The sequence below is a fragment of the Sphingobium sp. YR768 genome, from assembly GCF_900111125.1.
In the GTDB taxonomy this organism is placed as follows: domain Bacteria; phylum Pseudomonadota; class Alphaproteobacteria; order Sphingomonadales; family Sphingomonadaceae; genus Sphingobium.
Genome location: NZ_FOGE01000025.1, coordinates 1 through 57,671 on the forward strand (window position 1 = coordinate 1; position 57,671 = coordinate 57,671).

The 57,671-nt window shown below is 63.8% G+C and carries 52 protein-coding genes and 1 tRNA gene (1 of these 53 running past the window's edge); 27 read left to right on the forward strand and 26 right to left on the reverse strand.

Going from position 1 to position 57,671, the window contains the following annotated elements:
- Positions 1-365: 365 nt before the first annotated feature.
- The 4 genes from BMX92_RS20650 to BMX92_RS20665 form a co-directional block, all read right to left on the reverse strand.
- Positions 366-860 carry a methylated-DNA--[protein]-cysteine S-methyltransferase gene (locus BMX92_RS20650; protein ID WP_093020056.1) on the reverse strand — a complete coding sequence of 165 codons (495 nt, stop codon included), beginning with the start codon at positions 858-860 and terminating at the stop codon, positions 366-368.
- An 89-nt stretch (positions 861-949) separates the two neighbouring features.
- Positions 950-2,362: an efflux transporter outer membrane subunit gene (locus BMX92_RS20655; protein ID WP_093020058.1), complete on the reverse strand. Its 1,413-nt coding sequence runs from the start codon at positions 2,360-2,362 to the stop codon at positions 950-952.
- Between the two features lie 5 nt (positions 2,363-2,367).
- Entirely contained in the window at positions 2,368-5,541 is a 3,174-nt protein-coding gene (locus BMX92_RS20660) for an efflux RND transporter permease subunit (protein ID WP_093020060.1), read from the reverse strand.
- Positions 5,542-5,544: 3 nt separating this feature from the next.
- Positions 5,545-6,699, reverse strand: coding sequence for an efflux RND transporter periplasmic adaptor subunit (locus BMX92_RS20665; protein ID WP_093020062.1), 1,155 nt, complete (start codon positions 6,697-6,699; stop codon positions 5,545-5,547).
- Positions 6,700-6,818: 119 nt separating this feature from the next.
- On the opposite strand from BMX92_RS20665, the gene BMX92_RS20670 reads away from it, so the two are divergent.
- The gene (locus tag BMX92_RS20670; protein WP_093020064.1) at positions 6,819-7,406 is read left to right on the forward strand and encodes a TetR/AcrR family transcriptional regulator; all 588 of its coding nucleotides are present in this window, start codon (positions 6,819-6,821) and stop codon (positions 7,404-7,406) included.
- Positions 7,407-7,413: 7 nt separating this feature from the next.
- Here the strand turns inward: BMX92_RS20670 and BMX92_RS20675 are convergent, their stop codons facing one another.
- Positions 7,414-8,532 (reverse strand): glycosyltransferase family 4 protein, encoded by a 1,119-nt coding sequence (locus tag BMX92_RS20675; protein WP_093020066.1) that lies wholly within the window; start codon positions 8,530-8,532, stop codon positions 7,414-7,416.
- Positions 8,529-9,647, reverse strand: a complete 1,119-nt coding sequence (locus BMX92_RS20680) for a glycosyltransferase family 4 protein (protein ID WP_218145816.1) — start codon at positions 9,645-9,647, stop codon at positions 8,529-8,531. Before BMX92_RS20680 ends, BMX92_RS20675 begins: the two co-directional genes overlap by 4 nt.
- Positions 9,648-9,677: 30 nt before the next feature.
- Between BMX92_RS20680 and BMX92_RS27020 the strand changes: the two genes are divergently transcribed.
- Together BMX92_RS27020 and BMX92_RS27470 are read left to right on the forward strand one after the other, a co-directional pair.
- Positions 9,678-9,878: a hypothetical protein gene (locus BMX92_RS27020; protein ID WP_143066834.1), complete on the forward strand. Its 201-nt coding sequence runs from the start codon at positions 9,678-9,680 to the stop codon at positions 9,876-9,878.
- A gap of 11 nt (positions 9,879-9,889) precedes the next feature.
- Complete coding sequence (locus BMX92_RS27470; RefSeq protein ID WP_177185172.1) at positions 9,890-10,051, forward strand: hypothetical protein; 162 nt, start codon at positions 9,890-9,892, stop codon at positions 10,049-10,051.
- Positions 10,052-10,103: 52 nt separating this feature from the next.
- On the opposite strand, the gene BMX92_RS20685 is transcribed toward BMX92_RS27470, so the two are convergent.
- The 3 genes from BMX92_RS20685 to BMX92_RS20695 form a co-directional block, all read right to left on the reverse strand.
- Positions 10,104-12,992, reverse strand: coding sequence for a M16 family metallopeptidase (locus tag BMX92_RS20685; protein ID WP_093020068.1), 2,889 nt, complete (start codon positions 12,990-12,992; stop codon positions 10,104-10,106).
- A gap of 139 nt (positions 12,993-13,131) precedes the next feature.
- A complete protein-coding gene (locus BMX92_RS20690; RefSeq protein WP_093020070.1) occupies positions 13,132-14,514 on the reverse strand; it encodes a DEAD/DEAH box helicase in 1,383 nt (460 codons plus the stop codon).
- A 278-nt stretch (positions 14,515-14,792) separates the two neighbouring features.
- Positions 14,793-15,263: a pyridoxamine 5'-phosphate oxidase family protein gene (locus BMX92_RS20695; RefSeq protein ID WP_093020072.1), complete on the reverse strand. Its 471-nt coding sequence runs from the start codon at positions 15,261-15,263 to the stop codon at positions 14,793-14,795.
- Positions 15,264-15,360: 97 nt separating this feature from the next.
- On the opposite strand from BMX92_RS20695, the gene BMX92_RS20700 reads away from it, so the two are divergent.
- From BMX92_RS20700 to BMX92_RS20750, 11 genes are all read left to right on the forward strand, one after another.
- Positions 15,361-15,936 carry a NifU family protein gene (locus BMX92_RS20700; protein ID WP_093020177.1) on the forward strand — a complete coding sequence of 192 codons (576 nt, stop codon included), beginning with the start codon at positions 15,361-15,363 and terminating at the stop codon, positions 15,934-15,936.
- Positions 15,937-16,038: 102 nt separating this feature from the next.
- Positions 16,039-16,665, forward strand: a complete 627-nt coding sequence (tsaB, locus tag BMX92_RS20705) for a tRNA (adenosine(37)-N6)-threonylcarbamoyltransferase complex dimerization subunit type 1 TsaB (RefSeq protein ID WP_093020074.1) — start codon at positions 16,039-16,041, stop codon at positions 16,663-16,665.
- A complete protein-coding gene (locus BMX92_RS20710; protein WP_093020076.1) occupies positions 16,662-17,141 on the forward strand; it encodes a GNAT family N-acetyltransferase in 480 nt (159 codons plus the stop codon). Before tsaB ends, BMX92_RS20710 begins: the two co-directional genes overlap by 4 nt.
- 113 nt (positions 17,142-17,254) lie before the next feature.
- Entirely contained in the window at positions 17,255-17,680 is a 426-nt protein-coding gene (locus tag BMX92_RS20715) for a MucR family transcriptional regulator (protein ID WP_093020078.1), read from the forward strand.
- A 125-nt stretch (positions 17,681-17,805) separates the two neighbouring features.
- Complete coding sequence (locus tag BMX92_RS20720) at positions 17,806-18,228, forward strand: Fur family transcriptional regulator (RefSeq protein WP_093020080.1); 423 nt, start codon at positions 17,806-17,808, stop codon at positions 18,226-18,228.
- A 6-nt stretch (positions 18,229-18,234) separates the two neighbouring features.
- Positions 18,235-18,993, forward strand: coding sequence for a lysophospholipid acyltransferase family protein (locus BMX92_RS20725; protein ID WP_093020082.1), 759 nt, complete (start codon positions 18,235-18,237; stop codon positions 18,991-18,993).
- Positions 18,994-19,002: 9 nt separating this feature from the next.
- On the forward strand, positions 19,003-20,352 hold the full coding sequence (miaB, locus tag BMX92_RS20730; RefSeq protein WP_093020084.1) for a tRNA (N6-isopentenyl adenosine(37)-C2)-methylthiotransferase MiaB: 1,350 nt from the start codon (positions 19,003-19,005) through the stop codon (positions 20,350-20,352).
- A gap of 101 nt (positions 20,353-20,453) precedes the next feature.
- Positions 20,454-21,458 (forward strand): PhoH family protein, encoded by a 1,005-nt coding sequence (locus tag BMX92_RS20735; RefSeq protein ID WP_093020086.1) that lies wholly within the window; start codon positions 20,454-20,456, stop codon positions 21,456-21,458.
- Between the two features lie 126 nt (positions 21,459-21,584).
- Complete coding sequence (gene ybeY, locus BMX92_RS20740) at positions 21,585-22,097, forward strand: rRNA maturation RNase YbeY (RefSeq protein ID WP_093020088.1); 513 nt, start codon at positions 21,585-21,587, stop codon at positions 22,095-22,097.
- Positions 22,098-22,105: 8 nt separating this feature from the next.
- On the forward strand, positions 22,106-23,041 hold the full coding sequence (locus BMX92_RS20745; protein ID WP_093020090.1) for a hemolysin family protein: 936 nt from the start codon (positions 22,106-22,108) through the stop codon (positions 23,039-23,041).
- 182 nt (positions 23,042-23,223) lie between these two features.
- Entirely contained in the window at positions 23,224-24,711 is a 1,488-nt protein-coding gene (locus BMX92_RS20750; RefSeq protein WP_093020092.1) for a DUF2142 domain-containing protein, read from the forward strand.
- Here the strand turns inward: BMX92_RS20750 and BMX92_RS20755 are convergent.
- The 4 genes from BMX92_RS20755 to BMX92_RS20770 are packed head-to-tail and all read right to left on the reverse strand — an operon-like array spanning position 24,685 to position 28,499.
- The gene (locus BMX92_RS20755) at positions 24,685-25,380 is read right to left on the reverse strand and encodes a phosphatase PAP2 family protein (protein ID WP_093020094.1); all 696 of its coding nucleotides are present in this window, start codon (positions 25,378-25,380) and stop codon (positions 24,685-24,687) included. The two genes, BMX92_RS20750 and BMX92_RS20755, sit on opposite strands and share 27 nt — an antisense overlap.
- The gene (gene lpdA / locus BMX92_RS20760) at positions 25,358-26,752 is read right to left on the reverse strand and encodes a dihydrolipoyl dehydrogenase (protein WP_093020096.1); all 1,395 of its coding nucleotides are present in this window, start codon (positions 26,750-26,752) and stop codon (positions 25,358-25,360) included. The genes BMX92_RS20755 and lpdA overlap by 23 nt, the downstream gene beginning before the upstream one ends.
- Before the next feature lie 17 nt (positions 26,753-26,769).
- Positions 26,770-27,186 carry an acyl-CoA thioesterase gene (locus BMX92_RS20765; protein WP_093020098.1) on the reverse strand — a complete coding sequence of 139 codons (417 nt, stop codon included), beginning with the start codon at positions 27,184-27,186 and terminating at the stop codon, positions 26,770-26,772.
- Positions 27,186-28,499 carry a pyruvate dehydrogenase complex dihydrolipoamide acetyltransferase gene (locus tag BMX92_RS20770; RefSeq protein WP_093020100.1) on the reverse strand — a complete coding sequence of 438 codons (1,314 nt, stop codon included), beginning with the start codon at positions 28,497-28,499 and terminating at the stop codon, positions 27,186-27,188. The genes BMX92_RS20765 and BMX92_RS20770 overlap by 1 nt, the downstream gene beginning before the upstream one ends.
- A gap of 184 nt (positions 28,500-28,683) precedes the next feature.
- Between BMX92_RS20770 and BMX92_RS20775 the strand changes: the two genes are divergently transcribed.
- Positions 28,684-29,139 carry a universal stress protein gene (locus tag BMX92_RS20775; protein ID WP_093020102.1) on the forward strand — a complete coding sequence of 152 codons (456 nt, stop codon included), beginning with the start codon at positions 28,684-28,686 and terminating at the stop codon, positions 29,137-29,139.
- Between the two features lie 76 nt (positions 29,140-29,215).
- Here BMX92_RS20775 and rnr read toward each other — a convergent pair whose 3' ends face one another.
- On the reverse strand, positions 29,216-31,552 hold the full coding sequence (gene rnr / locus BMX92_RS20780) for a ribonuclease R (RefSeq protein ID WP_093020179.1): 2,337 nt from the start codon (positions 31,550-31,552) through the stop codon (positions 29,216-29,218).
- A 77-nt stretch (positions 31,553-31,629) separates the two neighbouring features.
- On the opposite strand from rnr, the gene BMX92_RS20785 reads away from it, so the two are divergent.
- Positions 31,630-32,031: a cupin domain-containing protein gene (locus tag BMX92_RS20785; RefSeq protein WP_093020104.1), complete on the forward strand. Its 402-nt coding sequence runs from the start codon at positions 31,630-31,632 to the stop codon at positions 32,029-32,031.
- Between the two features lie 686 nt (positions 32,032-32,717).
- On the opposite strand, the gene BMX92_RS20790 is transcribed toward BMX92_RS20785, so the two are convergent.
- The 10 genes from BMX92_RS20790 to BMX92_RS20835 all read right to left on the reverse strand — a co-directional run bounded on the left by BMX92_RS20790 (position 32,718) and on the right by BMX92_RS20835 (position 43,601).
- Positions 32,718-32,903: a hypothetical protein gene (locus BMX92_RS20790; RefSeq protein WP_093020106.1), complete on the reverse strand. Its 186-nt coding sequence runs from the start codon at positions 32,901-32,903 to the stop codon at positions 32,718-32,720.
- Positions 32,904-32,969: 66 nt separating this feature from the next.
- The gene (locus BMX92_RS20795) at positions 32,970-34,064 is read right to left on the reverse strand and encodes a cytochrome P450 (protein ID WP_093020108.1); all 1,095 of its coding nucleotides are present in this window, start codon (positions 34,062-34,064) and stop codon (positions 32,970-32,972) included.
- A 2-nt stretch (positions 34,065-34,066) separates the two neighbouring features.
- On the reverse strand, positions 34,067-34,903 hold the full coding sequence (locus BMX92_RS20800) for a phytanoyl-CoA dioxygenase family protein (RefSeq protein ID WP_093020110.1): 837 nt from the start codon (positions 34,901-34,903) through the stop codon (positions 34,067-34,069).
- The gene (locus tag BMX92_RS20805) at positions 34,888-36,618 is read right to left on the reverse strand and encodes a fatty acyl-AMP ligase (protein ID WP_371262492.1); all 1,731 of its coding nucleotides are present in this window, start codon (positions 36,616-36,618) and stop codon (positions 34,888-34,890) included. Before BMX92_RS20805 ends, BMX92_RS20800 begins: the two co-directional genes overlap by 16 nt.
- Positions 36,531-37,355, reverse strand: coding sequence for a phytanoyl-CoA dioxygenase family protein (locus BMX92_RS20810; protein WP_093020114.1), 825 nt, complete (start codon positions 37,353-37,355; stop codon positions 36,531-36,533). The genes BMX92_RS20805 and BMX92_RS20810 overlap by 88 nt, the downstream gene beginning before the upstream one ends.
- Positions 37,352-38,239 (reverse strand): glycosyltransferase family A protein, encoded by an 888-nt coding sequence (locus BMX92_RS20815; RefSeq protein WP_093020116.1) that lies wholly within the window; start codon positions 38,237-38,239, stop codon positions 37,352-37,354. The genes BMX92_RS20810 and BMX92_RS20815 overlap by 4 nt, the downstream gene beginning before the upstream one ends.
- Positions 38,236-38,523 (reverse strand): acyl carrier protein, encoded by a 288-nt coding sequence (locus BMX92_RS20820; protein ID WP_093020119.1) that lies wholly within the window; start codon positions 38,521-38,523, stop codon positions 38,236-38,238. Before BMX92_RS20820 ends, BMX92_RS20815 begins: the two co-directional genes overlap by 4 nt.
- Complete coding sequence (locus BMX92_RS20825; protein WP_093020121.1) at positions 38,520-39,815, reverse strand: polysaccharide pyruvyl transferase family protein; 1,296 nt, start codon at positions 39,813-39,815, stop codon at positions 38,520-38,522. Before BMX92_RS20825 ends, BMX92_RS20820 begins: the two co-directional genes overlap by 4 nt.
- Positions 39,812-41,548: a tetratricopeptide repeat protein gene (locus BMX92_RS20830; protein WP_143066835.1), complete on the reverse strand. Its 1,737-nt coding sequence runs from the start codon at positions 41,546-41,548 to the stop codon at positions 39,812-39,814. Before BMX92_RS20830 ends, BMX92_RS20825 begins: the two co-directional genes overlap by 4 nt.
- Before the next feature lie 148 nt (positions 41,549-41,696).
- Positions 41,697-43,601, reverse strand: a complete 1,905-nt coding sequence (locus tag BMX92_RS20835) for a polysaccharide pyruvyl transferase family protein (protein ID WP_177185174.1) — start codon at positions 43,599-43,601, stop codon at positions 41,697-41,699.
- A gap of 150 nt (positions 43,602-43,751) precedes the next feature.
- Between BMX92_RS20835 and BMX92_RS20840 the strand changes: the two genes are divergently transcribed.
- Both BMX92_RS20840 and BMX92_RS20845 read left to right on the forward strand, forming a co-directional pair.
- On the forward strand, positions 43,752-44,390 hold the full coding sequence (locus BMX92_RS20840; RefSeq protein WP_177185175.1) for a class I SAM-dependent methyltransferase: 639 nt from the start codon (positions 43,752-43,754) through the stop codon (positions 44,388-44,390).
- Positions 44,387-46,126 carry a class I SAM-dependent methyltransferase gene (locus BMX92_RS20845; protein WP_093020129.1) on the forward strand — a complete coding sequence of 580 codons (1,740 nt, stop codon included), beginning with the start codon at positions 44,387-44,389 and terminating at the stop codon, positions 46,124-46,126. Before BMX92_RS20840 ends, BMX92_RS20845 begins: the two co-directional genes overlap by 4 nt.
- Positions 46,127-46,168: 42 nt before the next feature.
- Here BMX92_RS20845 and BMX92_RS20850 read toward each other — a convergent pair whose 3' ends face one another.
- On the reverse strand, positions 46,169-48,058 hold the full coding sequence (locus BMX92_RS20850) for a glycosyltransferase (RefSeq protein WP_177185176.1): 1,890 nt from the start codon (positions 48,056-48,058) through the stop codon (positions 46,169-46,171).
- Here BMX92_RS20850 and BMX92_RS20855 point away from each other — a divergent pair.
- Both BMX92_RS20855 and BMX92_RS20860 read left to right on the forward strand, forming a co-directional pair.
- Positions 48,048-49,310 (forward strand): hypothetical protein, encoded by a 1,263-nt coding sequence (locus BMX92_RS20855; protein WP_177185177.1) that lies wholly within the window; start codon positions 48,048-48,050, stop codon positions 49,308-49,310. The genes BMX92_RS20850 and BMX92_RS20855 overlap by 11 nt on opposite strands.
- Positions 49,311-49,621: 311 nt before the next feature.
- The gene (locus BMX92_RS20860) at positions 49,622-50,824 is read left to right on the forward strand and encodes a hypothetical protein (protein WP_093020135.1); all 1,203 of its coding nucleotides are present in this window, start codon (positions 49,622-49,624) and stop codon (positions 50,822-50,824) included.
- 36 nt (positions 50,825-50,860) lie between these two features.
- Here the strand turns inward: BMX92_RS20860 and BMX92_RS20865 are convergent.
- Positions 50,861-50,945 (reverse strand) — tRNA-Leu (locus BMX92_RS20865).
- Between the two features lie 157 nt (positions 50,946-51,102).
- Here BMX92_RS20865 and BMX92_RS20870 point away from each other — a divergent pair.
- From BMX92_RS20870 to BMX92_RS20900, 7 genes are all read left to right on the forward strand, one after another.
- Positions 51,103-51,537: a MerC domain-containing protein gene (locus BMX92_RS20870; protein WP_093020137.1), complete on the forward strand. Its 435-nt coding sequence runs from the start codon at positions 51,103-51,105 to the stop codon at positions 51,535-51,537.
- 147 nt (positions 51,538-51,684) lie between these two features.
- A complete protein-coding gene (gene zwf, locus BMX92_RS20875) occupies positions 51,685-53,148 on the forward strand; it encodes a glucose-6-phosphate dehydrogenase (protein ID WP_093020139.1) in 1,464 nt (487 codons plus the stop codon).
- Complete coding sequence (edd, locus tag BMX92_RS20880) at positions 53,141-54,967, forward strand: phosphogluconate dehydratase (protein ID WP_093020141.1); 1,827 nt, start codon at positions 53,141-53,143, stop codon at positions 54,965-54,967. The genes zwf and edd overlap by 8 nt, the downstream gene beginning before the upstream one ends.
- An 89-nt stretch (positions 54,968-55,056) precedes the next feature.
- The gene (gene glk / locus BMX92_RS20885; protein ID WP_093020143.1) at positions 55,057-56,031 is read left to right on the forward strand and encodes a glucokinase; all 975 of its coding nucleotides are present in this window, start codon (positions 55,057-55,059) and stop codon (positions 56,029-56,031) included.
- Between the two features lie 2 nt (positions 56,032-56,033).
- Complete coding sequence (gene eda / locus BMX92_RS20890) at positions 56,034-56,651, forward strand: bifunctional 4-hydroxy-2-oxoglutarate aldolase/2-dehydro-3-deoxy-phosphogluconate aldolase (RefSeq protein WP_093020145.1); 618 nt, start codon at positions 56,034-56,036, stop codon at positions 56,649-56,651.
- 229 nt (positions 56,652-56,880) lie between these two features.
- The gene (locus tag BMX92_RS20895; protein ID WP_093020147.1) at positions 56,881-57,393 is read left to right on the forward strand and encodes a hypothetical protein; all 513 of its coding nucleotides are present in this window, start codon (positions 56,881-56,883) and stop codon (positions 57,391-57,393) included.
- Positions 57,394-57,632: 239 nt separating this feature from the next.
- On the forward strand, positions 57,633-57,671 hold the 5' portion of the coding sequence (locus tag BMX92_RS20900) for a hypothetical protein (protein WP_143066836.1). Its footprint extends 324 nt past the window's final position; 39 of the gene's 363 nt are visible here — the first part of the coding sequence; it begins with the start codon at positions 57,633-57,635; its stop codon lies off the right edge, out of view.

Consider the following 57,671-nt stretch of genomic DNA (forward strand, 5'->3'; position numbering starts at 1 on the left):
ACGCCATCCGGGGTAGTGCCGCAGAAGTGCAAACCCGTTCGGCACGGCGTGTAATTGGAGTTGCCGTCCCCATCTATCGTCGGGGCTTCCAGACGAATTCCGCCTGATGTATCGAAAGCATTAGCCATGGCGAACCTCCATTCGCGTGGTCAGGGCCGGGCAGCGTTGGCGCGCTGTTTCGGCCCGATTTCGGTTAGCCATGGAGGTCGGGTTTTCTGGAGTTTTACGTCGCGATTTTGCGATCGTTAGACAAACCAACACCATGGCCTGCCTCGATCTTACGCTCCACTTGGGTGCACCATTTTTCAATGACTTAGGTCAAATCCCCCCTTTCTTGATGATCGTACGGGATGGCGAGGCCTCTCCTAGAGCAGCCGTCCACGGCTTTGTTCAAAATCGAGTAGCCAACGCTTCACTTCGACGCCGCCAGCGAAGCCGGTGAGCGCGCCATTGGTGCCGACGACGCGGTGACAGGGCGCAATGATCGAGATGGGATTGCGTCCATTGGCGGCGCCGACAGCCCGGCTGGCGGTGGGGTGGCCGATGGCGCGGGCCATGTCGCCATAGCTGCGGGTTTCGCCGAAGGGGATGGTGCAAAGCGCTGCCCAGACCTTCTGCTGAAAATCGGTGCCGCGAACATCGAGCGGGACGGTGAAGTCTTGCAACGTACCCGCAAAATAGGCGGTCAGTTGTTGGGCCGTCTGTGCCAGCACCGGGTGATCGTGGCTCTCTTCGCGTAAACTCAGGCGGACGCGGTCGGGATCGTCCTCTTCCCACAATATCGCCACCAGTCCCTTGTCACTGGCAACCAGCGTCAGGGCGCCGACGGGCGACGGGAAAAGGACTTCGACGAGGGACATAGAAAAATCTCCGCTACTCACCCTTTGGCAAATAGCGGAGATTTTCGGCCGAGGCTTCCCCCGGCTTGCTTTCAAAGTCGGCGGAAGCCTTATTTCAGGCCGCCACCCATCGCCCGATAAAGTTCGACCATGTTGGTCGCACGGGTCAGGCGGGTAGCAACCAGGCTCTGTTCGGCACTGTAGAGCGACCGCTGCGAATCCAGAGTCGTCAGGAAATTGTCCACACCGGCGCGGAAGCGGGCTTCAGACAATGTGTAGGCGACCTGCGCCGAATCCCGCTGCGACGTCTGCGCTTCAAGCTGCTGCGTCATCGTGCCGCGACGGGCGAGCGCATCGGCGACTTCGCGGAAGCCGGTCTGCACGCTCTTTTCATAGGTGGCGAGCATCGCGTCATAGGTCGCCCTGGCATAGCGCAGATTGCCCTTGTTCCGGCCGAAGTCGAAAATGGGCAGGGTCGCGCTGGGCGCCACCGACCAGGTGTCGCTACCCGATTTGAACAGGCCGGACAGACCAAGGCTAACCGTTCCCAACGCCGCCGTCAGCGAAATGGTCGGGAAGAAAGCCGCCCGCGCCGCGCCGATATTGGCATTGGCGCCGCGCAGATTATGCTCTGCCGAAGCGATGTCCGGACGGCGCAACAAGACATCGGACGCGATATTCGCCGGCAGATTGTCGAGCGTCGCATCTTTCTGGTCCAGCGCGTTGGGCAGGTCAGAGGCTGGCACAGTCGTCCCGGCCAGCAGGTTGAGCGCATTCTGATCCTGCGCCACCAGCGTCGTGGCCGCTGCGATATCCGAACGAGCGCCGTCATAGCTGGTCTGCGCCTGACGCACTTCCAACTCGGACGCCACGCCCTTGGCAAAGCGCGCCTTGTTCAATTCCAGCGTCTTGCCGAAGGCCTGTTCCAGATCGCGCGCGATCCGGAGCCGTTCCTGATCCGCCGCCATGGTGAGCCAGGCATTGGCGGTTTCGGCGATAAGCGCGGTCTGCGCCGCATTGCGGGTTTCGACGCTGGCGAAATATTGCTCCTGCGCCGCCTTGGTCAGGTTGCGGACCCGGCCGAACAGGTCGATTTCCCACGAGGAAATGCCAAGCTGGGCCTGATAGACATCGGTGTTGAGCCGCTGGCTCTGACCGAACTGGACGAGCGGCTGTTCCGAATAGGTCGCCGTGCCGGTGCCTGCCACGGTGGGCAGCAGGTCGGCGCGCTGCACCTTATATTGCGCACGCGCCTGTTCGACATTGGCGAGCGCAATCCGCAGGTCGCGATTATTGGCGAGCGCGGTTTCGATCACCCGCGCCAGACGGGCGTCAGTGAAGAAATCGCGCCAGGCGGTGTCGGCAGGGACGATCGCCCCTGCCCCGTCATTGGCGACATAAGCGTCACCCTGCGGCGTGCCGGCCGCAACCGGCAGGTCTGGCCGCACATATTTGGGCGCCATGTCGCAGGCGGCCAGCGCCAGCGAAAGTGTGACGGCGCCCAGCGCTTTCATGTTGCGCATGGTCTTCAAGCCTCCTGCGGCGCGCGCGGCGTTGCCGTATCGTCGGCCGCTTCATGGTTTTTATGTTCGCGGAACAGCCGCTTTACGACGGTGAAGAAGACGGGGACGAAGAAGACCGCCAGCACCGTGGCCGACAACATGCCGCCCACGACCGCCCAGCCGATCGCATTCTGACCGCCCGCCCCTGCGCCCTTCGACAGGGCCAGCGGCAGCACGCCGAAGATGAAGGCGAAGCTGGTCATCAGGATCGGCCGCAGACGCAGCTTGCCCGCTTCCAGTGCCGCCTGTGCCGGGGCCATGCCTTCGCGCATCTTTTCCTCGGCGAATTCGACGATCAGGATCGCATTCTTCGCCGACACGCCGATCGTGGTGATCAGGCCGACCTGAAGATAGATGTCGTTGCTGAGGCCCGCGAGCCGCGCAGCGATCACCGCACCCAATACGCCCAGAGGCACCACCAGCATGACCGCGATCGGGACCGACCAGCTTTCATACAAGGCCGCAAGGCAGAGGAAGACGATCAGCATCGAGAGCGCATAAACATAGGGCGCCTGCCCACCGGACGTCTTTTCCTCATAGGAAATGCCGTTCCAGCTATAGCCGATACCGGCCGGCAGCTTGACGGCAAACTCCTCCATCACCTGCATCGCCGTGCCGCTCGACACGCCCGGCGCAGGCGCGCCCTGAATGTTCATCGACGGCACGCCGTTGAAGCGTTCCAGACGCGCCGGACCCTGTATCCACTCGGTCGTGGAGAAGGCGGACAGCGGCGCCATGGTGCCGGTGCTGCCGCGCACATGGAAGGCATTGATCGCATCGGGCGACATGCGGAACGGAGCGTCCGCCTGCACATAGACGCGCTTCACGCGATCGCGATCGATGAAGTCGTTGATGTAGGACCCGCCCAGATTGGTGCTGATCGTATCATTGACGTCCGACTGGGCGATGCCCAATGCGCCGGCCGCGGACTGATCGACGTTCAGCTTCAATTGCGGCGTATCTTCCAGACCATTGGGACGAACCTGCGCCAGACGCTTGTCCGCCATCGCCATGCCAAGCAGTTGATTGCGGGCTGCCAGCAGCTTTTCATGACCCAGATTGGCCTGATCGAGCAACTGGAAGTCGAAGCCGGACGCATTGCCCAGTTCCTGCACCGCCGGCGGCACGAAGGCGAAGGCCATGCCCGCCTTGATCTTCTGGAACGCCATATTCGCGCGCAATGCGATCGCGGGGACGCGATTGTCCGTGCCCTTGCGATGCTCCCAGTCCTTCATGCGGACGAAGACGATACCGACATTCTGCCCCTGTCCGACGAAGCCGAAGCCTGCGACCGTGAACACGGCGGAGACATTCTGCTTTTCATCGACCAGATAATGATCGCGCATCTTGGCGAGCGTGCGCTCGGTTTCCTCCATCGTCGTACCGGCCGGCAGTGACACCTGGTTGATGATCATGCCCTGATCTTCATCCGGCAGGAAGCCGCTGGGCAGACGCAGGAAGATGAAGGCCATGCCGACCACGATCAGGCCATAGACCAGCATGGTGCGGCCCCAGCGATGCTCGACCTTTTCCACACCCTTGCCATAGCGCACGACGCCCTTGTCGAAGGTCCGGTTGAACCAGTCGAAAAAGCGGCCGAAGATCGAGCCGATCGGCCCGTTCCAGCTATGACCATGCGATGCCGGCTTCAGGATCGTGGCGCAAAGCGCCGGCGTCAGCACCAGTGCGACCAGCACCGACAGGATCATCGAGGAGACGATCGTGATCGAGAACTGGCGGAAGATGACGCCGGTCGACCCGCCGAAGAAGGCCATCGGCAGGAACACCGCCGACAGGACGAGGCCGATGCCGATCAGCGCGCCGCTGATTTCGTCCATCGACTTGCGCGCCGCTTCCTTCGGGCTGAGCCCTTCATCCTGGATCAGGCGTTCGACATTTTCCACGACGACGATCGCGTCGTCGACCAGCAGGCCGATGGCCAGCACCATGCCGAACAGGGTGAGCGTGTTGATCGTGAAGCCCGCGGCACTCAGGATCGCCAGTGCGCCCAACAACACCACCGGGACGGCGATGGTCGGGATCAGCGTCGCGCGCCAGTTCTGAAGGAACAGGAACATGACGACGAAGACCAGCAGCACCGCTTCGAACAGGGTATGGATGACCTGTTCGACCGACAGCTTCACGAAGGTCGAGTTGTCGACCGGGAAGTCATATTTCACCCAGCTCGGGAAATTCTTCGACAACTGGTCGACGCGGCTCTTCACCGCTTCCACCGTGTCGAGCGCATTGGCGCCCGGCGCCAGCTTCACGCCGAAGCCCGATGCCGGATGGCCGTTGAACTTCACGCCAAAGCCGTATGTTTCCGCGCCGAGTTCCACCCGGGCGACGTCGGACATCAGCACCACCGAGCCGTCGCTGTTGCTGCGCAGGCGGATGTTGCGGAATTCTTCCGGCGTGCGCAGGCGCGACTGGGCGGTGACGGTCGCGTTGAGCGCCTGTCCCTTGATCGAGGGCGAACCACCGATCTGGCCAGCGGAAACCTGCGCATTCTGCGCCGTGATCGCCGATTTGACGTCACCAGTGGTGACGCCCAGATTGGCCATCTTATAGGGATCGAGCCAGATGCGCATCGCATATTGCGAGCCGAACAACTGGGTATCGCCGACGCCGGTCACGCGGCTCAGCGGGTCCTGAAGGCTCGACGCAATGAAGTCGCTGGCATCTTCCTGATCATGGATGCCGTCATCGGAATAGACGGCCATGATGAGGAGGAAGCTGGAGGTCGACTTGCCGACGCGCAGCCCCTGCTGCTGCACTTCCTGCGGCAGCAGCGGCGTTGCCTGCGACAGCTTGTTCTGCACCTGCACCTGCGCGATGTCAGGGTCCGTCCCCTGCTCGAACGTCAGGCTGATGTTCAGATTGCCCGACCCGTCGCTGGTGGACGAGAAATAGCGCAGATTGTCGATGCCCTTGAGCTGTTGCTCGATGATCTGCGTGGTGGTGCTTTCCAGCGTCTGGGCGTTGGCGCCCGGATAGCTGGTCTGGATCGTCACCGCCGGCGGGGCGATTTCCGGGAACTGCGCAACCGGCAGCGACCGGATCGCGAGCAGGCCCGCAAGCATGATGACGATGGCGATGACCCATGCGAAGATGGGCCTGTCGATAAAATAGCGGGCCATGGCTTAGTTCGCCCCGCCCTGGGCTGCGGTTGCAGTCACCTGCTGCGGCGCGCCGGGCTTGACGACGGTGCCGGGACGCAGGTTGAGCAGGCCTTCGACGATCAGCTTGTCGCCGGCCTTCAGCCCCTTGGTCACGATCCACTTGTCGCCAACCGCGCGGTCAACCTCGACCTGACGCAGTTCGGCTTTGTTATCCTTGCCGATGACCATCGCCGTGGCGCGACCGCGCGCATCGCGGGTAATGCCCTGCTGCGGCGCGAGGATCGCCTGACTCCGCTGGCCTTCGACCATCTTCGCGCGGACATACATGCCCGGCAGCAGCAAGCCGTCCGGATTGGGGAAAGTCGCGCGCAGGGTTACGGCACCCGACGTGGCGTCGACCGTGACTTCGGCGAACTGCAAGCGACCCTCGATCGGATATTCGCTGCCATTGGGCAGGATCAGGCGGATACGCACGCCATTCGCGTCGCTGACGCCGCCAGCCTTGATCGCCTGCTTGAGGTCGATGATCTGCGCCGCCGACTGGGTCACGTCGACATAGACGGTGTCGGTACGCTGGATGGTGGTGAGCGGATCGGTCTGGCCGCTCTGGACCAATGCGCCCGGCGTGAAGAGCGAGCGGCTGATACGGCCGGAAATGGGCGCTCGGATACGGGTGAAGTTCTGGTTCACCTGCGCAGCCTGTACCGATCCCTGGCTGGCCGCGACATCGGCGCGCGCCTGCTGGGCGGCGGCATCCGCGTCATCATATTCCTGCTTGCTGACCGCATTGATCGCAGCCAGATCCTTGTAGCGCTGCGCCTGCAATCCGGTGGAACGGATCGTCGCCTTCGCCTTTGCCAGCGACCCCTGCGCCTGCGCCAGCGCGGCGCGATAGGGCGCGTCATCGATTTCGTAGAGCATCTGCCCGGCGTGGACGAAACCGCCCTCCTGGAACAGGCGGCGGCGAATGATACCGCTGATCTGCGGGCGGACTTCCGCCGTTTCAAAGGCCGAAATGCGGCCCGGCAGTTCGTTGAGCAACGGCGCCGATTCGACCTTCAGCGTCACGACACCCACGGCTGGCGGCTGGGGCGCGGGCGGCTGACTGCCCCCGCACGCGCTCAGCGTCAGCGCCGACGCGCACGCCAGCAGCCCGATGATTGTCCCCTTTTGCATCGTCTGAATTCCGTTTCGAAGTGGATCATGATTTCGGAATGAACGTTCATTCCGCTTGCCGGGCAGGTATGATCATGGCAGAGCGAATTCAAGAGGCAAAAAACGCCAGAGGGTATAAAATGGTTGCGGTGCAGCATGAAAAAAATGGAAAGACGCGGATATTGGAGGCCGCACGCACGCTTTTCGACAGCCATGGTTTTCACCAGACCTCTATGGCAGAACTTGCCACAGCTGCTCAAGTGTCCGTTGGACAGATATATCGCCTGTTCAAGGGCAAGGAAGATATCATCGAAGCGCTCGTCCATGACGATGCCGACCAATGGTGCAGCGAGATGGCGAATATCCGCGTCCGGCTGGATATGGGCGAACTGACGATCGAGCAGACATTCGAACAATTGCTGCTGCACACGATCGACGAAAAGGACGAGGCGCTCGCGTTCGACATATTGGCCGAGAGCTTTCGAAACCCCGCCGTGGCCGACACGATCGCAGCCATGTGCGAGCGGTTCCGATCCTTCATCCGTTACTTCGCCTGTGCTGCCAACGACCAACTGTCCGGCGATGCGCTGGACGCTGCCGAGGAAATGATATTGGGCTGCCTGTTCGGGCTGGGCCATCGCAGCATTTCCCGCCCGAAACTGGCGCCAGCGGATACGGCGCGCCGCACCGGGCACATGATTCTTACTGCCCTGCGCGGCGTGACCTGAAGGCGGCCTATAGCCGCCCGTAGAGTTGCGCCGTTTCCTGCACGCATCGCGCCCAGCTATAGCCAGCCGCCACGGCAAGACCGGCCTCTGCCGCCGATTGCCGCCAGTCTTCATCCAGCAGGCCGCGTTCCAGATCCCGGGCGAAGCGGTCGACATCGTCCGGATCGGTCAGCATGGCCGCACCGGCGGTGACTTCGGGCAGGCAGGAAATATCGGCAACGATGGTCGGCACGCCACTGGCCATCGCTTCGATCGGCGGCAGGCCGAAGCCTTCATAGACCGACGGATAGACGAACAGCCTGGCTCCGGCATAGAGGGCGGGCAGCGCCGCTTCCTCGACATAACGGATATAGCGCAGCCAGCCTTCCCGTTCCGCATCGGCCATGTCGCGCAATATCGCGTCGCTCAGCCAGCCGGACGACCCCGCGAGCACCAGCGGGCAGCGGTTTCGCAGGGCCAAAGGGAGCAGGCGCCAAGCCTTCAGCAATTCGCCGATCCGCTTGCGCGGTTCGATGGTCGACACGCACAGGGCATAGCCGCCGGGTGTCAGGCTCATCCTGGCCAGAACCGGCACCAAATCTTCCGACGCACAGGGATGGAAATTTGGCCCCACCCCCTGATGAATGGCCGTCACCTTGTCGGGGCCAAAGCCGGTGAAGGCGATCACTTCCTGCCGTACCGTTTCCGACACGGTGATGATATGCGCCGTACGACCAAGGGTGGCGGCGAATTCCTGATCGAACTGTGCCCGCCGCTCCGCCGGATGAGTTTCGGGATAGCGGAACACCGAGAGGTCGTGGATGGTGATGATCCCTTGCTCGGCAAATTCGGGCAGGAAGAAATTCGGGCCATGGCAGACCGAAAAATGCGCGATCGTCCGATCCCGCAGGCGGCGCGACGTCTTGCTGACCTTGCGCATCCAGAGTTCGTAGGGTGATTTATTGCGGCGCGGGCCATCGATGAGCAGCTTCGCCGGATCGGCGATCCAATGGTCGTTCCGGACATAGCGGACCGACGCTATGCCCGGCTCCACCGGCAAGCGCTGCGCCAGTTCCCAGACATAGCGGCCGACGCCGGTCAGTTGTGGACTGAGCGCCTCGACCGACAGGATGACGCGCTTCTTCATGCCGACCTTTTGCTGTTGTAGAGCCGCCCGTAAAGCGCCACCGTATCCCGAACGCAAGCGTCCCAGTCATATTTCGCTGCCACCGCCAGTCCGGCCGCGCGGGCCTGCGCGCGCCATGCTTCGTCCTCCAGCGCCTGCGTTATGTGGCGGGCGAAGCCGTCGACATCATCGGGTTCGACCAGCATCGCCGCGCCGCCGGTGACTTCGGGCAGGCAGGAGGCGTTGGCGACCAGCACGGGCACGCCGCTGGCCATCGCTTCCACGGGCGGCAGGCCGAAGCCTTCATAGACCGAAGGATAAAGAAACAGGCCGGCGCCAGCATAGAGGATCGGCAGGTCTTCGTCCGGCACGAAACCCAGATAGCGGACCCAGCCCTGCGCCTGCCCCTGCTCCATCAGCGCGCGAATATCCTCGCTTAGCCAGCCCTTACCGCCCGTCACCATCAGCGGCCAGCGGTGGCGCAAGGCGGGCGGCAGCAACGACCAGGCCTGCAACAACTGCGCGATCCGCTTGCGCGGCTCGACCGTTGAGACGCACAGGGCATAGCCATTAGGCGTCAGGTCGTAGCGGGTGAGGATAGGCACAATCTCTGCGGCATCGCGAGGATGGAAGGCAGCGTCGACGCCAAGCGGGATCGCCGTCACCTGCGCAGGATCGAGTGCGAACATGTCGATCACTTCCCGGCGCACGGTATCACTGTCGGTGATGACATGGCCCGCAATCGCCAGCGACTGGCTGAACCGCCGTTCGAAATGGGCGATGCGATCGGCCGGATGCGTTTCGGGATAGCGCAGGACGGACAGGTCATGCACCGTGACCACGCCGCCCTCCGCCCAGTCAGGCAGGAAATAATTCGGCCCATGGAAAAGATGCGTGCGTCCGAACCCGCGTTGGGAACGGTTACGCCACCAGCGCGGCCGCCAGTCGCGCGGCAACGGGCGATCCGGGTCGAGCAGGCCCGCGGGGTCGGCAATCCAATGGCCACTGCGCCAGAAACGCACGTCTTCGATAACGGACAGGGACGCCATCCGCGACGCCAGCGCCCAATTATAGCGACCGATGCCCGAGAGATGCGGCTCCAGCGCCTCGACCGACAGGATGATCCGCAGACTCATCGCGCCATTTCCACGACGGAGCGAGACGGCATGTCAGATATCAACGACGCAATCCTTCTTCGCAAAATACGCAATATGCCCCTTTGGGAAATCCTGAAGAAAAGAACAAAACACGCAAAATGCCGGATGCACTTCCCATCGCATGCCCCCCACCATCCGCCGCATCATTCGCGCGGCAATGTTGCAATGCCGCAACTTATGACGCCCTTTGTCATTAATGAGAATAGATGATCGGGAGGCGAATGATGATGACCGACAAAAGCTTCGACCGCAGCTACTTCTTCGAAAGACTCGAACGAAATCGGGAACTTGCGAAACAGAGCCAAAATCCGGTCATTCGCGACCTTCATCTTGAATATGTTCGACTTTACCAGCAATTGATCCGCGAAGAACAGCCGGCCTGAGCGCAGCGCGGGACTGCCTTTTCCTGCCGCCCGCACGCTGCTGCCCGACGCCCTACTTGGCCGCGACACCCTCCGGCAGGACGATGGCCGACCAGCTTTTTGCGGGCACCAGATATTTGGCGGCCAGCGCCTGCAACTGTTCCGGCGTGACCGACAGCATATCCGGCGACATGGATTTCATCGCTTCCACATAACGCGGATCGTGGGTCGCCCCTTCCATCTGGTTCATCCAGAAGGCGTTGCCGGTGCTGGCCCGCATCAGAAGCTGCTGCATGGGCGCCACTGCGCGTTGCAATTCATCGGCGCTGACGGGGGTCTTCACCAGATCGGCCGCCGTGTCCTTCACCACGCTGTAGAAATAATTGATCCGATCCGGCCGGACCTGACTGGTGACGAGGATATAGCCGCCACTGTCATAGGAGAAGGGCCAGTTATTCTGGACGCTGGGCGAATAAGCGGCGCCTTCGGTCGAACGCAGCTTGTCGAACAGGCGATCGTTGAAAATCTGGGTCAGGATTTCGAGCTGGCGCCCTTCCTTCTGAAGCGCGAAGCCGCCCGAAGTTGGCCAGGCCATGACGGCCGCCGCCTGTTCTTTCTCCCCCTTGTGCCGCAGCACGACGGGCGTTTCGACATGGGCGGGGAAGCGCATGGCACGATTGGCGGCCGGGACCGGCACATCGGGCCGCGCCGGCAGCGCGCCGAAAGTTGCAGCCACTGTCTGGATCGCGTCCTCCGCCTTCACCTGCCCGAAAATCTGGATTTCAATCGGGCCGGACGCCAGGATCGGTTCCCAGGTGGCGCGGAAGGCCTGCGGGGTCAGCGCATCGATTTCCGCGCGGGACGGGGTACGGAAACGCACGTCCTTGTCATGCAGCAGCCAATTGAGATCGCGGCCCAGCACGGCGTCGGGCGAGCGTGACATGGCATCATAGGCGACCCCTGCCCCGGTCTTCACCCGCGCGATCGGCGCCGGGTCCCAGCCGGGCTGCGCCAGCTTGGCGGCGAACAAACGCAACTGGTCCTTATAGTCGGCCGGGCGCGTGACCACCTGCATTTCAAAGGCATCATCGTCGATGTTGAAGCCCATGCCCATGCGTCGGCCGTTGGTCAGGTCATCCAGTTCCCGCTGGCCCAGTTTGCCGATGCCGCTGGCCACCAGCGCATAGTCGGCCGCCCAGCCCGGCACGGGCTTCGTCGGCGAGAAAGCCTGCTGCCCATGGCCGAAGCGAACGTTGATCCGCACCTTTTCCGTTTCGATATCATTGGCGAACAGGGTCAGCTTGACCCCGTTGGCGAAGGTGATTTCCTCCATCCCCTGCAAGCCGATCGGCTTGCGCGACACGACGGTTCCGGGCGTCCCGAATTTCGGCAGGTCGTCCATGGTTACGGCCTTGTCCGCCAGGCGGGCATTGGTCGCAGCCTTGACCGGCGTGGCGACGGCAGCCGCCAGTTTTGCGTCCAGCCCCGGCTGCACCTTGCCCGTCACCATCAGCGCACGGAACACACCGGCCGAAAAGAGCCGGCGGGTGGAATCCAGGATTTTGTCCGGCGTCATCGTCGGCTTGCCAGCGCGGAAGATATCGACCGCCGCCTGCGGGCTGACGGTGGTTTCGCGAATGTCGACGGCGCTGACCAGATCGCTCGCCTGTTTCGATCCGGCTTCGGTGTCGGCATTTTCGACGCCGATGGAAAGTGCGGTATCCATCTGCGCATATTCGCGGTCGATCTCCGCCTGGCTGGGCGGCGTCGCCTTCGCGTCCTCGATGATGGCGCGGACGTCGGCCAACGCCTTTTCCCAATTTTCGCCGGTCGGGACGATGGTCAGGAAGGTGCCATCGACGGACCGGCTGACATCTTCCTGATCGACACCGGCCTGAAGGAAACTGCCGCCCGCGCGCGCCGCCTGTTCCAGCCGTCGGCTGACGATCTGCAACGCCAGCATGTCGGTCAGCTTGTCCTGATTATAGACGATGGTGTCGGCATGGGGCGTCCAGGGCCGCAGCCAGGCCATCGTCAGCCCCAGCGGCACGCCGGGCTCCACCACCACGCGGGTCGCAGGCTGTTTGGGATCGGGCGCGCCGAAATCGGGCAGCGGCGCCCCCTTGCCCGGCACGGTCCAGCTACCGAAATTATCCTTGATAAGCTGTTCCGCCTGCGCGGGATCGATGTCGCCAGCGATGGCGATCACGGCATTTTCCGGGCGATACCAGCGCTGGTGGAAGGCCTCGATCTTCGCGGCCGTCGCGGCGTTGAGTGTGGCCACCGTGCCGATCGGCGCATGATCGGCCAGCGGCTGACCGGCGAAGAAATGCAGTCGGCTGGCGTCGGACAGGCGCATTTGCGGCCCGTCGCTTTCGCGCCGTTCGGCCAGCACGACGGCGCGTTCCGCTGCCACCGCGCTCTCGACGATATTGGGATCGGTCATCATGCCGGACAATATCTTCATGCTTTCGCCCAGACTCGCCGGTGTCGCCTGCGGCAGGTCGAGCGCATAGGTGGTGCCGGTCGGTGTGGTCTGCGCATTGCTGTCGCTGCCGAAGGTCACGCCCAGCCGCTGCCAGATACGCTTGGATTCGCCGTCAGGCACATGGCGCGATCCGCGCATCGAAAGATGTTCGATATAATGGGCGTAACCCAGTTCGTCGGGCTGTTCCATCAGCGAACCGGCGTCGATCCGCAACCGCACCGACACCTGGCCCGGCGGCACGCCATTGCGACGGACCGCATAGCGCAAGCCGTTGGACAAGGTGCCGAAACGCCATGCGGCATCGATCGGCACATCGCTATTCTCATAGAGCCAGGGTCGGACCTGAGCCTGGCTGGCCCCCTGCGTCGCAGCGGGTGCAGCGGCGGTATTGGTTCGCGCCGCGAGCGGCGATCCCGACAGGATCAGGGCGATGATGGAGAGCGAAGCTGCCGGACGGCGAAGGGAAAAATGCATAGGCAGGAGAACCTAACGGCATTTTTCTGAATGGCCACTGACAAAGCGGACATGAACTTTTTGTTCGTCGCCATGCCAGAGCGAGGGCAAGCAGATATTTAAAAGGCCGCCACAGGATATGCGGCGGCCTCTGTATTTTTTAGCGCGGTGCGCCGGTCCGCTGGACCGCGCCCTTGTGCGCGCCCACGCCGCCGCTCTTGCGGCGACGGTTGAAGGGCCGCTTCTCGCCGCCTTCCGAATCCGCGCGATGCGCCCGGTCGGGTGCGCCGCGCTGCTGCTTCTGGCCGTCCTGATAGCGGCGCTGCCCTTCGGCGCGCTTGGCCTGCTGCTGCGGGCTCTGGCTCGGCCCCTTCTTGGGCGCGGCAGGCTTGGGCAGGTTGCGCACCGCTTCCAGGAAATTCTCCGGCAGCGGCTCGATTTCCAGCTTGACGCGCGTCGCCTTCTCGATGGCCTTCAGATAGGGGCGCTCGTCATCCGCCACGAAGCTGATCGCGATGCCATCAGCACCCGCGCGCGCGGTGCGGCCGATGCGGTGAACATATTGTTCGGCCACATTAGGGATTTCGAAGTTAATGACATGGCTGACGCCCGAAACGTCGATGCCGCGCGCGGCGATATCCGTTGCGACCAGCAGCTTCACCTTGCCCTGACGGAAGGCCTGGAGCGCGGTCGTACGCTGGCCCTGGCTCTTGTTGCCGTGGATGGCGAAGGCGTCAATGCCCGCCCCCTCCAGGAAACGCACGACGCGATCCGCGCCATGCTTGGTACGGGTGAAGATGAGCGCGCGGTCAATATCCTCATTCTTGAGGACGATGTGCAGCAGCGCCTGCTTTTCCGCCTGATTGACGAAGGTCATCCGCTGGCGCACGCGCTCTGCCGTGGTGGACTGCGGGGCGACGCTGACCTTGACCGGATTGTTCAGGAACTGGGCGGCGAGCGCCTCGATCTCCTTGGGCATGGTAGCCGAGAAGAACAGGTTCTGACGGCCGGTGGGCAGCATCTTGGCGACGCGGCGCAGCGGGTGGATGAAACCCATGTCCATCATCTGGTCCGCTTCGTCGAGGACGAAGATTTCCGTGTCCTTGATGGTGAAGGCGCGCTGGTCGATCAGGTCGAGCAGACGGCCCGGCGTGGCGACGACGATGTCGACACCAGCGGACAAAGCGCGGATCTGCTTGCCGATCGGCACGCCACCGAAGACGGTTTCCACCGAGAGGCGCATGAAGCGGCCATAATCGCGGAAGCTCTGCGCGATCTGCGCGGCGAGTTCGCGGGTGGGCGACAGCACCAGCATCCGGCAGCCCTTGATCGGGGTCGGCTTGGGATTGCGGGCGAAATAGTCGAGGCTGGGCAGCGCAAAGGCTGCGGTCTTGCCCGTGCCGGTCTGGGCGATGCCGCACAGATCCTTGCCTTCCAGCAGGACGGGGATCGCCTTTTGCTGGATCGGGGTGGGATTGGCATATTTCTTGGCGGCGAGCGCCTTCAGAATCGGCTCAGAAAGGCCGAGGTCGGTAAATTCCATGGATATTGCTCACAAGTCGGCCGGGCGCCGACTGTCTGCAAGACGCAGAGAGGGCGCAAGGCGGGTTACGAAACGACCCGCGTGAAAAGGGAAGCCTCAAGCTTGGCGCAGACTGTCATTGGCCGGTCCTTGCACCCTTCGGAGGAGAGGACGATCACGCTGCCAATCGCTGGGGGTCACAGGGACCATCTGCTGCGCTGCGGCGCCTATGGCCGAAACGGAGGCAAAAAGCAAGCGGCCCCACTTTTCAGTCGGGCCGCCGCAGACATTATTCGCTATCAGAGGGCGACTTCGGCATGCTTGCCCTTCAGCTCGCCGCGCACATCGCCACCGAACAACATCTTGAATACGCCACCGATCGACAGATCCGAACGCCAGATTTCCGCCATACCAAGGTCGAAGCGGAGCATCAGCAGATTGGGATCGTGACGGCCGCCCGGATACCAGGCCTCCACCTGTTTCGACCAGTAGCGATCGATCACCGCCGGGTCGGTTTCGGGCACAAGTACGCCTTCGATACAGGCGAACAGATAATGATCCTTCGCCGAAAATTGCGCCATGGCCGGTCCGCCCGGCGCCAGTCGATTATCTTTCGAGGTGTAGAACCAGAAGCAGTGATTGGCCTTTGGGTCGAGTTGCGCCGTCATGGGCAGGCTATGGCCGCCAGCGCCCTGCAAACCCACCATCAGGAAAGGGCTGCTGGACAGTTCGACCCAGAAGCGATCACGAATTTTATCTTGGTCAGTCATGGTCCAGTCTCCTTGCAGCTTTCCCTCTCAATCGCTGGCGTCAGATGAAGTTCCCGAAACGCTTGATCTTGGCCGCGCCAGTCGCCACATGGGCGCCATGCTGATCGAGACCGAACTCACGCCCAACCCGGCGACCATCAAATTCCTGCCCGGCCGTGAGGTCATGGGTTCGGGAACGCGCGATTTCGCAACGCCCGAGGAAGCCGAAGCATCCCCGCTGGCCGACGCCCTATTTGGCCTGGGCGACGTCACCGGCGTCTTCTTCGGCAGCCATTTCGTGTCGGTGACGATCGCGCCGGGTTCGGAATGGTCCGATGTGAAGCCCGATGTTCTGGCGACGCTGCTGGAGCATTTTTCCGCCAACATGCCACTGTTCGTCCCCGGCAGCGCGGCGGGCATTACTGTCCCGGCCGAAGACAGCAGCTTCGCCGATGATCCGGAAGACGCCGAGATCATCGAACAGATTCGCGACCTGATCGAAACCCGCGTCCGCCCCGCCGTGGCGAATGACGGCGGCGACATCATCTATCGCGGCTTCGACAAGGGCACCGTCTATCTTCAGATGCAGGGCGCCTGCTCGGGCTGCCCCTCCTCCAGCGCCACGCTGAAGAACGGGATCGAGCAGTTGCTCAAACATTATGTCCCCGAAGTGACCGAGGTTCGGGCGGTCTGATCGGAGTTGGCTGATCCAAAGGGCAGCATTTGCAATTCCGGGCCAATCGATTAACCGCAGCAGGGACTTCCGCATCGGGCGGAGACTTGATGGGAGTATCGCTTGCGCCTTCTGGTGATCGACACCGCGACCCAGGCCCTTTCCGTAGCGTTGCTGGACGATGGAAAGCGGGTCGGCCATTTCCATGAGATCGTCGGGCGCGGCCATGCCGAAGCGCTGCTGCCCGCCATTGCCGCTCTGCCCGAGGGCGGGCGCGCCGACGCGATAGCAGTGGATGTCGGGCCGGGGAGTTTCACCGGCGTTCGCATCGGCATCGCGGCGGCCCGCGCATTGGCGCTGGCCTGGAATATCCCCCTGCATGGTTACAGCACGGCATCGCTGATCGCTGCGCAGGCCGCGCGGCAACATGCGGGCGGCCCGATCGCAGTGACCATCACCGGCGGCCATGGCGAACTCTTCTGGCAATGTTTCGAAGCGGACGGTCGCACAGCGGTCAATGCGATCGCTTCCACGCCAATCGCATTGCTGGCGGAGCAACTGGATGCATCGATCTTCTATGGCACCGGCGCAGAAGCGCTGGTCACGGCGCGTGGCGCGGGAACGGCGGTCGCCATTTATCCTGACGCCGCAGACTATCCTCTGATCGCAGACCTGCCTCCCCTGCCCCCCAGTCCGATCTACGGCCGGGGCGCGGACGCAATGACCATGGCGGAGCGCGCGGCATCATGATGACCGGCGCCGTTCTCGACACCTATGATCAGGGTGATCGCAACGCCTTGTCCGATGCGATGGAAGTCATGGTTCGCGCCTTCGACCCGGTTTATGGCGAAGCCTGGACGCTGTCGCAGCTATCAGGCGTGATGCTGATGCCGGGTACTTGGCTGACCGTGGCGCGACTCGACGCGATGCCGCTGGGCTTTGCGCTGGTCCGATCCGTGCTGGACGAATGCGAATTGCTGTTGCTGGCGGTCGACCCGCTATGGCGTGGCCGGGGGGTCGGCGAAACGCTGTTGCGCGACAGCCTGCGCACTGCGCGCCGTAGAGGCATCACATCCATGAACCTGGAAGTGCGATCCTCCAACAATGCGATCAGACTCTATGAGAAAACCGGGTTCGAATATGTTCATCGCCGCCCCGGTTACTATCGCGGCAATGACGGTCAACTTCATGACGCGCTAAGTTTCCGCATAGACATGCTGGCCTGACCCAATAAAGTCTTGCGAAAGGCCTTGCGCGGGTCTAGCGAACACATACCGCTCCTGAAATAAATTTCCTTGGGCGGGTCGCACCAAATATAGCCTTCGTAGGAAACAGGAAAATGGAAATCGAATCGGCTCAGAGCGAGCTGCTGATTACTTTGACGTCGGACATCGTTGCCGCGCACGTCTCCAACAACAGCGTCGCTGTGTCGGACGTGTCGTCGCTGATCCAGAATGTGCACGCCGCACTTTCCGGGCTCAGCCAGCCTGCGCCTGTGCCCGAAGTAAAGCCGGAACCGGCCGTGTCGGTGCGTTCCTCGATCAAGCCTGACTTCATCATCTGCCTGGAAGACGGCAAGAAGCTGAAGATGCTCAAGCGCCACCTGATGACCCATTATCAGATGACGCCCGACGATTATCGCGCCAAGTGGGGCCTGCCCGCCGATTATCCGATGGTTGCCCCCAACTATGCCGAACAGCGCCGCAACCTGGCCAAGAAGATCGGCCTGGGCACGAAGCGCCGTCGTACGCGCAGCAGCAAATAATCGACCGCGACGACGTAAAAGTCGTTTATGGAAAGGGCGCGTCGCCGACGCGCCCTTTCCTGTTTTGGTAAAAGTCGCTAGGCAAATGCCCTAGTCTTTCGCCCAAAGTCATCAAGCGAGCCCGCATGAACCGCAAAATCGACGTTGAAGCCCTCTGCCACGAAAAAGGGCTGCGCATCACCGAACAGCGCCGCGTGATCGCGCAGGTGCTGAGCGACGCCACCGATCACCCCGATGTCGAGGAACTGCACAAGCGTTCCGCCGCCATCGATCCGGGCATTTCGATCGCCACCGTTTACCGCACGGTGCGCCTGTTCGAAGAAGCCGGCATTTTGGAACGCCATGATTTCGGTGACGGCCGCGCCCGTTACGAAGCGGCACCCGAATCGCACCACGATCATCTGATCGACGTCGAAACCGGCAACGTCATCGAATTCGTCGATCCCGAACTGGAACTGCTCCAAAAGCAGATCGCCGAGAAACTGGGCTTCCGCCTGGTCGATCACCGCATGGAACTGTACGGCGTCGCGCTCGACCGCAAGAACTGACCTGTCTTGGCCAGCCTCCGTCGCCTGTTACGGATCGGGGCGCTGGCCGGCAGCCTGCTGCTCTGCCTGATCCCGCATCTGATCTGGCGCCTCCTTCGCCGCCGATCCCCATGGCCGCAGCGCTTTCTGGCGCTTGCGGCCCGTTCTGTTGGCGCGAAGGTGCGGATCGAAGGCAAGCCCCATCATGGCGACATGGTTCTGCTCGCCAACCACATTAGCTGGATCGACATATTGGCGCTGGGCGGCGCGACCGGCGCGGCCTTCGTATCGCATGACGGCGTGGCGCGCTGGCCGGTCATCGGCTGGCTGGCCGCGCAGAATAATACGCTTTTCGTCTCGCGCGAGCGACGCGGGGCGCTGTCCGGACAATTGGATGCGCTGCGGGCGGCGATGCTTGGTCATCAGCCGGTGGCCCTGTTCCCCGAAGGAACGACGAGTGATGGCAGCAGCCTGCTCCCGTTCAAGCCCTCGCTGCTGGCCGTATTATTTCCCCCGCCCCGCGCGGTGATGATCCAGCCGGTGCATATCGATTATGGCGCGGCGACGGCGGACATTGCCTGGCATGGCGATGAAGGCGCCGGCGTGAACGCCATGGCCGTTCTGGGACGCAAGGGAAGCCTGCCGGTGACATTGCATTTCCTGGAGCCGTTCGATCCCGCCACCTGCGCCGATCGCAAGGCCATGGCCGCCATGGCGCGCGATCGGATCGCGCAAAGCATCGCTACACATCAGCGCCCTTCCGCTTCGCCTTCACCGTCTGTATAGCTGAGCCATATGAATCGTACCGACGCCCAAAAGACACCAGCGACTTTCCACGTCAAATCCTTCGGCTGCCAGATGAACGTCTATGATGGCGAGCGTATGGCCGAGATGCTGGGCACGCAGGGCATGACCGCCGCTGCGGATGGGACGGACGCCGATCTCGTCATCCTGAACACCTGCCACATCCGCGAAAAGGCGGTGGACAAGGTCTATTCCGACATTGGCCGCCTGACCCGCGACGATGGCACGCGCCCGATGATCGCCGTCGCCGGTTGCGTCGCGCAGGCCGAAGGCAGCGAGATTCAACGCCGGGCGCGCAATGTCGATATCGTCGTCGGCCCGCAGGCCTATCACCGCCTGCCCGACCTGATCGACAAGGTCGGTCGCGGCGAGAAGGCTGTCGATACGGACATGCCACTGGCGTCCAAGTTCGGCGCCCTGCCCGCCCGCACCAAGCAGGCGCGCCCTACGGCTTTCCTGACGATCATGGAAGGCTGCGACAAATTCTGCACCTATTGCGTGGTGCCCTATACGCGCGGCGCGGAAATCAGCCGTAGCTGGAGCGCAATCCTCGATGAAGCCAAGGCGCTGGTCGATGGCGGCGTGCGAGAAATCACTTTGCTGGGCCAGAATGTGAACGCCTGGACCGGCGAGGATGAGAAGGGCCGCATGCAGGGCATGGACGGTCTGGCCCGCGAACTGGCGAAGATCGGCGACCTCAAGCGCATCCGTTACACCACCAGCCATCCCAACGACATGAGCGACGGCCTGATCGCCGCCCATGGCGATGAGCCCAAGCTGATGCCGTTCCTCCACCTGCCGGTGCAGTCGGGCAACAACCGCATCCTGAAAGCCATGAACCGCAGCCATAGCGCCGAAAGCTATTTGCGGATCATCGAGCGTGTACGCGAGGCACGGCCGGATATCGCCCTGTCGGGCGACTTCATCGTCGGCTTCCCCGGCGAGACGGACGCCGAGTTCGAGGATACGCTCAAGATCGTCGAGCAGGTGCGCTACGCCCAATGCTACAGCTTCAAATATAGCCCCCGCCCCGGCACCCCGGCCGCCGACATGGATCATCAGATTCCGATGGCGGTCATGGACGAGCGGCTGGCGCGCTTGCAGGCGCTGATCAACCGGCATCAGGTGGACTTCAACAGCGCCACCGTGGGCCGCACCACCGACATATTGCTTGAGCGCAAGGGCCGCTATCCCGGCCAGCTCATCGGCAAGTCGCCCTGGCTCCAGTCGGTCGTCGTGACCGCACCGGACCTTGCCATTGGCGACATGGTCGAAGTCGATATCACCAGCGCCGGTCCCAATAGTCTGGCCGGCGAACTTAGCAGGAGGAAGGCCGCTTGAACCAAAGCCTCGTCAATCCCGCATGTCCGGGAACCCAACTCCCCCGAACCCGGTTGCGAACCGGTCCAATGAGGGGAATGACGAGCGAGGGAGGCTGCTGAATGTCGAAGAAACCCAATCAGAATAGCCGCGTCGATGTGGCCGAACGCGCCCGGCTGGAAGTCACGTTCGATCGGCCGCATCTGCTGACCACCTTGTTCGGCCAATATGACCGCAATCTGGTCGCAATCGAAAATCGTCTGGGCGTCTATATCGCCGCGCGGGGCAACAAGTTGCAGATCGAGGGTGAGGCCGAAGCCGCCGCCCGCGCGCGCGACGTGATGACCGGCCTCTACAACCGTATCGTGGCCGGGCAGGAAATCGATTCCGGCGCGGTCGAGGCGGTGATCGCCATGTCTTCCGAACCGACGCTGGACGGCATCATCCGCAGCGATGTCGCCGAACCGCCCAAGGTGATGATCCGCACGCGCAAGAAGACGATCGTGCCGCGCTCCGCGACGCAGGTCACTTATATGGAGGCGCTCAACCGGAACGACATCATCTTCGCCCTCGGCCCGGCAGGCACCGGCAAGACCTATCTGGCGGTCGCGCAAGCGGTCAGCCAGTTGATCACCGGCAGCGTCGACCGGCTGATCCTGTCGCGTCCGGCGGTGGAAGCGGGCGAGAAGCTGGGCTTCCTGCCCGGCGACATGAAGGAGAAGGTCGATCCCTATCTCCGCCCGATCTATGACGCGCTGCACGACACGCTGCCGGCCGAGCAGGTCGAACGGCGGATCGCCAGCGGCGAAATCGAGATCGCGCCGCTGGCCTTCATGCGCGGACGGACGCTGGCCAATGCCTTCATCGTGCTGGACGAAGCGCAGAACACCACCATCGCCCAGATGAAGATGTTCCTCACCCGCTTCGGCGAAGGCAGCCGCATGGTGATTTGCGGCGACCCCAAGCAGGTCGACTTGCCGCAACCCGGCACATCCGGCCTGGCCGATGCTGTGGCGCGTCTGGACGGGGTGGAAGGCATCGCCATGGTGCCCTTCGGCGTTGCCGATGTCGTGCGCCATCCGGTGGTCGGGCGGATCGTGCAGGCTTATGAGGGGCCGGATGCGTAATCAGAAGTACATCGTTCGCACTGAGCGAAGTCGAAGTGCCCGGCCAAGCGGAGCGAGGCGCCTTCGCTCCGCTCTGGCAAGGGCTTCGACTTCGCTCAGCCCGAACGGGCGGGAGGAATTGTTTCCATGATTGAAGTCGCTGTCCTCCATGAAGAAGGCTGGCCGGGAACGGACTGGGAATTTCTGGCCAAGCGCGCGGTGGCCACAGCCATCGCGCACAGCCCCTATGCCGCCTTCGCCACAGACCAGACCCTGTATGAAGTCGCGGTGAAACTGACCGATGACGAGGAAGTCCACAGCCTCAATCGCGCCTATCGGGACAAGGACAAGCCGACCAACGTGCTGTCCTTCCCGATGGTGCAGGAAGACCTGCTGGAAGTGACCGCCAATACCGATGATGGCGAAGTGCTCCTGGGCGATATCGTACTGGCGGAGGGCGTGTGCGCCGCCGAAGCCGCAGAAAAAGGCATATCGATCGCCGATCATGCCACGCATCTGATTGTCCATGGGACTTTTCATTTGCTTGGATATGACCATATGGACGACAATGAGGCCGAAGCGATGGAAGCGCTGGAGATTGCAGCGCTGCTGAGCATGGGCCTTTCCGATCCCTATGGGGATCGCAATATAGGGGACTAAGTAGAAATATGGCCGACGGCAGTCCGAAGGACGGCACCTCTTCGAAAGAAGCGGACAGTAGCAACGAGGGCGGCTTATGGAGCGGCATCAAGTCGCTCCTGTTCGGCGAGGGTGAAGAAACCAGTCTCCGCAAGGAACTGGAAGAAGCGCTCGACGAATATGACGAGGACGAGCAGGATGAAAATCCGCCGGTAAAGGGCGACCTGTCCGCGATCGAGCGGCAGATGGTGCGCAACCTCCTTCATTTTTCCGAACATACGGTCGATGACGTGGCGGTCCCCCGGTCCGACATTATCGCGATCGAAGAGAAAGCGAGCTTCGCCGACCTCGCCGCGCTGTTCGCAGAGGCGGGGCATAGCCGCATCCCGGTCTATCGCGACACGCTCGATACCATTGTCGGCATGATCCATATCCGCGACGCCTTCGCCATCCTGGCCGGCAAATCGCCGGTGCCGGACACGCTGGAACCGCTGATCCGCCAGCCGCTCTATGTGCCCGAAAGCATGGGCGCGCTGGACCTGCTGGCCGAAATGCGCGCCAAGCGCACGCACCTCGCCATCGTGCTGGACGAATATTCCGGCACGGAAGGCCTGCTGACCTTCGAGGATCTGGTCGAGGAGATTGTCGGCGAGGTCGAGGACGAGCATGACGACGCGCCCGAGGCGATGCTGGTGCCGCTGGACGGCGGCCTGTGGGAGGCTGACGCCCGCGCCGAACTGGACGATGTCGCCGAAGAGATCGACCCGAAACTGGCCGAGGTCGAGGAGGATGTCGACACGCTGGGCGGCCTCGCCTTCGTGCTGGCCGGGCGCGTGCCCGAACCGGGCGAGATATTGGAGCATGACGAGAGCGGGTGGAAGCTGGAGATCGTCGCCAGCGACGGCCGCCGCGTGACCCGCCTGCGCCTGCACCCGCCGGTCGAACGGGAGGAGGTGGAGGAATAATCCTCCCCTTCAGCCATTTTTTGATACAGACGCGAAATGTTAAGGCAGTCCCGCTAATTATTCCGTTCGGCTGAGCCTGTCGAAGCTCTGCTCTTCTTTTCAAAAAGGAAAGCCCTTCGACAGGCTCAGGGCGAACGGATTCATAAGGCCTGCCCGTTTCAGGGTCATCTTTACGGCGGACGATGCGGAACGAACGACAATCGATACAGGGTCATGGCGGCGCGGACATGCTGTTCGCCGCGCCATGGCGTGCGACCGAAAAGCTGCTGCTGGCCGCCATCTGCATCGCCACGTTTTTCTTCGCGATCGTGACGCCGCCTTTTCAGGCGCCCGACGAAAACCAGCATTATATGAAGGCGCTGTCGCTGGCGCAGGGCAAGCTGTTGACGGAAGAGCGGGGCGATGCGATCGGCGCTGATCTGCCCCGCGCGGCGCTCGATATTCATGCCGTCGATTTCCCGACGGACGTGCCGCCCGACCTGCGCCGCTTCGAGTCCGAACAACTGGTGCAGAGTGCCGCCGCCGACGGGCAGCGTCCCGGCACCGCTTTTGCCGACTTCCCCAATGTCGCCAGCTATGCGCCCAGCCTCTATGCGCCCGGTGCCATGGGGCTGATGCTGGGGCGCGGGCTGGACCTGCCCTGGATCGAGACCCTCTATGTCGGGCGACTGGTCAATGCGCTGGCCGGGATCGCCCTGCTGATCGGCGCGCTATGCCTGCTGCCCTTTGGCCGCAATGCCATGCTGGCGACTGCATTGCTGCCAACCTTTGCCTATCAGACCGGATCGCTCTCTCCCGACGCGGTGATCAATGGTTTCGGCTTTCTGGGGCTGGCGCTGGCGCTGCGCACCGGTTTCATGAACGCCACGCCGGTTCGATCGGCGGGGTTGCTGATCACCGGGCCGCTGCTGGCCCTGTGCAAGGGCGTCTATCTCCCGCTGATGGCGGCGGGGCTAGGCTGGCAGCAGCATCGGCGCGATTTGCGGCCGGGGCTGATCCTGGGCGCGATGGCGCTGGGGGCGATCGCCTTTGTCAGCTGGATGCACTATTCGGGCGGCAGTCAGGCGCTCTATCATATCCAGTCGCGCAGGACCGGCGAGACGATGATGACGGCGCCGCTGCGCGACCAACTGGCGATCATCCTTGCCGATCCGATCGGCTATGCCCGCATATTGGCCAGCAGCGTGATCGAGCGTGCGCCGGTCTATGCCTTGCAGATCGTCGGGCGGTTCGGCTGGAACGCGATCCTGCTGCCCCTGCTCGCCTATCCGCTGGCCCTGCTCATGCTGGGCGCTGGCGTGGCGAGCGGATCGGGCGCGCGGTTCGGGATGGGCCAGCGACTCTGGTGGCTGGCGGTGGCGGCGGGTGTCGCGCTGCTCATTGAAACCGCCATGTACCTGACCGGCACGCCGCTGGGTGCGGACTATGTGCAGGGGACGCAGGGCCGCTATTTCCTGCCTGTCCTGCCGCTGGTGCTGATGGCGCTGTCACCCGATCAGGGCTGGCGCGGTGCTGGGCGGCTGTTCGTGATCGCGGCGATCCCGCTGCTGCTGATCGCCGCCGCGACGGCGTATGACAGCTTCTGGGTGCATGGCTTCATCACCAGCGACGGCATGCCGCCGCATGGCAGCATCGGCCGCGCGCTACTGCTCCCCTCCCCGCGCTGGTAGCCAGATCGCGCAGAAGGCGAGCCAGCCCAGCCCCTCGATCCAGCCGGCCGTGACGTCGCTCGGCCAATGCACGCCCAGCCAGACGCGACTGATACCGATCAGCGCGATAATGGCAGCAGCAGCCCAGTAGCCGAAACGTCGCGCAGCCAGCATCGCCAGCGCGCCAAAGAACATCATATTCCCAGCAGCATGCCCGCTGGGGAAGCTATAAGTGTGAACGATGTCCAGATGCGGCAGCAGGTCGGGGCGCGGCGCGGCAAATATCTGCTTGAGGATGAGGTTCAGCGCCGTGCCGCCCGCCATCATCGCCATGAGCCATAGCGCGCAGCGGCGTCGCCCGGCCCAGAGCAGATAGCCCAGAGACAAGGCGAGCAGAAGCAACCTGCCCGCTGTTCCACCCAACGCAGAGGCAAGACGCATCAGCGGGGTGATGTTCTGCCCGACAGCACCGTCCCGCGTCCGTCCCGCCAGTTCCATCAGCCCGACATTCAATCCGTCGAGCCAGCCTGATCGCTGCATCAGGGCTATGGCCAGAACGCAAAAAAGCGCGAGAGCCAGAGCCCCCGCGCCTTTTGCGATCTTCTTTTGCCGCGATTTCCGAGCCGTTAGATGGTCCATCTGCCTTGAAATCGCTCCGGAGCGCCGATCAGATATGGAGCGCACGCCCATAAGCCGCGAGCACGCTTTCATGCATCGATTCCGAAATGGTGGGATGCGGGAAGACGGTGTGCATCAGTTCCGCCTCGGTCGTCTCCAGCGTCTTGCCGATGGTATAGCCCTGGATCATTTCCGTGACTTCCGCGCCGATCATGTGTGCGCCCAGCAATTCACCGGTCTTGGCGTCGAACACCGTCTTGGTGAAGCCTTCCGCTTCGCCCAGCGCGATCGCCTTGCCATTGCCGATGAAGGGGAACATGCCGACCTTCACCTCATAACCGGCTTCCTTCGCCTTGGCTTCGGTCAGGCCGACGCTGGCGATCTGCGGATGGCAATAGGTGCAGCCCGGAATGTTGCGGACGTCCATGGCGTGGGGATGCTTGCCGGCAATCGCTTCGGCCACGATCACACCCTCATGGCTTGCCTTGTGCGCCAGCCATGGCGGCGCGGTGACGTCGCCGATCGCCCAGATGCCATCGACATTGGTCTTGCAGGTCGGATCGGTGACGATATGGCCCCGCTCCGTCTTGATGCCCAATGCTTCCAGACCGATATTCTCGGTGTTGGGGACGATGCCGATCGCGACGATGACATGGCTGTACTCGCCGTTGACGACCTTGCCGTCCTTGTCCTTGATCGCAGCCTTCACGCCGGTCGCGCCGACTTCCAGCTTGTCGACGCCCGCGCCGGTCAGGATGGTCATGCCCTGCTTCTTGAGCGCCTTTTCGAGGAAAGCGGAGACGTCCTTGTCCTCGACGGGGACGACGCGGTCCATCATTTCGACCACGGTCACGTCAGCGCCCATGTCATTATAGAAGCTGGCAAATTCGATGCCGATCGCGCCGGAGCCGATGACCAGCAGCTTGCTGGGCATTTCCGCCGGGGTCATGGCGTGGCGATAGGTCCACACGCGCTTGCCGTCCGCCTTCGCAAAGGGCAGGTCGCGGGCGCGGGCGCCGGTGGCGACGATGATGTTCTTCGCGGTCAGCTCTTCGGTCTTGCCGTCTTTGGTGACGGTCAGCTTGCCCTTGGCCACCAGCTTGCCGTCGCCCATATGGACGGTGATCTTGTTCTTCTTCATCAGGTGCGTGACGCCCTGATTGAGCTGCTTGGCGACACCACGCGAGCGCTTCACGACGGCGGCGATGTCGGCGCTGATCTTTTCAGCGGCCAGACCATAGTCGCCGGCATGCTGCATATAGTGGAAGATTTCCGCCGAACGCAGCAGCGCCTTGGTCGGGATGCAGCCCCAGTTGAGGCAAATACCGCCCAGATTTTCGCGTTCCACGATCGCGGTCTTCAGGCCCAATTGGGCGCTGCGGATGGCGGCCACATAGCCGCCGGGGCCGGAGCCCAGAACGATGACATCATAAGTATCAGCCATGGTCAGTCTCTCTAGTCTTACTTCGCCGCGCCGGATTCGACCGGCATGGGCGGAACGGAACGGGGCTGGCGATCTTCACCGATCGCCACGAAGCTGAAGGTCGCGTGGGTGACGCGATAGGAACGGTCGTCATGCCGCGCGCGGCGCCATGCCTCGACATAGATTTTCATCGACGTACGGCCCACGGACTTGAGCGTCGCGAAGACCGACACTTCATCGCCGACCACGACCGGGCGGAGGAAGGTCATCCCTTCCACCGCGATGGTCACGGCGCGGCCATGGCTGTGCCGGGCGGCGACGGAGCCCGCCGCCGAGTCCATGACGCTCATCAGCCAGCCGCCGAAAATATCCCCATAGGGATTGGTATCGGTCGGCATGGCGATGACCCGCACCGCCGGACTGATATCCGGCGGGGTTTCGTCGACATAAGCCATCAGGCGAGCAGGCCGATCGGGTTTTCGATCAACTGCTTGAACGCCTGCATCAGGCGGGCGCCATCCGCGCCGTCGATGGCGCGGTGATCGAAGCTGCCGGTGGCCGACATGACGGTCGCGATCTGGACCGAGTCATCGACGATATAGGGGCGCTTCTCACCCGCGCCGATCGCCATGATCATGGCCTGGGGCGGGTTGATGACGGCTTCGAACTGCTTGATGCCGAACATGCCCATGTTGGAGAGCGAGGCGGTGCCGCCCTGATATTCTTCCGGCTTCAGCTTGCCGTCCTTGGCGCGGCTGGCCAGATCCTTCATCGCGGTCGAGATGGAGGCAACGCCCTTGCCCGCGGCGTCCGTGACGATCGGGGTGATCAGGCCACCGGGGATCGACACGGCGACACTGATGTCGGCCCGCTTGAATTGCAGCATCTGGTCGCCGGCGAACTGCACGTTGCACTCGGGCACCTGCTCCAGCGCGACGCCCAGCGCCTTGATCAGCAGGTCGTTGACCGACAGCTTGACCTTGCGGCTTTCCAGGCCGGCATTGAGTTCGCCGCGCAGCTTGAGCAGCTTGTCGAGCTGAATGTCGACGGTCAGGTAGATGTGCGGCACCTGCTGCTTGGATTCGGTCAGGCGGCGCGCGATCGTCTTGCGCATGCCGCTGAGCTTGACGACCTCGTGCGGAATGCCGAAGTCCTGCGCGGCGGCGGCAACCGGTGCGGGCGCGGCGGCCGGTGCCGGGGCGGCAGTGGCGGGGGCAGCAGCGGGTGCGGCGACAGGGGCAGCAGCGCCCGGCTGGGCGCCGTCAATATCCGCCTTCACGATGCGGCCGTTGGTGCCGGTGCCAGTGATGCTCGCCAGATCGATGCCCTTCACCTCTGCCAGACGACGGGCCAGCGGGCTGGCCTTGATGCGATCGCTCGACGTAGCGGCCGGCTTGGCGGGAACGGCGTCGGCCTTCGCTGCGGGGACAGCGGCTTCCGCCTTGGCGGGGACCGGATCGGCCTTGGGTGCGGGCGCGGCGGCATCACCGCCAGTGGCACCAGCGGCGGCCGCGGCGACATCTTCGCCTTCCTCGGCGATGATCGCAATCACGGTGCCGACCTTCACGCCTTCGGAGCCTTCAGAGACCAGGATCTTGGCGATCACGCCTTCATCGACCGCTTCGAATTCCATCGTCGCCTTGTCGGTTTCGATTTCCGCCAGCAGGTCGCCCGACGACACCGTGTCGCCCTCCTTGACCAGCCACTTGGCCAGCGTGCCTTCCTCCATGGTGGGGGACAAAGCGGGCATCTGGATCGTCTTGCTCATGAATATGGGCCTCTTCTCGCTTATCAGGCTGTCGCCATTTGCCCCATCCCTGCCACTCATTCTCCGGATCGGTCAAGCGACCGCTTGCGGAAGGCGCTTTTATAGCTCACATTTCACCCTTCTGGTTCGTTAGGCCGCTTTGCCGAGCCGTCGAGCCATAAGTTCATGATAAAGGCGATAAGAAGTGCGGACATATCTGGTTGTCGTGGACGAATCGCCGGAGGCCGAGACGGCGCTCCGCTTCGCCGCCCGGCGCGCCGCCAAGACCGGGGGCGCTGTGCGCATATTGGCGCTGATCCCGCCCGCCGAATTCGTCCAGTGGGGCGGCGTGCAGGCGACGATGGAGGATGAGGCGCTGCAACGCGCCGAAGCGCTGGTGACGAGCGCGGCGGGCACGCTGACCGATGAATCCGGCATCCGCCCCAGCATCACCGTGCGTCAGGGCGAGGCGGTGACGGTGGTGCGCAAGACGCTGGAAGAGATGGACGATGTCGCCGCGCTGGTGCTGGGCGCGGCGGCCAGCGGCAATCCGGGCAAGCTGGTGACGCATTTCGCCGGCGCCGACGCAGGCAAGCTGCAATGCCCGGTGATGATCATTCCGGGCGGGCTGGATAGCGACGCGATCGACCGGTTGAGTTGATTTCCGTCATTGCGAGCGTAGCGAAGCAATCCATCGGCACAACATGGATTGCTTCGCTCCGCTCGCAATGACGAGTTCAGCGCTTATGCTTGCCCCGCTTCGCCCCGATATGGCGGATATTTTTGGGCCGTCCGCGATGGACGACGCCCGGACGGGTGCGGTCGCGCTTCATCGGGCCGCCGCGCGGGGCGGGATTGTCGGGCAGTTCGAAGCGTAGCGAGCCATTGATCGGGTCCGCCTCCGCCAGACGCAGTTCAAGGCGCTGGCCGACGGTGTAGCGATCGCCGCTGTCCACGCCCTGCAAGGCCTTGCCCGCTTCGTCATAGAAGAAATGTTCCGCGCCCATGGTCGATACCGGGACGAGGCCATCGCCGCCCAGCCCGTCGACCGTGGCGAAGAAGCCGAAATTCTGGACGCCGGTAATGCGCGCCTTCACCACTTCGCCGACATGGGCGGACAGGAAGGCGGCGACATAGCGGTCGATCGTCTCCCGCTCCGCCTCCATCGCACGGCGTTCATGGCCGGAGATCATCTCGCCGACCAACCCCATATTCTCATAATCATCCTGGCTGAGCGACGAGCGATCCGGGATCGCTTTGTCCTTGGGCGCAGGCAGTTCCAGGCCATAGGCGCCGACCAGCGCACGATGCACCAGCAGGTCGGCATAGCGGCGGATGGGCGAGGTGAAATGGGCGTAGCTGCCCAGCGCGAGGCCAAAATGGCCCATATTCTGCGGCGCATAATAGGCCTGGGTCTGGCTGCGCAGGATCTGGGTCATGATCTGCTCCTTCTCTTCCGACTCCCCGACCTTGCGGATCAGGGCGTTGAAGGTCGCGGGGCGGATCACCTGCCCCAGCGCGAAGTCGATGTCGAAGGTGGCCAGATATTCCTTGAGCGCGACCAGCTTGTCGCGGCCGGGCGTTTCGTGGACGCGGTACATGACGGGCGCTTTCTTCGCCTCCAGCGCCTTGGCCGCCGCGACATTGGCGGCGATCATATAATCCTCGATCAGCATATGCGCGTCGAGCCGTTCGCGCACCGCGACGCTGACGATCTTGCCATATTCGTCCAGCACCACGCGGCGTTCAGGCAGGTCGAGCGCCAGCGGATCGCGCGCCTCCCGCGCCTTGCGCAGCAACGCCCAGCAGGCCCAAAGGGGTTTCAGGGCGGCTTCGAGCAATGCGTCCGCCCGCTCGCGCGAGGCGCTCGGCACAGCATCTGCGGGCGTGCCGTCCATCGCCGCCTGCGCATCCTCATAGGCCAGCACCGCCGCGACGCGGATCACGGCGCGGGTGAAGCGCCAGGCCGTGACCTTGCCATTGGCGTTGATGGTGAGGTGGCAGGCCATGGCCGCCCGGTCCTGCCCGGCGCGCAGCGAGCACATGTCGGAGGAGAGTTCGTGCGGCAGCATCGGCACGACCTGATCGGGGAAATAGACGCTGTTGCCGCGCTTGCGGGCTTCCTTGTCCAGCGCGCTGCCGGGGCGGACATAATAGCTGACGTCGGCGATGGCGACGATCGCCTTGTAACCGCCGACATTGCCCTCATCCTCGTCCGGCGTGGCCCAGACCGCGTCGTCATGGTCGCGCGCGTCGACGGGGTCGATCGCGACGATCGGGAGGTGGCGCAAATCCTCCCGCTTGTCCTCATGCAGCGGCAGAGCGGAGGCGGCGACTGCTTCGTCCTCGACGCGATCGGGGAAGACATGGGGGATGCCATGTTTGTGGATCGCGATCAGGCTGAAGCTGCGCGGGGCGAAGGGATCGCCGAGAATGTCGGTGACGCGGGCGGAAATGCGCGGCGGGCGACCATGGGGTTCGGCCAGCACCAGATCGCCGGGCTTTGCCGTGCCGACGTCGCTGATCGGCGTATCCTTGCGGATGCGCTTGTCCACCGGGCGCAGCCACAGCTTGCCGTCCGCCATCTGCTCGACCACGCCCAGCAATTCCTCGCTGGCCTTGGCGAGTTTCTTCATCGGATGGGCGATCCAGCCGCGCCCGGCCTCTTCCGTGCGGGCGAGGATGCGGTCGCCGATCGTCAGCGCGCCACGCTTGCCGCGTTCCACCACGCGCAGGCGGGGAGCGGGCTGACCTTCGGCTTCCCACCGTTCGGGGGTGGCAATCAGGGTCGTATCATCGACATCGACGATACGCAGCACCGTCACCTTGGGCACGCCGCCCATCTTGTGGAAGGCGCGGGCCGGGCCAAGATCGATCAGCCCTTCGTCCGCCATATCCTTCAGCAGCGCCTTGAGCGCGATCTTTTCCTGCCCTTTCAGGCCGAACGCCTTGGCGATTTCCCGCTTGCCGGCGGGGGTATCGGATTCAGAGATGAATGCCATCACCTGATCGCGGGTGGGGAAGCCGGCGGGGCGGACTTTAGCGGGTTTGTTATGCTTCTGGGTCGATGCCATGGACCAGCTATAGGGACGCGCCGCCCCGGACGCCAGCGGCATGGCGGGGTGGACGCGCCGGATCGTCTCCATGGGGCATGAACGCCCTGCTCCTGATCCTCGCCGCTGCCGGCCAGCCCGCCCCTGCCCCCGTCGTCGTCCAGCGCGAAGGGGCGGAACATTATGTCTGGGGCGGGGTGAATGACGGCTGGCATCTGGTGAAGCGCGACGATCTGTCGGTGATTCAGGAGCGCATCCAGCCGGGCGCCGCCGAGGTGCGGCACTATCATGAGAAGGCGCGGCAATATTTCCATGTGCTGGCGGGCGAACTGACGATGGAGGCCGATGGCGTCACCCACCAGCTGCGCGCCGGACAGGGCATAGAGATCGCGCCCGGCGTGCCGCATCAGGCGCAGAACCGCAGTCAGGCGCCGGTCGATATCCTCGTCACCTCCACCCCCAAAAGCCATGGCGATCGGGTCGAGGCGCCGCTGCCCTGAACGGCGATCATGATCAGCGCCTGTTGGAATTCCTCCGCTTAACTTCGCATATTTCCCGCGAATTCCGACATAATCTGTCAGGAATTGGATATTAAATTTCCAATTCTGCCAAGGACATGTGGGTCGAATTTTCCGCCCTTCCTAAACGGCCGGTCGTAAATAGGACAGAATTGGCGGCAATCTGGCAACATAGCCGGCCGATCGGTTTGACATCGCCTGTCCCTCCCCCAGCCAAGGGGCATGGATCCAGTCCGGTGGGCTTATTTGTCAGGCGCTTGCCTGATGCAAGCAGAGGAGTGGCTAGGAAGAAATATCTGAGCGCCGCGGCCGTGATAGCTGTGCTGGCAACGGCTTCGCCGGCATCCGCCTTGATCAAACGCAATAGCTATGGATCGCATATCTGCAACGATGTGCCGTTCCTGTTCCAGACCGGCATCCAGTCGCTGGTGTGCCTGTTCACCGAAGATCCGTGAGAGCGGCGAGATGGTTACGAAGGGGGCGGCCTGATCTCGATCGGCCGCCTTTTTGTTTGGCCGCATTATGGTGCCGCGATCGACAGCGAGTGAAAGGGCCACTGTCGCATTGCCATGCTCACAATCGGATAGTTGCCCCGCGCATCACGGAGGTAACAGCAAGCAGCGCATTGCAAGCGCATGAGCATTCCCCGATTACCGCAAACAAACAGATCAGCGCACCGTCCGCTTGTAGACATGCACCAGCCACAGGGCGGTCAGCACGACGATCGTCAGCAGGCGCGGCGGCAGCTTTTCGAGCGCATGAGGGACGCTCCAGAACAGCGCATCGCCCACGCTGATGATCGTGAGGAAGAGCAGGCCGAACAGCACCGGCGGCAATATATGGCGGAGCTTCATGGGTTGGGCATAGCAGGCCCGCAAGCAGTCCGCGAGGGTCGACGGACGCTTATCGATGGCCCGCGCCTATAGCGACAGGAGCCTCAGCGGCAGGCGTTCGAAGATGCGCCAGTCTTCATGATCGAAAAGCTGGCCGCGCTCGGGCGCTGGAGACAGCTGAAACCGGGCGAGGACGGCCTCGACCATGACGACCGCCTCCATCGTGCCCAGCAGCGGCCCCAGGCACATATGGGCGCCGCCGCCAAAGGCGAGCAGTGGCGCGTCTTTCCGCGCCGGGTCCATCCGGTCGGGATCGGGGAAGGCGACGGGATCGCGATGGGCGCTGTCGGTGCGCAGCATGACGATGTCTCCGGCCGCGATCATCGTGCCGCCGATCTCGACCGAGGTCAGCGCGACCCGCAAGGTGAGCCGTCGTATTGGCCCGGCAAGGCGCATGGTTTCGCGGATGAAGCCGGGGATCAGGGCCGGATCGCGCCGCAGCGCGTCCTGCCAGTCCGGATGGCGGGCGAGCCAGTCGAGCGCCGCGCTGATCGTGCCTGCCACGCTATCAGCGCCAGCGATCAGCAGAAAGGCCATCAGACCCAGCGATTGGGTATCCGGGAGCGCGACGCGCAAGGATGCGGCGGTCGCCTGACAATCGTCCAGATCGCGCAGCGCCATGGTCGGCAGCCAGGATCGGGTTATCGCCATCGCCTGCGCACGCCACCGGTGGCAATCCTCCGGATCGATGTCGAGCAGCGCGGCCAGTATCCGCAACGGCAGCGGATCGGCCAGCGCGGGCACGACGTCGATCGGGTCGGCTGATGGCGGCAGGGCGTCGATGATCGACCGGGCCAGTTCCCGCAACGCCGGCTCCGTCCATTGCGCCATGGTCCGCTGGACGAGGCCGCGCACCACATTCCGGTGGCCCTGATGAAAGGCGCCGTCGCGAAACAACATGGTGCCATCCAGGAGGATGAGAAGATCGCGATAATCCCGCCGGGCGCGATCGGCGATCCGCGCCACCCGATCATGGGGCGATGCCATGCGGAAAGACGGGGAGCGCAGCACGGCGCTGACATCGGCATGGCGGCTGATCGTCCATATGCCGTTCCGCACGCTATACAGCGGCGCGGCGGCGGGAAGGACCGGTGCGTCGGGATCGGTGGTCGGCGTCATCATGCTCAGGTGCCGGCGTCAGATGAGGTCTGGCCGCCCTTGTCGAAGATGATCGCCATGCCGCGCCGGATTGATTCGGCGTGGTGGCGCAGCGCGTCGGGATGGAAAGCGGCGGCGGGCGCCTGCTCCAGCGCGAAATGGCCATGATCGCGCCCCCGCACGAGGGTCGCGAAATTATGCGCGCCGCCTGTTTGTGCGACATCGGCGGGGATATAGCGGATGGCAAAGCCGATGCGCCGCCCGGTGGAAAGATTGGGCGGCGATCCATGGACGATCAGCGGATCGTGCAGCGACATTTCGCCCGGACGCAAGGCCACGTCGACCGCCATGGCTTCATCGACCCGGTCGATCACCTCTTCGCGGCGACCAAGCATATTCTTGGGATCGCGGCTGTCGCGATGGGCCAATATCTGGCGATGGCTGCCGGTTATCATCCGCACGCCGCCATTGTCCGGCCCGCTGGAGGTGATGGCCAGCCAGGCCGTCACCGCGCGCGGCGCCGTGAGGTTCCAGTGGGTCTGGTCCTGATGCCAGGTGACATGCCGGTCGCTCGGCCCATTCTTGGCGATGAAGCTGGTGCCCCAGCAGAGCAGGTCGGGTCCGAGCAGATCCTCGACCGCATCGACGATCGCGGGGTCATGGACGATATCCCAGAGCCAGGGCAGCAGCAGATGCGGCTTGGCATTGAGCGAGGGCGGCAGGCGCCCGGCCCGGCTCGCCTCGATCGCTTCGAGCATGGCCAGCTTTTCCGCCATCGCCGTTTCGCTGTAGACCCGCACGGGAAACAGCACGCCATCGTCCCGGAAGCGCGCAATCTGGCTGTCGGTCAGGCATTTGCCCATTGCGCGTCCTTTCCGGCCAGCGTCCTGAGCGTCTGGGCGTGATAGGCCTGCCGCGCGGCCTGACGGCGTATCTTGCCGCTGGTGGTGCGGGGCAGCGCGCCAGCCGCCACGAAGGCGACTTCGGGGAGCGCGCCGCAACCTTCGGCAACCGGCCGGGCGATCTTCTCCGCCAGTGCATCCAGATCCAGCGTCCGGGCATGGGTGCGGGGCACTTCGCACAGCAGCAACAGCCGCTCGTCCGCCGCGACGTTCAGGGCGACGGCCGCCACCGCCTGTAGCGACGCGCCGGCGACGTCCATCGCGATCGCTTCCGCATCGGCGGCATAGATGTTGCGGCCGTGGACGATGATGAGATCCTTGATCCGGTCGTGGATCACCAGTCCGTGCGGCCCCAGCACGCCAAGGTCGCCGGTGCGCAGCCAGGACGTGCCGTCCTCGTCATAGAGTTCGGGCATGGGCGCCACCGTTCCCGACGCCCCATGCCACACGCCGATTGCGACATGGGGACCGGCCAGACAGATTTCTCCCGTCTCGCCGGGCGGCAAGACCTGGCCATCCTGCGGACCGCATATGCGCATCCGGCTGGCCGATGGCGCGATGCCGCAGGCGATATGCCTATGGCCGTCGTCTCGCACTACCGTACGCACGCCGGCTCCGCATGGCGTGGAAGCCGCCAGCAGGGTCGCTTCGGCGAGGCCATAGCAGGGCGAATAGCTGTCCGGATCGAAGCGCGAGGAAGCAAAATGGGCGGCAAAGTTCATGAGGCTGGCAGCACGGACCGGTTCTGCCCCGCAGAAAGTGACGGTGAGGCTGGACAGATCGAGCGTCGCGGCCTGATCGGGCGAGACGCGGCGCACGCACAGATCATAGCCGAAATTGGGGGCGCCCGCGATAGTGGCACGATGATGGCTGATCGCCTCCAGCCAGCGCAACGGCCGCTGGATGAAGGCCATCGGCGGCATGAGAATGGCGGTGCCACCCAGGAACAACGGGTGCAACAGCGCACCGAACAGCCCCATATCATGATGCGGCGGCAACCAGTTGAGCGCGATCGTATCGGGTCCGCTGTCGAACATTTCCCGGATCATGTGCTGGTTGGCGACGATATTGGCATGGCTGATGACGATGCCGCGCGGCGTGCGGGTGGAACCGGAACTATATTGGATGACCGCAGGCGCATCCGGCGCCGGAAAGGGCATTGGCAGCGGCGCACAGTCCAGTTCGGCCGGATCGACACGGCGCAGACCGACACTATCCAGCGCCGGATCGCCCGTGCCAAGGGCAGTGGCGATCCCCAGATCGCCCAGCATCGCCGTCAATCGCTGTTTCGCCTCCTGTCCCTGTGGCGGGTAGGGAATGGGCACTGCGATCGCACCCGCACGCAGGCAGGCCAGCAACGCGATGCTGAAGTCGAGGCCGGGCGGCAGTGCCAGCACGACCGGCGTGCCCGAAAGGCCTGCCCGGTACAGCCCCGCCGCCATGGTCGATACGGCCTGCGCCAGATCGGCATAGCGCGCCTCCGCCGTGACGGCCTCGCCTCGCTGGAGGAAGCGGATGGCGACATGATCGGCCCGGTTGACGCCGTGATCGGCGATGATTTCCGGCAGCGTAAGGGCGGACGGGAGGGTCAGGACGGATCTCCCATTTTGGGCAGGGTGTTGCGCATCCAGTTGCGCACTATGCCGGTGTAGCGGGCGAGCGCGGCGGGGTGGAATGCTGCCTCGGGCGCTTGTTCGAGATCGAAATGGCCATGATCGCGACCGCGCACCAAAGTCGCCGTGGCGCGCGTCAGGCCGATGGAGGACATATCGGCCGGAATATAGCGAATCGCAAAGCCGCAGCGGCGCTGATCGGAAGCATTGGCGCGCGAACCATGGACCAGCCGCACATCGTGCAGCGACATTTCGCCCGGTTGCAGGAGAATGTCCACGGCCGCCTCCTCGTCCACCGTCTCGACGATCCGCTCGCGACCGGGCAGCATCACGTCATTGTCGCGCGTGTCGACATGGCGCAGCAATGCATGATGGCTGCCGGGGCTGACCCGCATGCAGCCATTGGCGGCCACCGACGGGGTGAAGGCGATCCAGGCGGTCAGCGCTTCAGGACGGGACAGCCCCCAATAGGTCGCGTCCTGATGCCAGGTGACATGCTGCGGCGTCCTCGGCCGCTTGTCGAAAAAGCCCGCCGCCCAGCACAGCAGGTCGGGGCCGAGCAATTGTTCGACCGGATCGAGAATGGCGGGATGGTGGACCATGTCCCAGAGGAAGGGCGCCAGCAGATGCGCCTTCACATTATGGCTGGGCGCGATCCGGCCGGCGCGCATGGCGCCCAGCGCGTCGAGTTGCGTCAGTTGATCGGCCATCGCCGCTTCGTCCATTACGCGCAGGGGCGCGATAAAGCCATCGCGCTGATAGCGCGCTATGGCGGCTTCATCGATCCGATATGCACTCATGCCAGCGCCTCCCGCTGATCACCCGTGACCGTGCCGCTGCGCGCATCATAGAGCCAGCCGGGGTCGCGCATCGTCGTCAGCCTTTGGCCGCGTCGTTGCAGATAGAGGCGGCTGCCCGCATGGAGCACCGCCCGCGCGCTTTCGGGCGTGCTGGTCGACAGGCCGCCATGAATCTGGTGGAACGTGCCCTCCCACAGCACGCGGATCTGCTGCACGCCGGGCAGCGCGCAGGCGCGCAGATAGGTGTCGGGATTGACCACGCCGCCACCCGGCTCGGCAAAGACCGGGTCATAGCCGCCCAGGTCGTCCCACAGCGCGCGGGGCAGGAACAGGGCGTTGCTTTCCAGCATCGGCCCGGCGGGACCGGCGCGGAGTTCGCTGGTGGCGATGTCGAACAGGCGATAGCCCTCGCCCGGCCAGCCGATATCGTCCAGCAGCCGGTCTTCGGCCGCCTGATCATAGCCATGGCGGGCGCTGTCGAACTGAAGGCTAGGCCCCAGTTGATAGTTGAGCGTGGCGATCACCGGGCGGGGATGCAGCCGGGCCGCCGCGCGGCAGGCGGCCAGCAGCCCGGGCGAGGCCAGCCGCGCGCCATCGATCCACACGCCGATCAGCGGCGCGCGGGCGAGCGACAGGCCATGGTTGATGGCGGCCACGGGGGAGACGCCGGGGTCGGGTTGCTGGAGAACCCGGATGTTCGCGTCGAGATGGCGAAATTCATCGGCGCAAGGCGGCTGGGCGGAGCCATTGTCGATCACTATGATCTCAAAGTCCGCGCGCGCGATATCCGTCTGATAGGGCGGGCACAGCGACAATAGCGTGCGGGGCAATTCCCGCCGCATCTCATGGCTGACCAGCACGATCGAGACGGCCGGCAGGCTCAATCCGCCGATCCCGTTCCGGTCGCCGATGCCATGGTACCGTCGCTGGCAAAAGCGGCAGCGAAAGCGTCGATGCTGGGATATTCGAACAATTGGGCGGGATCGACCTGAACGCCGAATTCCTCCTCCATCACGCCGGCCATCACCACCGCCTCGACGCTGTCGAAGCCATAGGCGTCGAAATTCTGGTCGGTCGGCACGCCGCCCGGCAGGGACAATATGCCGCCAATATAGGCGACCATCCAGTTGCGCAGCGTGTCGCGATCACAGGGCAGGCGTTGGTTCATGGCTTTTCTTTCGTCATGGGAGGAAGATCGAACAGGCCGCCGGCAATGGCGGGCTGTGCCCGCATCCGGCGGTTGAGCAGCGGGGTCATGGCCCAGCCCGGCCCCTCCCCGCCGATCGCGTCGCGCATCAGGGCCATCGCGAAGTCGCGCCGTTCTTCCCGCTGGCGATCCGGCGCATCCAGCGCAGCGATGACGCGCGCCCAGTGGCGGTCCAGCGCATCGCGGACGATATCGGGGACGAATGTCTCTTCGCGGCCGGGCGTGCGCGTCGCGGCGATCCGCAGGGCATCGTCCCAGTCGGTCGCCAGATCCTGCGGCCGGCCATTATGCGACAGGAAGCCGGAAAATTTATGATAATTGGGCCGTCCGATCAGCACGCCCGGCACGCCATAGGTGGATGCCGCGATATAGCCGTGGAGCGACGCGCCGACATAGAGGGCGCTATGGGCCAGCGCGGCGGTGATTTCCCGAAGGCTGCGCGGATCGTCCAGCATCAGGCAGGGTGCGCCGATCGTCTGGGCGAAACGGCGCGCGACCGCCGGATCGTCATGGCTTTCGCCCACCGCAACCAGCATCGGCACCAGCCCCTGCGCATCGGCGAAGTCGCGCAGCGCTGCGCTCCAGCGAGCCGGATCGACCCCGGCGACCGAGCGGTTGCGGATATGGATGGCCAGCAGACGGGCGTCGGCGGCGATCCCCTTGCGCGCCAGCAGGGCGCGATAGTCCGCCGCCAGATCGGCCTTCGACCACAGGCGCGGCAGATCGGCGATCGGATCGGGGACCAGCGATACGGTGGCGTCGGCGGCATCTGTGCCAAGCAGCCGACGGCTGCCCTCATCGCGCACCGACACATAGGAGGCCGCCCGCAGCGCAGCGCCGACCAGCTTCTGCTGGCGGCTGGAAAAGGGATGCGGCACGCCCGGCGCATTCCAGGCGATCGGAATGTCGCGCAGCGCTCCGGCCAGCGTCGCGCCCAGCCACAGGCCGACGCCCGCCCAGTTGCCCAGCGCGGGATCGCCATAATGGTCGAGAAAGCCCAGCGAATTGGCATGGACCATATAGCCGCCGCCGATCAGCATGCCCGCCGCCGCGACATCGCCCGACATCATCGCGGCAATGTCGATCGTCGGCAGGGCATCGGGGAAATCGGCCCGCCCTCCGGTCGGCGCCACCGGGATAAGGCTGTAGCCGGCCGACGCCAGCCGATCCTGCGCGACCAGCGGAAACAGAAGGTCGCCATAATTGTTCATGTCGAACATGCCCGACATCAGCACCGCGCCGCCCCGCATCATGCCGGACCGCCGATCGAGGCCAGCGCCTGATCCAATACCGTGAAGAAAAACCCGTCCGCTATCGCATGTTCGATCGCGAAATGATCGGCGCAGTCGGCGATGGGATGGAAATGGACATTGTCCAGCCCTTCCAGACAGCGCGCCGCCTCCACATCGGGGGCATGGCCGGCGCCAAAAATCTGATGGACATGGGTCCGGGGCGTCGCGCGGACGAGGGAGGCGGTGTCCTGGTCGTCGCCGGTGAAGGCGGAGAAGAGCGACTGGCGCGTGCCGTTGGCGGCGCTGGCTGATGGCGGTTCATCTTCCGTCGCGTTCAGGCCCAGATTGACCGGTCCGGCGAAGGAGATGGCCGCATGGCCCCGCATCAGCGCGGCATAGCGGATCGCCGCCACGCCGGCGATGGAGGAGCCCATGGTGATGACCGGCACGCCAAGATCGTCGGTGATCCGGCGTAGTGCGGTGATCGTCGTGGGAATATCCGGGCCGAGGGACGCGATGCCGCCGGTGAAGCTGCGATGGCTGCCATCGCGGACATAGAGGATGTTGACCGGGCGCTGTCGCAGCAAGCCATCGGCAAGGCCGAAGGGCAGATAGCCCAACCCGCCGACCACGCTGGCGAACAGCAGGATGGTCGCCGTCGCGCCGGGCGTCGGGATGATCTGCACATCCTGTTCGCTGCCGATGGCGACCTGTCGATCATTGTCCCATGTGGCGCGGGGATGTGCGGCCAAGGCGCGGGCCAGCGGGCCTGCCATATGACCGACCGCCGCCGCATCGAGCAGCGTGTCGATGATCCCGATCGCCTGATCGATCGCACCGTGCCGCAATGCGCCGATGGCATATTGGAACAGCCAGCGGGGACTTTCCGCCATTTCGGTCGCCCGGTCCTGCAACAGGGCGAAGAGTTGCCGGTCGACGGCCTGAGGCAGCGGGCAGCGATTATAGCGGAACAGCAGCAGCCAATCCTGCGGCCAGCGGGTCAGCGCCATTTCGAGTAGCGAAACGGTGGCATCGACCCGGCCCGCGAAGATCGCCGCCTGAATGGCCCGGCGGGCGAATTCCACCCGGTCCGGATTGCGGTCCAGCAACAGGTTGGCGAGGCTGTAAGCTTCCTCGAACCGAGCCGCCGCCAGATGCAGTTCCAGTTCGATCAGGCGACTTTCGTCGGTCAGCGGACCCAATGCCCGCGCCCGTGCGAACAGGCTTTCGGTGGCGTCGCGATCCTGCGCGCGAAAGGCGATGGCGGCGAGTTTGAGCAGGACGAAGCGATCATCGTCCCGGTCACCCAACAGGCTTTCCAGATAAGCACCCCGCGCCTGCGTATCGGCGATGGTGACGATGACGCGCGACAGAAGGCCTGCGCGCGTCCCTTCCGGCGCACTGGCATGCCACACGGCGTCGCGGAAAAGCTGTTGCGCCTCCGCCGGCATCCGGTTGCGGAGGAACATTTCGACCAGTCGGACCGCCGGCCAGGGGCTGTCGGGATGCGCCGCCTGCGTCGCGAGAAGGCTGGCCTGTGCGGCGTCGGGGCGGCCGCTCGCGTCCAGCCACCCGCCCTCTATCAGGCGAAGACGCTGGTCGTGCGGCCAGCGGGCGCGGGCAACGGCAATACGGCTATCCAGCGCGTCCCGATCGCCCTGCCCAGCCTTGACCAGTGCATCGAGCGCAATGATTTCATCGCCCAGCGTGGCCGCCGCATAATGGCCATCGTCCGCCATCTTCTGCAAGTCCACGCCCCCATCATGCGTTCGCGACGGCTATCAGGACATTGCCGCAACGCTTTGAACTGTAAAGTCGTTACGACATCGCAACCGATGTTCGGCTAACAGGCTGACCAGCCATGTCAATGCCAGCCCTTCCCTGCCGGGCATCAGGTCGCTCTTACCTGTCCGGTGCGATCATGTCCCCGATCGCGCTGTTTCTGATCCAGTCATGCCGCGTCACCGAATCCGTGACCAGACATAGCAGGGTTTCCAGGCCGGAATAAGGATCGACCGGCTGCACCACGCTCAGATGGGCGCCGGGCAGCAGATCGGCCAGACGATCGATCATGTCCATGCCATAGGTGCGCAGCCGTCCCTGATCGTCGCCGCGCGGGAAGCCCCAGTCCAGCGTCGTCGCGCGGCCGGGCGCGGTGCGGAAGGACAGCAGCAAGACGCCATCCTGCGCCATGGCCCCGCGCAGCCCGGCCAAGGCTGCGCCGGGATCGGCGACCTGCTCCAGCATGTCGAGGCACAGCAGCATCTGATAGCGCTTGCCCGCCGGCGGCGGGACCAGAGCCGCGCCGTCATGGGCCGGTTCCAGCAGATCGAAATCCTTGAACCAGCCACCGGCCGCAACGCGATGCCGGCCATATTGCAGCCCGCTGGCGCATAGCGCGGGGTCGGACCGCAGCACATTCAGCACGCCCCGCATGGCGCGATGCCGGGCGGATGCATTGCACCCTGCGCAGATATAGCCATGGCCGATCAGGCTGTCTTCCAGCTTGCGTTCGGGCCGCAGGCTATCGCCGCCGCAAATATTGCAGTGGAAAGCAGCATTGATTTGCGGCGGCACCGATTGAACCGGCACGGCGGGCAGAACGGACATGAAAGCCTCCCAATCTTGTGGCGGGCGGACGCGCTGCGCCATCCATGCCCGCAGTTGCGCCATCGCCCTGACTGTCCGCTCCGGCACATCCTGATCCATCAGACCACGCAACGTCGCCCAATGCTCGGCTATCCGCTGGCGGGCGGTGGCGATTGCGGCGCGATCGCTGTCCCCCAGCGGTTTCAGCAGGTCGATCCGGCCCAACGCCGCTTCCCAGCTTGTAACCAGCCTGTCCGACATGCCCAGTTGCGTCAAGAAGCCGTCAAACTTCACCATATGCGGCCGCGCGATGACCAAAGCCGGCTTGTCATAGGCCAAAGCGGTGATGAGTCCATGCATGGACGAGCCGACATAGCAGACCGCATGTGCGATCAGCCCCGCAATTTCCTTCAGGCTATCGGGCTGGTCCAGGATCAGCGCAGATATGCTCAGCATCTGGCCAATGCGCCGGGCCAGTTGATCGTCGCCATGGCAGGGGCCGATGGCGATCAGCACGGGCAAGGCATCCAGCGTCCGGGCCAGTTCCTCGATCTGGCGCACCTGCAAGGCCTCGTCGCCATCGAGATAGCGATCATTGACGTGTAGCGCGAACCAGCGAACGGGCGTCGTCATGCCGTGCCGGGCAAAAGCGCTCTCCGCCACATCGCGCAGGGACGCAGCGGGCCACATGGCGGCCAGATCCAGCACCGTGTCGGGCATGACCGACACCGGCTGTTGCTCCGGCGCGCTCAGGAATTCCCGGCTTTTCTCGTCCCGCACCGTCACCATCAGGCTCGCGTCCAGCACGGCATTGCTCAGCGCTTGCACCGGGCCGGGCGGCAAGGGGCGCGGCAGGCCGGGCGCATTCCAGACGAGCCGGGCGCCCGACTGCGCCGCGATCAGCCCGGCCCCCAGCCACAGCGCGGCATAGCTGCCCCGCCCGCCGAACCGCGAACCGGCATAATCGGCCAGCGGCGTCGCATTGGCGTGGATGATGTTGCCGCCGCCGATCACATGCAGATCGGCGGGACTATGTGGTGCCTGATCGATGGGCAGCGCAAGGATGGTGTCGTTCCACGGCAGCGGGCCGCCCTTTGGCGAAAAGGCGCGAAAATCCTCTTCCGCTATGCCCAGCCGGTCCCGCAACAAGAGCGGAAACAACAGATCGCCATAGTTGAGAACGTCGAATGTGCCATAGAGCGAAACACGCTTTGCCACGCCCGTTTCATCTTGTGTCATATCAAGGACATGAGTCACACCGTACAGCCCCCCGTCAGGTTGAGCCCAGCGCTACTATGACCTATCGGAAGGGTAAACCGCTTTATTCGCCAAGTAACTGGAATTGAACCGATGTTGGAACGACATACGATGCCCCGTTACCAGGCGATCGCCCGCCCCTGCGCCGAAGCGGTCGATCTGGCGAAGCGCGTGCTGGAAACGCACCCCGACCCGGTGATGGCGGAGGTCGGCATCGGCATCGGCGCGACATCGCTGGCGCTGGCCCAAACGCTGGACAAGCGCGGCACGCTCTGGCTGTTCGATTATGATTTTCGGGTGAATGAGTTGCAGGCCGATCTGGCCGGGCTTGGCTATCATAATGTCGAGATTGTCAGCAATTCGCAGCGGACCTTCGACAGCTATGGCTGGACGCTGGCCATGCTGACGCGCCGTTGCCGTGTCGATCAGCCGGGCGGGATGTTCGACTTCATCTATCTGGATGGCGCGCATCTCTATCAATATGACACGCTGGCCGCCGTGTGCTGCAAGGAATTGCTGAAGCCCGGCGGCTATCTGCTGCTCGACGATTATGACTGGACCATCGCCAAATCGCCGACGATGCGGCCTTCGCAAAACCCGTCGGTCCTGACGGAATATAGCGAGGAGCAGATCGAATTGTCGCATGTCGAGATGATTTGCAGCCTGCTGCTCGATACCGACCCCGCTTTCGAGCAAATTCCGCTCGGCTATCGGGATGTCGAACATCGCAGGGCCTATCGCAAATCGTGAGCGGCAATCCGCTCTCCGCCGGGCAGCAACTGGTCGAAGCGCTGCAAGGCGCCGCCCCTGGCTCCGTCATCACGCTGGACGCGGCACGCTATGATCTGGCCGCCGATATCCGGCTGGACCGGGCGGTGACATTGCGTGGCCTGTCCGACGCCCCGCCGATCCTGCATTTCGTGGATGGTCGCTTCGCCCTTTCGATGATAGCCGATCACTGTCATCTGCAATCGATCGCCGTCACCAGCAGCGGCCATCGCGGCACGCCGCTGATCCGGGTCGAAGCCAATGATTGTTCGCTGGCGGGTGTCGTCATCACGACGTCGCAGGGCAGCGGTCTGGAGGCCGAGGGCTGTCAGCGGCTGACGATCGACGATCTGGTCGTGCTGGATTGCGGCCAAAGGGCAGCCGGTTTTACCCGATGCCGGGACATGCGCATCACCCTGCGCGCCCAGAATATCGCGCAGCGGACGGCGGCCCCGGCGATCCACCTGCTGGATTGCGCGGATTTCACCGTCGACGCCGATATTGCAGAGGTCAATGGCGGCGCGGTGACGATCGAGAACAGCGCGGAACATCAGGACAGGACCGAAGGCCGGCTGAGTATTCGGGCGCGCAAGGTGCAAAGAGCCCTGTCCGTGCTGGGCAAGCGGCAGGCGCCTGTCCGTAGCATCGAGGCACAGATCGCAGTGGCGGACTGGACCGACTATGCGCTGCTGCTTTCGAATGTCGAATGCGCCGATGTCGACCTGACGCTGCACGCATTGCCCGCCCCTGCCAACGCCGTCAGGCTGAATGGCGGCTTTGGGGTTCGCAGCAGCCGGATCGATCTACGCCATCCGACGGACCTGTCGCCGCTGATCATGGGACAGGAAGACAATCCCGACATCGTCATCCACGGCCATGTGCAGGATGCCGCGAGCAAAGCCGGTGATGGTCCCATGGTGGCGCTGCCAAAGGCTCTGATGGACAATCTGAAGCAGATCCCAAGGCCTGTCTTCACCCCCTATGACATGGCGGATCGATGCAGCCTGTGCGGGTGGGAAGGCCTGTTCCGCCGCACCCATGCGAGCGAGCGGGAAACGCTGGCCTGCGGGGCATGCCGCGCGACGCTCCGCTATCGGGGGCAGGCGACAGCCCTTCTGGAGCATCTGGGCGAAGGCCGGTTCGATACGCTGGCCGAGCTGGTCGATGCGGGCGTGCTGGCTGGCCTCGACATATTCGAACCCGGCTTCGTCGGGCCATTCCGCCGCCTGCTGGGGAACGCGCGCCGTTATGAGCAATCTTTCTATGATCCCGACCTGCCAAGCGGCGCGACGCGCGATGGCATGTCATGCCAGGATCTGATGGCGACATCCTTTGCCGACGACAGTTTCGACCTGATCGTGACGTCCGATATTTTCGAACATATCCGCAAGCCATTTCTGGGCTTTGCCGAGATGCGCCGGATATTGCGGCCCGGCGGCCTGCATGTGTGGTCCGTGCCCATAGGCATGCCGCCCCCGCAGGAAACCCGCGCGCGCGTGGACACCAGCGGCCCGGAAGACATCATGCTGTTGCCGCCGGTCTATCATGGTTCGGGCGACGACAGCCTGTCGCTGGTCTATACCGATTTCGGCAGGGATATCGGCCTGCTGTTGTCAGCCATCGGCCTGCCCACCAGCGTCGTTCGCCATCGGGTGGTGAATGATCGGGTGGCGGGCGTGACCTTCATATCGGTCAAGGCGGGGCCAGTGGCTGCCTGATGCCCGGTGGCGTTACAGCCGTTCGCATTACAGGCGTTCGCATTACAGGCGTTCGTCTATCGCCGCGATCATCCGGTCCACCCGCGCCTCCCAACGGAGCGCCGGCGGCAGGCGCGTTGCCGGCTTTGCTTCCGCCTGTCCGGCCAGTGTCGCCTCGACCTGTGCGATGAAATCGTCGCTGTCGCGCGCCACCGTCGCGAAGGGGGCGACCTCGCCGATATTCGCAACAGCCGTCGTCACGATCGGCACGCCTGCGCTGAGATACACATAGAGTTTCAGCGGGTTCATGAACTGACTGACGTCATTGTCGAGATGCGGCATGATGGCGACGTCGAAGGCGCGGATATAGTCCAGCGCCTCTTCATAGCGTTTCACACCCAGAAAATGGACATTGGCGTGACGGCGGAGGTCCAGCACGTCCGTCTTGCCATGCGCTGATCCGATCAGCACGATATTCCATTCGGGATGGCGCACGGCCATGCTGTCGAGCAGCCAGATGTCGATGCGATCCCGCAGATTGCCGACATAGCCGACGATCTTGCCGTCCATGCCCGCCAGTTCCGCCGGCTTTGCGACCTTGCCGGTCCGGGGGATATTCTCCGCCGCATTGGGGATCACCATGATGTCGCGGCCGAAGGGGGCGAAGGCATGCTTCAGGCTCTCGCAATTGGACAGCAGCAGATCGGCCCGATCGATCATCTCGGCATAGGCCTGTTCCGTGCGGTCCCGCGCCGCCCCTTCCGTCATGGTGCGCTGGTCGTCGATCAGGTCGGCAACGGTCAGGCTGAAATTCATATAGTCATGGACGGCGGGATAGGCCGGCGCGATCGGCGCGACCCAACTGACCACGGGGCCGTTCCCCAGCGTCTGGCGCACCGTTTCCTCCACCCATTGCGGATAGGCATCCGGTGCGGGCAGATCCTGTCCCAGGAAATTGCCGCTGGGCCGCTTGCCGCGATGCAGGAAGACGCGGCGGGCCATGTCCTTGTCATCGGCGATCTTCAGGAAGCGGCGGATGCTGTTTTCCACCACCATATTGCCCTGATCCAGCCCTGCGTCCGGGTCCAGCCTGGTCCGCGACGTCAGGTCATGCAGCGTCATCGGCGCGTCGAACTGGACGATCCTGCCGACCCTGGGGTGCCGGGCCAGATATTTCAGCACCATATCATGGCGCCGCCCATAGATACCGGTGTCATTCTGTTTCCAGAAGAAGGCGATATCGAAGGGGGCAGACCGGATGACGGCCGGGAAGTTCAGGCCGCCGCGCGCCCATTCGGGCTGCTGCGCGGGCAAGGATTTCGACCAGTGCCGCGACAGGAAATGGACCAGCCTTATCCATTCCCGCTGCCATTGCGCGGGCTTGGTCCGGGCCGTTTCGAACAGCAGCTCCAGCCGCGCGCCATTTACCGCATAACTCATCTCACCGATGAAATATTGCCGCGCGCGCAGGCGATAGGCGTCGGTATCGAAAACGCCTTCCGCGACATTGCGCAGGAAATCCTCCAAATCGGCATCGTCGCGGATCGGGGTGATGATATGGGGGGCGGGAATATCGCGGAACGGCGCGGCCTGCGTCACAGCAACGGGCACGCCGGTCGCCAGTGCCTCGGTCAGCTTGGCGGGTATCTGATATTCGGCGACGGGCGAACTCAGATCCTGCAACAGGCAGACACCGTCGGCGATGTTGATGAGGTCGCTGAGCCTGTCCCATGGCTGATCCGGGAACATCTTTATGCGGGCATGGGCATGGCCGGACAATTGATTGTCGACACGCTTGTCGTGGGACGATCCGATGATGCACAGCACCAGCCGGTCGTCCTGCAACCGGTCCAGCGCCTCGGCAATGCGCATGACGCCCTTGTGCAGGCGCGGTGTCCCCAGGAACAGGATCACCTTGTCTTGGGGGGTAAAGCCGAATTCCTTGCGGACCACGGACATCCTCATCGCGCCGGAAGAGTTTTTCGTCGCGGGCATGGCGCACCACCATGCCGCCGAACCGGTCCTGCAAGGATGCATTGGAGACGATCACCCCGTCGAACAGGGGCACCAGCGCCTCGCAGACCCGTGTCCAGCTTTCGCCAAAGGGCTGGTCGAGATCGGCGAAGGCAGCCGGATCGGCGATCAGGTCGGACAAGGCCAAGGGCGCGCGGTTAGGAAAGAAGGACAGTTCATGGTCATCGACATCGATGAACATGGGGCAGCCGACCCGATGCTTGATCAGCAGGGCAAGCAGGATGCTGGGCAAGCGCGGCTTGCAGGCGACGACGATGTCCGGCCGGCATGCCGCGACGAAGGGCACGGCCTGCTCCAGAAAATCGTCCATCGTGGAGGCCGGGAAGGAGCGGAAGGCAAGCGTCGAATCGCGCAGCGGCGACCAGACATCCTTGCCATAGCGGTCGAACTGCGGCCCGATCAGTTCCACATCATAATCTTTGCACAGCATGTCGGCGATCAGGAAGGCTCGCCCGACGGGGTTATGCCCGACCTCCCAGGCGATGATGACGGCCTTCGGGCGCCGGTTCGGCTGGTCATCGGGTGCATGCAGGTCGGCTGCCGTTTCGACACTCTCTTCCGCTACCGGCGAGGGAACCACCGTCAACGCGATGTCGTGCAGCGTGGCCTTTTCCCCGTCGGCGTGGAACTGGATGCAGAATTGATAGAGGCGATCGGGATCGAACCGGTCGAGCTGCGCCGTGGCTTGCAGGACGATGCCCTTGGCCGAGGCCTGTTGCCGGACGGAAAATTTGTGGACGAACCGCAATTCCGAATGAGGGTCAGCCGTTTCGGACGCCAGCATCGCCACCCATTCCACCGGGTTTCTGGCGCTGACATTCTGGCGCAGTTCGATATGCAGATCGATCTGATAGCCGTCATCGGACGGCGCGACTTGCCCGATGTCGATCGCCTGACTCAGCCTTATGCGCTTCACCTGAACCGGCCATGTGAGCGTCATTTCGCCTTCCGGGGAGAGGATGACCATCCCATCCGGCGCGCGCGCCCTTGTCGCGATGCGCCAGCCGCCAACCTGCGCACCATGCTCCAGAGGACGGGTTTCCGGCTCGCCTGCCGCGCAGACTTGTCCGATGATCCTGCCATCGCAGAGATAGGCTTCCTCTGTCGGGCATATCTGCTTGAGCATCGTCACCGGATCATCCCCCCGAATGAATTTGAAGGTTATTCCTGACAGAATATCTTATGATTTCAAGGCTTACGAATTCAATTTTCACTAAATTTCCAGAGGCGAAATTCGTTGCTCACAGCCTGAAAATGACGGCTCCCAAAGAGAGCTACAACATCCTCTCGAAGCGTAAACCAGTTTGAGAGGGCCATATCTATGCTCCTCGGCGAAAAGATCGCTCGACAAACTCGCCACCATCCTAGGTGCGGATATCTCCACGAGAATTTTATATTTTGTACTTGGTCTGGATCTCTATCTCTAACAGGTATGAAAACGTATCGAAATCGTAATGATATTGCTGCTTCAGGACCGTTTTCATGCCGCAAGAGAATCTCATGCATGTCACGCCCCATATCGAAGGGGACATGCTCCGGATTTCCTACCGGGTCTCAGGGCCGTGGACGGAAGCCTTCAATCTGGAACGACCAGCGGGGCGGCTGGCGCCCGTTTCAGGCGGCATATATGATTTCTTCTGCCACTATGGCACCGACATCAGCGATGTCCCGGCGAGCATCGCCGTCATCCCCTTCCTCTGCAACGTCATGCCGGTGGCCTGGCTCTATGACGCCACCGTCCATGTCGAAGAAGTCGACCGGGACTTTGCCCAATCGCTCGGCAATGTCCGGGAAGGCTATGCCGCCGTCTACCCCTGGCTCAATTTCTCCGGCCGCCTTGAGGGGCGAAAGGTCCGCAATGACGTCGGCCGTCCGCAGAGCCCGCCGCTCATCTTCTTTTCCGGGGGTGTCGATGCCGCCTTCTCGATGTTGGGCAACCGCGCACTTTGCCCCACCTTGCTGACCATCTGGGGCGCCGACATCTTCTTTCGCGAGGCGGAACCCTGGCAGAAGGTCGAGGCCGCCAACCGGCGCACGGCGCAGGATTTCGGTGTCGGGTTCGAAAGCATCAAAAGCTCCTTTCGACTATTCCTGAACACCGACGTCCTCGATCGGGCATTTTCAAGCACGATCTACCATTGGGCCAGTTGGTGGCCTAATTTCCAGTTCGGGATCGGCCTGCTGGGACTGGCGGCACCGCTGGCCTGGGTGCGCAAGAGCAGGACGATCATCATTTCCTCCTCCATATCGAAGGAGGATTCCCGCCGCATCTATTCAGCTTCCGATCCCATGACGGACATGGCGTTGCGCTTTGCCGGCTGCCAGTGCCAGCATTATGATTTCACGATCGACCGCCAGCAGAAGATCGCCTTCATTTGCGAGCAGGCACGGTTGTTGGACCAGCCGATCGCCTTGCGTGTCTGCTGGCAATCGTCCGGCGAAAATTGCGGCCTGTGCGAAAAATGTATGCGGACCTTCTTTGCCATTCTGGCCGAGGGCAGCGATCCTGGGCAGTTCGGATTCCGCATGGATGACGACATACTGGAAAAGATCACCGGTCTGATAGCCGCCGGGACAGTCAAACCGAACCTGTTCTGGGACGATCTCATCCAGAAGCTCCACACTGCGAACCGGACCGAACCCTATATTCGCGCGATCCTCGATCGATATCCGCCGGGATCATGACCATGTGAGACATAGGGAAAAGACGCTGACATAGCGTGGTGCGGGTGGTCGGAATCGAACCGACACTCCTTGCGGAACCGGATTTTGAGTCCGGCGCGTCTACCAGTTTCACCACACCCGCACGGTTGGTTCGCGCCAAATGGCAAAATCCGACGCGGGCGTCCAGCCGAAAATCGGATCGGATCGCGGAAGTTGCTCTCCCATCCTTGACAGCCCTGCCCCCGCCGCCCACATGCCGCCCTCAGATGTAATATTATATCATTCACGAATGAGGCGAAATGAGCGGATTCGAAACGGAGCGCGCCGCTTGCGGGCAACTAAACGGACAGAGGAGCGCCGGACGCTGGCTTGACGGATTCGCGCTGTGCGCCTCTTCGCTCTGCACACTGCATTGTCTGGGCCTGCCGCTGCTGTTTGCGCTACTCCCTGCCTTCGCCAGTCGGATCGATCCGGGCGAATCCTTTCATATCATCATGCTGGCGCTCGCCGTCCCAACCAGCCTGTTCGCGCTGATACAGGGGCGGCGGCGCGGTGGAATCGCCCCGCTGATGACTGGCATGGCCGGGCTGGCGCTGATGACCATCGGCGCGCTGGCGGCACATAGCGTGCTGGCCGAAACCCTGTGGACCGTGACCGGCAGCCTGTTGCTGGCGGGCGCCCATATCCTCAACTGGCGCCGGGGTCTGAGCAGCAATCACGACGCCGCGCAGTAACGGACGCAAAGGAAATGCTGGCAGGATGCGCCATTATGTTGCAGCGCACAGTCATGCACGATAGCCTTCTTGCGTAACGATCCACGCTCGCTATAAGGGCGGCTTCGTGCAGACATAGATAAATTCTAAACGGAGAAGGACCATCCTTTGACCGATCCGTCTGCTACGTTTCTGTTATTTGGCGCCACGGGAGATCTGGCGCGCCGGATGATTTTCCCGTCGCTCTACAACCTCCTGTCCGACGGGCTGCTGCCTGCCGACTTCCTGATCATCGGGTCGGCCCGGTCGGAGATGAGCGACGAGGCCTTCCGCGCGGAGATCGACGCGGCGCTCAAGCAGTTCCTGCCCGCCGACCGCTATGATGCGGATATCGCCGCCAGCTTCGGCGCGATGATCCAGTATCAGCCGGTCGAGGCGGGCAATGCCGATCAGTTCGCCGCGCTCGCCGAGCGAATCGACGGTCGGCTGGAACGTGGTCTGTCGGTCTATCTCTCGACGCCCCCGTCCCTGTTCGCGCCGACCGCGCAGGGGCTGGCCGACGCCGGGCTGATCGTGCCGACCACGCGGATCGCGATGGAAAAGCCGATCGGCAAGGATCTGGCCTCCTCCAAGGTCGTGAATGACGGCATCGGCCATCTGTTCGCCGAGGACCAGATTTTCCGCGTCGACCATTATCTGGGCAAGGAAACGGTCCAGAACCTGCTGGCGCTGCGCTTTGGCAATGTGATGTTCGAACCGCTGTGGAATGCCAGCGCGATCGACCATGTGCAGATCACCGTGGGCGAGACGGTCGGGCTGGAAGGCCGCGTCTCCTATTATGACGGAGTCGGCGCGCTGCGCGACATGGTGCAGAATCACATGCTCCAGATCCTGTCGATCATCGCCATGGAGCCGCCTGCCCGCATGGACCCGACCGCCGTGCGCGACGAGAAGGTGAAGGCGCTGCGCTCGCTGCGGCCGATGACCGACGAGACTGTCAAGACCCACAGCGTGCGCGGCCAATATACGCCCGGCGCGGTCAGCGGCCAGATCGTCACCGGCTATGCCGATGAACTGGGCCAGCCGTCCGACACGGAGACCTTCGTCGCGCTGAAGGCCTATATCGACAATTGGCGCTGGCAGGGCGTGCCCTTCTACCTGCGCACCGGCAAGCGGATGCCGCAGCGCCAGTCCGAAATCGTGATCCAGTTCAAGCCGGTGCGCCACAGCATCTTCGGCCGGGACGGGCATGGATCGGGGCTGGAGCCGAACACATTGGTCATCCGTTTGCAGCCGGAGGAATATATCCGTCTGCAAATCATGAGCAAAAGACCGGGGCTGGAACAGCAGGTGAAGCTGGACGAGGTGACGCTGGACGTGTCGCTGACCGCCGCCTTCGCCGGGCAGCGCCGCCGCATCGCCTATGAAAGATTGATCCTGGACCTGCTGGCCGGCAACGCCACTTTGTTCGTCCGCCGCGACGAAGTGGAGGCCCAATGGGCCTGGATCGATTCGATCATCAACGGGTGGAAAGAGGCCAATATGAAGCCCGCCGCCTATTCATCGGGGAACTGGGGTCCGTCTTCGGCCATTGCCCTTATCGAACGTGACGGAGCCAGCTGGCATGACTGATCTGAATCCGGTGATCGCAAAGGTCACCGACCGCATCGTGGAGCGCAGCGCCGCTTCGCGCCTGAAATATCTCGACCTGATCGAACGGGGCCGCGACGCGGGCACCAACCGCGATCAGCTATCCTGCGGCAATCTGGCGCACGCTTTCGCCGCCAGCGGCGAGGATAAGGCGGTGATCCGCACCGGCCGCGCGATGAACATCGGCATCGTGACGTCGTACAATGACATGCTCTCGGCGCATCAGCCCTATGGGCGCTATCCCGAGATCATCAAGATCGCGGCCCGCGAAGTCGGCGCCACCGCGCAGGTGGCAGGCGGCGTGCCAGCCATGTGCGATGGCGTGACGCAGGGACAGGCGGGCATGGACTTGTCTCTGTTCAGCCGCGACACCATCGCGCTCTCGACCGCCGTGTCGCTGAGCCATGCGATGTTCGAAGGCTCGATGCTACTCGGCATCTGCGACAAGATCGTGCCTGGCCTGCTGATCGGCGCGCTGCGCTTTGGCCATCTGCCGACCATCCTGATCCCGGCCGGGCCGATGCCTTCGGGTCTGGCCAACAAGGAGAAGGTCCGCATCCGCCAGCTCTATGCCGAGGGTAAGGTCGGCAAGGAGGAACTGCTGGAATCCGAAAGCGCTTCCTATCATGGCGCGGGCACCTGCACTTTCTATGGCACGGCCAACTCCAACCAGATGATGATGGAGATGATGGGCCTGCACATGCCGGGCGCCGCCTTCGTCAATCCAGGCACGAAGCTGCGCACCGAACTGACCCGCGCGGCGACGCAGCGCATGACGCAGATCGGCTGGGACGGCGAGGACTATCGTCCGCTGGGCCACTGCATCGATGAAAAGGCGATCGTCAACGCGATCATCGGCCTGATGGCGACGGGTGGGTCCACCAACCATGCCATCCATCTGCCCGCCATCGCGCGGGCGGCGGGCATCCATATCGACTGGACCGACTTCGCCGAGATTTCGGACGTGGTGCCGTTGCTCGCCCGCGTCTATCCCAATGGATCGGGCGACGTGAACCATTTCCACGCGGCGGGCGGCATGGCGGTGATCATCCGCGAATTGCTGGACGCCGGCCTGCTCCACCGCGACATCATGACCGTCGCGTCGGACGACCTGACCGACTATGGCAAGGAACCCGCACTGGGCGACGACGGGCTGGTGTGGAACGACGTTCCTGCTTCGCGCGACGAAAATATGCTGCGCCCGGCCGCCAATCCCTTCCAGGCCGATGGCGGCATGAAGCTGCTTCAGGGCAATCTTGGCCGTTGCGTCATGAAGGTGAGCGCGGTCGACAAGGAGCGCTGGACGATCGAGGCGCCCGCCGCCGTCTTCCAGGATCAGGACGATGTGCTGCGCGCCTTCAAGGAGGGCAAGCTGGAGCGCGACGTGATCGTCGTGGTTCGCTTCCAGGGGCCGCGCGCCAATGGTATGCCCGAACTGCACAAGCTGACCCCGGCCCTGGGCGTATTGCAGGATCGCGGCTTCAAGGTCGCGCTGCTGACCGATGGCCGCATGTCCGGCGCGTCCGGCAAGGTGCCCGCCGCCATCCATTTGTCGCCCGAAGCTCTGGGTGGCGGCGCCATCGGCAAGCTGCGCGATGGCGACATGGTGCGGGTCTGCGCGGAAAGCGGCGAAGTGACGGCGCTGGTGGATGCGGCGACATGGGACGCACGGGACATCCCCGCCGCGCCGCCCCCGCCCTATGACACCGGCCGTGAGTTGTTCGCGCTGTTCCGCCATCATAGCGACCTGGCCGAACAGGGCGCGTCGCCGATCCTGGCGGCGATGGAAAGCGAGATCTAGGTGGGCCGTGCTCCTGCGAAGGCAGGAGCCCAGTTCGAAGCGCGGGACTGGGTTCCTGCCTTCGCAGGAACACGAGACTGGAAGACTATATGACCGACATCATCGCCGCCGACATTGGCGGAACCAACGCCCGCTTCGCCCGCGCCTCGCTGGACGAGCGGGGCGTGCCGACGCTCGGCACCGTGCGCAAATATAAGGTCGCCGACTATCCCAGCCTGCAAGCCTGCTGGGCGGCCTTTGCCGAAGATGAGAAGAAGGAGGGCAGCGGCGACCTGCCCCGCGCCGCCTCCATCGCCTTCGCGACCGCGATCGGGCGGGAGGTGATCAAGCTGACCAACAGCAACTGGGTGATCCGCGCCGATACGCTGGCGGCCGACATCAATGTCGACAGCGTCCGTCTGGTCAATGATTTCGAGGCGGTGGCCCATGCCGTGTCCCGCCTGCCGGCCGAAAACCTGCCTTTGCTGTTTGGCGAGGATCGCCCCTTCCCCAGCGATGGCGGCGTGACCATCCTTGGCCCCGGCACCGGGCTGGGCGTAGCGATGATCGCCTATGATCAGGGCCATCCCCATGTCATCGCGACCGAGGGCGGCCATCTGGACTTCGCCCCGTTGGACCCGACAGAGGAGAAAATCCTCTCCTATCTGCGCGACAAATTCCTGCGCGTGTCGACCGAACGGATCGTGTCCGGGCCGGGCCTCAACTATATCTACAAGGCGCTGGCGACGATCGGCCATGACCGCGTCATCCTGATGGAAGACCCCGAATTGTGGCAGGCGGCGCTGGACGGCAGCGACGAGTTCGCCCGCCGCGCGCTGGAGCGTTTCTGTCTCTGCTATGGCTCCGTCGCGGGCGATCTGGCGCTGGCCCATGGCCCCCATGCGGTGGTGCTGGCCGGCGGCCTGACCCAGCGGATGCACGACTTTTTGAAGCAGAGCGGGTTCCACACCCGCTTCAAGGCGAAGGGCCGGTTCGAAAGCCTGATGGCGACCGTTCCGATCCGCTGCGCCATCCATGATGAAATCGGGCTGTTCGGCGCTGCCGCAGCTTATAGGGAGAAGTGATGATGAGCCTGACCGTAGAACAGGTGATGGACCTGGCGCCGGTGATCCCGGTGCTGGTGGTGGACCGGGTGGAGGATGCGCTGCCGATTGCGCGGGCGCTGGTCGCGGGCGGCCTGCCCGCGCTGGAAGTGACGCTGCGCACCCCCGCCGCGCTGGACGTGATCCGCGAAATGGCGAAGGTCGAGGGCGCCGTCGTCGGCGCGGGCACCGTGTTGAACCCCGCGCAACTGGACGCGGCGATGGAGGCGGGCGCGCGCTTCATCGTCAGCCCCGGCCTCACCGAACCGCTGGGCAAGGCGGCGATCGCGGCCAACATCCCCTTCCTGCCCGGCACCGCCACGGCGGGCGACATCATGCGCGGCATGGACATGGGGCTTAGCCACTTCAAATTCTTCCCCGCCGAAACATCGGGCGGCCTGCCGGCATTGAAGGCGCTGGCCGCGCCGCTGCACACGGCGCGCTTCTGCCCCACCGGCGGCATCACGCCGCAGAGCGCACCCGAATGGCTGGCCCAGCCCTTCATCAAATGCGTCGGCGGCAGCTGGGTCGTGCCCAAGGGCCCGATCGACCCGGCGAAGATCGAGGCGCTGGCCCGCGAAGCGGCCGCCCTGCCGCGTTGATCTGAGGCGGAGTGCCTTCATAGCGAATCGTCATTGCGAGCGAAGCGAAGCAATCCATGGTCGCGCCGATGGATTGCTTCGCTTCGCTCGCAATGACGCCGGTGGTTGACACGCTAATTCATCTGCTCGTTTCGAGGGCATTCGAGAAACGGGAAGCGAATGGAAGCCGATGATCAACCAGAGCGTCGAGGCGGTTGCGTCCGCCTTCGCCTCCACCTAGATGATAAACATGACTCCGCGCCGCTTCCTTGCCGCTCTGGCCCTGTTCCTGTCCGGTTGCGCCGGGTCGCCGCAAAATTATCCGTCGCTGGCCAAGCGGCCGATCGAAAGCGCGCCGGTCGCCGAAGTCGCGCCGCCCCCCGCGCCCGCTCCAGCTGACGCGGCCCTGTCGAAAGAAATCGCCAGCCATGTGGCGCAGGCGGACAAGGGCGCCGCCGGATTCGACGCTGCTGCCGCCGCCGCTGACAAGGCCGTGCGCGCGGCATCCGGATCGGCCGTGTCGAGCGACGCCTGGGTCGCCGCGCAGGTGACGATCAGCGCGCTGGAAACCGCCCGCAACGACAGCGTGTCGGCCCTCGCCAGCCTCGACACCCTCTATGTCGAACGCAGCAACGCCATTGCCGACGGCAAGGCGCGCGGCGGCCTGGAAGACATAGACGCCGCCCGCAGCGCCGCGCTGGCTTTGGTCGACCAGCAGAATGACCGCATCGACGCGATGAAGGCGCGACTGCCGCAGCCTTGAAGAGCGCCGCCTGACGATCAGGCGGACTACTCCCTCATCGTCACCCTGAACTTGTTTCAGGGTCTATTCCTCCTCTTGGAGCGACGGCATGCGGCTGCACGATGGATGCTGAACCAAGTTCAGCATGACGAACTGGGAAGATGACCGGTAGCGACCAAATGTGCCATTATATAGGTTACGTGATCGAGCATTAGAAACGGCCATTGGCACTTCCCGGTGATCGCCGTAGGCTGATGGCCATGAGCGAATTCATGGTCAACTTCATTGCCTTCAACGAG

Coding starts and splice junctions, on each gene's coding strand:
- BMX92_RS20650 (WP_093020056.1), bottom strand. CDS start 860: ATGTCCCTCGTCGAAGTCCTTTTCCCGTCGCCCGTCGGCGCCCTGACG.
- BMX92_RS20655 (WP_093020058.1), bottom strand. CDS start 2,362: ATGCGCAACATGAAAGCGCTGGGCGCCGTCACACTTTCGCTGGCGCTG.
- BMX92_RS20660 (WP_093020060.1), bottom strand. CDS start 5,541: ATGGCCCGCTATTTTATCGACAGGCCCATCTTCGCATGGGTCATCGCC.
- BMX92_RS20665 (WP_093020062.1), bottom strand. CDS start 6,699: ATGCAAAAGGGGACAATCATCGGGCTGCTGGCGTGCGCGTCGGCGCTG.
- BMX92_RS20670 (WP_093020064.1), top strand. CDS start 6,819: ATGGTTGCGGTGCAGCATGAAAAAAATGGAAAGACGCGGATATTGGAG.
- BMX92_RS20675 (WP_093020066.1), bottom strand. CDS start 8,532: ATGAAGAAGCGCGTCATCCTGTCGGTCGAGGCGCTCAGTCCACAACTG.
- BMX92_RS20680 (WP_218145816.1), bottom strand. CDS start 9,647: ATGAGTCTGCGGATCATCCTGTCGGTCGAGGCGCTGGAGCCGCATCTC.
- BMX92_RS27020 (WP_143066834.1), top strand. CDS start 9,678: ATGTCAGATATCAACGACGCAATCCTTCTTCGCAAAATACGCAATATG.
- BMX92_RS27470 (WP_177185172.1), top strand. CDS start 9,890: ATGATGATGACCGACAAAAGCTTCGACCGCAGCTACTTCTTCGAAAGA.
- BMX92_RS20685 (WP_093020068.1), bottom strand. CDS start 12,992: ATGCATTTTTCCCTTCGCCGTCCGGCAGCTTCGCTCTCCATCATCGCC.
- BMX92_RS20690 (WP_093020070.1), bottom strand. CDS start 14,514: ATGGAATTTACCGACCTCGGCCTTTCTGAGCCGATTCTGAAGGCGCTC.
- BMX92_RS20695 (WP_093020072.1), bottom strand. CDS start 15,263: ATGACTGACCAAGATAAAATTCGTGATCGCTTCTGGGTCGAACTGTCC.
- BMX92_RS20700 (WP_093020177.1), top strand. CDS start 15,361: ATGCTGATCGAGACCGAACTCACGCCCAACCCGGCGACCATCAAATTC.
- BMX92_RS20710 (WP_093020076.1), top strand. CDS start 16,662: ATGATGACCGGCGCCGTTCTCGACACCTATGATCAGGGTGATCGCAAC.
- BMX92_RS20715 (WP_093020078.1), top strand. CDS start 17,255: ATGGAAATCGAATCGGCTCAGAGCGAGCTGCTGATTACTTTGACGTCG.
- BMX92_RS20720 (WP_093020080.1), top strand. CDS start 17,806: ATGAACCGCAAAATCGACGTTGAAGCCCTCTGCCACGAAAAAGGGCTG.
- miaB (WP_093020084.1), top strand. CDS start 19,003: ATGAATCGTACCGACGCCCAAAAGACACCAGCGACTTTCCACGTCAAA.
- BMX92_RS20735 (WP_093020086.1), top strand. CDS start 20,454: ATGTCGAAGAAACCCAATCAGAATAGCCGCGTCGATGTGGCCGAACGC.
- ybeY (WP_093020088.1), top strand. CDS start 21,585: ATGATTGAAGTCGCTGTCCTCCATGAAGAAGGCTGGCCGGGAACGGAC.
- BMX92_RS20745 (WP_093020090.1), top strand. CDS start 22,106: ATGGCCGACGGCAGTCCGAAGGACGGCACCTCTTCGAAAGAAGCGGAC.
- BMX92_RS20750 (WP_093020092.1), top strand. CDS start 23,224: ATGCGGAACGAACGACAATCGATACAGGGTCATGGCGGCGCGGACATG.
- BMX92_RS20755 (WP_093020094.1), bottom strand. CDS start 25,380: ATGGGCGTGCGCTCCATATCTGATCGGCGCTCCGGAGCGATTTCAAGG.
- lpdA (WP_093020096.1), bottom strand. CDS start 26,752: ATGGCTGATACTTATGATGTCATCGTTCTGGGCTCCGGCCCCGGCGGC.
- BMX92_RS20765 (WP_093020098.1), bottom strand. CDS start 27,186: ATGGCTTATGTCGACGAAACCCCGCCGGATATCAGTCCGGCGGTGCGG.
- BMX92_RS20770 (WP_093020100.1), bottom strand. CDS start 28,499: ATGAGCAAGACGATCCAGATGCCCGCTTTGTCCCCCACCATGGAGGAA.
- rnr (WP_093020179.1), bottom strand. CDS start 31,552: ATGGCATCGACCCAGAAGCATAACAAACCCGCTAAAGTCCGCCCCGCC.
- BMX92_RS20785 (WP_093020104.1), top strand. CDS start 31,630: ATGAACGCCCTGCTCCTGATCCTCGCCGCTGCCGGCCAGCCCGCCCCT.
- BMX92_RS20790 (WP_093020106.1), bottom strand. CDS start 32,903: ATGAAGCTCCGCCATATATTGCCGCCGGTGCTGTTCGGCCTGCTCTTC.
- BMX92_RS20795 (WP_093020108.1), bottom strand. CDS start 34,064: ATGATGACGCCGACCACCGATCCCGACGCACCGGTCCTTCCCGCCGCC.
- BMX92_RS20800 (WP_093020110.1), bottom strand. CDS start 34,903: ATGGGCAAATGCCTGACCGACAGCCAGATTGCGCGCTTCCGGGACGAT.
- BMX92_RS20810 (WP_093020114.1), bottom strand. CDS start 37,355: ATGAGTGCATATCGGATCGATGAAGCCGCCATAGCGCGCTATCAGCGC.
- BMX92_RS20820 (WP_093020119.1), bottom strand. CDS start 38,523: ATGAACCAACGCCTGCCCTGTGATCGCGACACGCTGCGCAACTGGATG.
- BMX92_RS20825 (WP_093020121.1), bottom strand. CDS start 39,815: ATGATGCGGGGCGGCGCGGTGCTGATGTCGGGCATGTTCGACATGAAC.
- BMX92_RS20840 (WP_177185175.1), top strand. CDS start 43,752: ATGCCCCGTTACCAGGCGATCGCCCGCCCCTGCGCCGAAGCGGTCGAT.
- BMX92_RS20860 (WP_093020135.1), top strand. CDS start 49,622: ATGCCGCAAGAGAATCTCATGCATGTCACGCCCCATATCGAAGGGGAC.
- BMX92_RS20870 (WP_093020137.1), top strand. CDS start 51,103: ATGAGCGGATTCGAAACGGAGCGCGCCGCTTGCGGGCAACTAAACGGA.
- edd (WP_093020141.1), top strand. CDS start 53,141: ATGACTGATCTGAATCCGGTGATCGCAAAGGTCACCGACCGCATCGTG.
- glk (WP_093020143.1), top strand. CDS start 55,057: ATGACCGACATCATCGCCGCCGACATTGGCGGAACCAACGCCCGCTTC.
- eda (WP_093020145.1), top strand. CDS start 56,034: ATGAGCCTGACCGTAGAACAGGTGATGGACCTGGCGCCGGTGATCCCG.
- BMX92_RS20895 (WP_093020147.1), top strand. CDS start 56,881: ATGACTCCGCGCCGCTTCCTTGCCGCTCTGGCCCTGTTCCTGTCCGGT.